General features: G+C 70.6%; 51 protein-coding genes (2 of these 51 running past the window's edge). 30 read left to right on the top strand and 21 right to left on the bottom strand.

Annotated elements, in window-relative coordinates:
- Nucleotides 1-654 carry the 5' portion of a lysophospholipid acyltransferase family protein gene (locus SLUN_RS05150; protein ID WP_108154539.1) on the bottom strand. Its footprint begins 69 nt before the window's first position, so the window shows 654 of its 723 coding nt (coding positions 1-654); it begins with the start codon at nt 652-654; the stop codon falls past the left edge of the window.
- A 324-nt stretch (nt 655-978) separates the two neighbouring features.
- On the opposite strand from SLUN_RS05150, the gene SLUN_RS05145 reads away from it, so the two are divergent.
- The 5 genes from SLUN_RS05145 to SLUN_RS05125 all read left to right on the top strand — a co-directional run bounded on the left by SLUN_RS05145 (nt 979) and on the right by SLUN_RS05125 (nt 5,678).
- Entirely contained in the window at nt 979-1,338 is a 360-nt protein-coding gene (locus tag SLUN_RS05145) for a TlpA family protein disulfide reductase (RefSeq protein WP_108154538.1), read from the top strand.
- Nucleotides 1,339-1,537: 199 nt separating this feature from the next.
- Nucleotides 1,538-2,056, top strand: coding sequence for a flavin reductase family protein (locus tag SLUN_RS05140; RefSeq protein ID WP_108147358.1), 519 nt, complete (start codon nt 1,538-1,540; stop codon nt 2,054-2,056).
- A 209-nt stretch (nt 2,057-2,265) separates the two neighbouring features.
- Nucleotides 2,266-3,051, top strand: a complete 786-nt coding sequence (locus SLUN_RS05135) for an electron transfer flavoprotein subunit beta/FixA family protein (protein ID WP_108147357.1) — start codon at nt 2,266-2,268, stop codon at nt 3,049-3,051.
- A 219-nt stretch (nt 3,052-3,270) separates the two neighbouring features.
- On the top strand, nt 3,271-4,233 hold the full coding sequence (locus SLUN_RS05130; protein ID WP_108147356.1) for an electron transfer flavoprotein subunit alpha/FixB family protein: 963 nt from the start codon (nt 3,271-3,273) through the stop codon (nt 4,231-4,233).
- Between the two features lie 155 nt (nt 4,234-4,388).
- Nucleotides 4,389-5,678: a DUF6986 family protein gene (locus SLUN_RS05125; protein ID WP_108147355.1), complete on the top strand. Its 1,290-nt coding sequence runs from the start codon at nt 4,389-4,391 to the stop codon at nt 5,676-5,678.
- Nucleotides 5,679-5,746: 68 nt separating this feature from the next.
- On the opposite strand, the gene SLUN_RS05120 is transcribed toward SLUN_RS05125, so the two are convergent.
- A complete protein-coding gene (locus tag SLUN_RS05120) occupies nt 5,747-6,733 on the bottom strand; it encodes a LacI family DNA-binding transcriptional regulator (RefSeq protein ID WP_108154537.1) in 987 nt (328 codons plus the stop codon).
- Between the two features lie 210 nt (nt 6,734-6,943).
- On the opposite strand from SLUN_RS05120, the gene SLUN_RS05115 reads away from it, so the two are divergent.
- From SLUN_RS05115 to SLUN_RS05100, 4 genes are all read left to right on the top strand, one after another.
- Nucleotides 6,944-7,909, top strand: coding sequence for an ROK family protein (locus SLUN_RS05115; protein ID WP_108147354.1), 966 nt, complete (start codon nt 6,944-6,946; stop codon nt 7,907-7,909).
- A 463-nt stretch (nt 7,910-8,372) separates the two neighbouring features.
- Complete coding sequence (locus tag SLUN_RS05110; protein ID WP_108147353.1) at nt 8,373-9,668, top strand: ABC transporter substrate-binding protein; 1,296 nt, start codon at nt 8,373-8,375, stop codon at nt 9,666-9,668.
- A 135-nt stretch (nt 9,669-9,803) separates the two neighbouring features.
- Entirely contained in the window at nt 9,804-10,712 is a 909-nt protein-coding gene (locus SLUN_RS05105; protein ID WP_175313056.1) for a carbohydrate ABC transporter permease, read from the top strand.
- Complete coding sequence (locus SLUN_RS05100; protein WP_108147351.1) at nt 10,709-11,629, top strand: carbohydrate ABC transporter permease; 921 nt, start codon at nt 10,709-10,711, stop codon at nt 11,627-11,629. The genes SLUN_RS05105 and SLUN_RS05100 overlap by 4 nt, the downstream gene beginning before the upstream one ends.
- 44 nt (nt 11,630-11,673) lie before the next feature.
- On the opposite strand, the gene SLUN_RS39905 is transcribed toward SLUN_RS05100, so the two are convergent.
- Nucleotides 11,674-11,850 (bottom strand): DUF8839 family protein, encoded by a 177-nt coding sequence (locus SLUN_RS39905; protein ID WP_170146552.1) that lies wholly within the window; start codon nt 11,848-11,850, stop codon nt 11,674-11,676.
- A 245-nt stretch (nt 11,851-12,095) separates the two neighbouring features.
- Between SLUN_RS39905 and SLUN_RS05095 the strand changes: the two genes are divergently transcribed.
- Nucleotides 12,096-13,130, top strand: a complete 1,035-nt coding sequence (locus SLUN_RS05095) for an NUDIX hydrolase (protein ID WP_108147350.1) — start codon at nt 12,096-12,098, stop codon at nt 13,128-13,130.
- A 63-nt stretch (nt 13,131-13,193) separates the two neighbouring features.
- Here the strand turns inward: SLUN_RS05095 and SLUN_RS05090 are convergent, their stop codons facing one another.
- Nucleotides 13,194-14,558, bottom strand: a complete 1,365-nt coding sequence (locus tag SLUN_RS05090) for a dipeptidase (protein WP_108147349.1) — start codon at nt 14,556-14,558, stop codon at nt 13,194-13,196.
- A 146-nt stretch (nt 14,559-14,704) separates the two neighbouring features.
- On the opposite strand from SLUN_RS05090, the gene SLUN_RS05085 reads away from it, so the two are divergent.
- A complete protein-coding gene (locus tag SLUN_RS05085) occupies nt 14,705-15,934 on the top strand; it encodes a geranylgeranyl reductase family protein (RefSeq protein WP_108147348.1) in 1,230 nt (409 codons plus the stop codon).
- A gap of 33 nt (nt 15,935-15,967) precedes the next feature.
- Here the strand turns inward: SLUN_RS05085 and SLUN_RS05080 are convergent, their stop codons facing one another.
- A complete protein-coding gene (locus tag SLUN_RS05080) occupies nt 15,968-16,417 on the bottom strand; it encodes a nitroreductase family deazaflavin-dependent oxidoreductase (RefSeq protein WP_108147347.1) in 450 nt (149 codons plus the stop codon).
- A gap of 126 nt (nt 16,418-16,543) precedes the next feature.
- On the opposite strand from SLUN_RS05080, the gene SLUN_RS05075 reads away from it, so the two are divergent.
- From SLUN_RS05075 to SLUN_RS05065, 3 genes are all read left to right on the top strand, one after another.
- Nucleotides 16,544-17,278 carry a TetR/AcrR family transcriptional regulator gene (locus tag SLUN_RS05075; RefSeq protein ID WP_108147346.1) on the top strand — a complete coding sequence of 245 codons (735 nt, stop codon included), beginning with the start codon at nt 16,544-16,546 and terminating at the stop codon, nt 17,276-17,278.
- Between the two features lie 103 nt (nt 17,279-17,381).
- Complete coding sequence (locus tag SLUN_RS05070) at nt 17,382-18,614, top strand: sensor histidine kinase (RefSeq protein WP_108147345.1); 1,233 nt, start codon at nt 17,382-17,384, stop codon at nt 18,612-18,614.
- A complete protein-coding gene (locus SLUN_RS05065; RefSeq protein WP_108147344.1) occupies nt 18,611-19,276 on the top strand; it encodes a response regulator transcription factor in 666 nt (221 codons plus the stop codon). Before SLUN_RS05070 ends, SLUN_RS05065 begins: the two co-directional genes overlap by 4 nt.
- Here the strand turns inward: SLUN_RS05065 and SLUN_RS05060 are convergent.
- The gene (locus SLUN_RS05060) at nt 19,237-19,512 is read right to left on the bottom strand and encodes a DUF6332 family protein (RefSeq protein ID WP_108147343.1); all 276 of its coding nucleotides are present in this window, start codon (nt 19,510-19,512) and stop codon (nt 19,237-19,239) included. The two genes, SLUN_RS05065 and SLUN_RS05060, sit on opposite strands and share 40 nt — an antisense overlap.
- Nucleotides 19,513-19,586: 74 nt before the next feature.
- Nucleotides 19,587-21,086 (bottom strand): MFS transporter, encoded by a 1,500-nt coding sequence (locus SLUN_RS05055; protein WP_108147342.1) that lies wholly within the window; start codon nt 21,084-21,086, stop codon nt 19,587-19,589.
- An 87-nt stretch (nt 21,087-21,173) separates the two neighbouring features.
- On the opposite strand from SLUN_RS05055, the gene SLUN_RS05050 reads away from it, so the two are divergent.
- On the top strand, nt 21,174-21,590 hold the full coding sequence (locus tag SLUN_RS05050; RefSeq protein WP_108147341.1) for a MarR family winged helix-turn-helix transcriptional regulator: 417 nt from the start codon (nt 21,174-21,176) through the stop codon (nt 21,588-21,590).
- On the opposite strand, the gene SLUN_RS05045 is transcribed toward SLUN_RS05050, so the two are convergent.
- Together SLUN_RS05045 and SLUN_RS05040 are read right to left on the bottom strand one after the other, a co-directional pair.
- Nucleotides 21,583-22,320, bottom strand: a complete 738-nt coding sequence (locus SLUN_RS05045) for a maleylpyruvate isomerase family mycothiol-dependent enzyme (RefSeq protein ID WP_108147340.1) — start codon at nt 22,318-22,320, stop codon at nt 21,583-21,585. The two genes, SLUN_RS05050 and SLUN_RS05045, sit on opposite strands and share 8 nt — an antisense overlap.
- A gap of 73 nt (nt 22,321-22,393) precedes the next feature.
- Nucleotides 22,394-23,614, bottom strand: coding sequence for an MFS transporter (locus tag SLUN_RS05040; RefSeq protein WP_108147339.1), 1,221 nt, complete (start codon nt 23,612-23,614; stop codon nt 22,394-22,396).
- Nucleotides 23,615-23,713: 99 nt separating this feature from the next.
- Between SLUN_RS05040 and SLUN_RS05035 the strand changes: the two genes are divergently transcribed.
- The 5 genes from SLUN_RS05035 (at nt 23,714) to SLUN_RS05015 (ending at nt 29,863) form a co-directional block, all read left to right on the top strand.
- A complete protein-coding gene (locus SLUN_RS05035) occupies nt 23,714-24,928 on the top strand; it encodes an ROK family protein (protein ID WP_108147338.1) in 1,215 nt (404 codons plus the stop codon).
- Nucleotides 24,929-25,061: 133 nt separating this feature from the next.
- Complete coding sequence (locus SLUN_RS05030; protein ID WP_108147337.1) at nt 25,062-25,916, top strand: YhjD/YihY/BrkB family envelope integrity protein; 855 nt, start codon at nt 25,062-25,064, stop codon at nt 25,914-25,916.
- 331 nt (nt 25,917-26,247) lie between these two features.
- Nucleotides 26,248-26,535, top strand: a complete 288-nt coding sequence (locus tag SLUN_RS05025) for an SHOCT domain-containing protein (RefSeq protein ID WP_108147336.1) — start codon at nt 26,248-26,250, stop codon at nt 26,533-26,535.
- Complete coding sequence (locus SLUN_RS05020; protein ID WP_108147335.1) at nt 26,532-27,296, top strand: ABC transporter ATP-binding protein; 765 nt, start codon at nt 26,532-26,534, stop codon at nt 27,294-27,296. The genes SLUN_RS05025 and SLUN_RS05020 overlap by 4 nt, the downstream gene beginning before the upstream one ends.
- A complete protein-coding gene (locus tag SLUN_RS05015; protein WP_108147334.1) occupies nt 27,293-29,863 on the top strand; it encodes an ABC transporter permease in 2,571 nt (856 codons plus the stop codon). Before SLUN_RS05020 ends, SLUN_RS05015 begins: the two co-directional genes overlap by 4 nt.
- Before the next feature lie 24 nt (nt 29,864-29,887).
- Here the strand turns inward: SLUN_RS05015 and SLUN_RS05010 are convergent, their stop codons facing one another.
- Both SLUN_RS05010 and SLUN_RS05005 read right to left on the bottom strand, forming a co-directional pair.
- Nucleotides 29,888-30,421, bottom strand: coding sequence for an ATP-binding protein (locus SLUN_RS05010; protein ID WP_108147333.1), 534 nt, complete (start codon nt 30,419-30,421; stop codon nt 29,888-29,890).
- Nucleotides 30,422-30,601: 180 nt separating this feature from the next.
- On the bottom strand, nt 30,602-30,925 hold the full coding sequence (locus SLUN_RS05005; RefSeq protein WP_108147332.1) for a hypothetical protein: 324 nt from the start codon (nt 30,923-30,925) through the stop codon (nt 30,602-30,604).
- 232 nt (nt 30,926-31,157) lie between these two features.
- On the opposite strand from SLUN_RS05005, the gene cds1 reads away from it, so the two are divergent.
- On the top strand, nt 31,158-32,288 hold the full coding sequence (gene cds1, locus SLUN_RS05000; protein ID WP_108147331.1) for an L-cysteine desulfhydrase Cds1: 1,131 nt from the start codon (nt 31,158-31,160) through the stop codon (nt 32,286-32,288).
- A gap of 12 nt (nt 32,289-32,300) precedes the next feature.
- Here the strand turns inward: cds1 and SLUN_RS04995 are convergent, their stop codons facing one another.
- Nucleotides 32,301-32,783 carry an SRPBCC family protein gene (locus SLUN_RS04995; RefSeq protein WP_108147330.1) on the bottom strand — a complete coding sequence of 161 codons (483 nt, stop codon included), beginning with the start codon at nt 32,781-32,783 and terminating at the stop codon, nt 32,301-32,303.
- A gap of 102 nt (nt 32,784-32,885) precedes the next feature.
- Entirely contained in the window at nt 32,886-33,731 is an 846-nt protein-coding gene (locus SLUN_RS04990; RefSeq protein ID WP_108154536.1) for a DeoR/GlpR family DNA-binding transcription regulator, read from the bottom strand.
- A 211-nt stretch (nt 33,732-33,942) separates the two neighbouring features.
- Here SLUN_RS04990 and SLUN_RS04985 point away from each other — a divergent pair, with 211 nt between their 5' ends.
- Nucleotides 33,943-36,303: a hypothetical protein gene (locus tag SLUN_RS04985; protein ID WP_108147329.1), complete on the top strand. Its 2,361-nt coding sequence runs from the start codon at nt 33,943-33,945 to the stop codon at nt 36,301-36,303.
- A gap of 89 nt (nt 36,304-36,392) precedes the next feature.
- Here the strand turns inward: SLUN_RS04985 and SLUN_RS04980 are convergent, their stop codons facing one another.
- From SLUN_RS04980 to SLUN_RS04965, 4 genes are all read right to left on the bottom strand, one after another.
- A complete protein-coding gene (locus SLUN_RS04980; protein WP_108147328.1) occupies nt 36,393-38,786 on the bottom strand; it encodes a right-handed parallel beta-helix repeat-containing protein in 2,394 nt (797 codons plus the stop codon).
- Between the two features lie 127 nt (nt 38,787-38,913).
- Complete coding sequence (locus SLUN_RS04975; protein WP_108147327.1) at nt 38,914-39,522, bottom strand: Rv1733c family protein; 609 nt, start codon at nt 39,520-39,522, stop codon at nt 38,914-38,916.
- A 147-nt stretch (nt 39,523-39,669) separates the two neighbouring features.
- The gene (locus SLUN_RS04970) at nt 39,670-40,494 is read right to left on the bottom strand and encodes an MOSC domain-containing protein (protein WP_108147326.1); all 825 of its coding nucleotides are present in this window, start codon (nt 40,492-40,494) and stop codon (nt 39,670-39,672) included.
- Nucleotides 40,495-40,531: 37 nt separating this feature from the next.
- A complete protein-coding gene (locus SLUN_RS04965; protein ID WP_108147325.1) occupies nt 40,532-41,017 on the bottom strand; it encodes a DUF6643 family protein in 486 nt (161 codons plus the stop codon).
- A gap of 254 nt (nt 41,018-41,271) precedes the next feature.
- Here SLUN_RS04965 and SLUN_RS04960 point away from each other — a divergent pair, with 254 nt between their 5' ends.
- Nucleotides 41,272-42,564, top strand: coding sequence for a TerD family protein (locus tag SLUN_RS04960; protein ID WP_108154535.1), 1,293 nt, complete (start codon nt 41,272-41,274; stop codon nt 42,562-42,564).
- Nucleotides 42,565-42,595: 31 nt separating this feature from the next.
- Here SLUN_RS04960 and SLUN_RS04955 read toward each other — a convergent pair whose 3' ends face one another.
- Nucleotides 42,596-43,807 carry a glycosyltransferase gene (locus SLUN_RS04955; protein ID WP_108147324.1) on the bottom strand — a complete coding sequence of 404 codons (1,212 nt, stop codon included), beginning with the start codon at nt 43,805-43,807 and terminating at the stop codon, nt 42,596-42,598.
- Between the two features lie 58 nt (nt 43,808-43,865).
- Between SLUN_RS04955 and SLUN_RS04950 the strand changes: the two genes are divergently transcribed.
- Nucleotides 43,866-44,651 carry a glutamate racemase gene (locus SLUN_RS04950; protein WP_175313064.1) on the top strand — a complete coding sequence of 262 codons (786 nt, stop codon included), beginning with the start codon at nt 43,866-43,868 and terminating at the stop codon, nt 44,649-44,651.
- Between the two features lie 107 nt (nt 44,652-44,758).
- Nucleotides 44,759-45,319 carry a hypothetical protein gene (locus tag SLUN_RS04945; protein ID WP_108147323.1) on the top strand — a complete coding sequence of 187 codons (561 nt, stop codon included), beginning with the start codon at nt 44,759-44,761 and terminating at the stop codon, nt 45,317-45,319.
- 33 nt (nt 45,320-45,352) lie between these two features.
- Here SLUN_RS04945 and SLUN_RS04940 read toward each other — a convergent pair whose 3' ends face one another.
- A complete protein-coding gene (locus tag SLUN_RS04940; RefSeq protein WP_108147322.1) occupies nt 45,353-46,441 on the bottom strand; it encodes an O-antigen ligase family protein in 1,089 nt (362 codons plus the stop codon).
- A 215-nt stretch (nt 46,442-46,656) separates the two neighbouring features.
- Here SLUN_RS04940 and lnt point away from each other — a divergent pair, with 215 nt between their 5' ends.
- From lnt to SLUN_RS04920, 4 genes are all read left to right on the top strand, one after another.
- On the top strand, nt 46,657-48,273 hold the full coding sequence (gene lnt, locus SLUN_RS04935) for an apolipoprotein N-acyltransferase (protein ID WP_108147321.1): 1,617 nt from the start codon (nt 46,657-46,659) through the stop codon (nt 48,271-48,273).
- A gap of 59 nt (nt 48,274-48,332) precedes the next feature.
- Nucleotides 48,333-48,815, top strand: coding sequence for an NUDIX hydrolase (locus SLUN_RS04930; protein ID WP_108147320.1), 483 nt, complete (start codon nt 48,333-48,335; stop codon nt 48,813-48,815).
- 55 nt (nt 48,816-48,870) lie between these two features.
- Complete coding sequence (locus tag SLUN_RS04925) at nt 48,871-49,692, top strand: 3-hydroxybutyrate dehydrogenase (protein ID WP_108147319.1); 822 nt, start codon at nt 48,871-48,873, stop codon at nt 49,690-49,692.
- A 96-nt stretch (nt 49,693-49,788) separates the two neighbouring features.
- Nucleotides 49,789-51,699, top strand: a complete 1,911-nt coding sequence (locus tag SLUN_RS04920; protein WP_108147318.1) for a helix-turn-helix domain-containing protein — start codon at nt 49,789-49,791, stop codon at nt 51,697-51,699.
- 74 nt (nt 51,700-51,773) lie between these two features.
- Here SLUN_RS04920 and SLUN_RS04915 read toward each other — a convergent pair whose 3' ends face one another.
- Both SLUN_RS04915 and SLUN_RS04905 read right to left on the bottom strand, forming a co-directional pair.
- Complete coding sequence (locus SLUN_RS04915; protein WP_108147317.1) at nt 51,774-53,156, bottom strand: MFS transporter; 1,383 nt, start codon at nt 53,154-53,156, stop codon at nt 51,774-51,776.
- Between the two features lie 1,473 nt (nt 53,157-54,629).
- On the bottom strand, nt 54,630-55,646 hold the full coding sequence (locus SLUN_RS04905) for a terpene synthase family protein (protein ID WP_108147315.1): 1,017 nt from the start codon (nt 55,644-55,646) through the stop codon (nt 54,630-54,632).
- 468 nt (nt 55,647-56,114) lie between these two features.
- Here SLUN_RS04905 and SLUN_RS04900 point away from each other — a divergent pair, with 468 nt between their 5' ends.
- Nucleotides 56,115-56,387, top strand: the beginning of a protein-coding gene (locus tag SLUN_RS04900) for a SpoIIE family protein phosphatase (protein WP_159100189.1). Its footprint extends 1,491 nt past the window's final position; only the first 273 of its 1,764 coding nucleotides appear in the window; its start codon is at nt 56,115-56,117; the stop codon falls past the right edge of the window.

The following is a 56,387-nucleotide window of genomic DNA, read 5'->3' as shown; positions in this document are numbered from 1 at the left end:
GTCGCTCGCGTCCTTGGGACGTACGGGGTAGGCGCGCTGAGCCGCTTCGAGGAGCTCCTGACAGCGCTCGCGCAGCCGCCGGGTGATCGCACCCGCGTACTGGTCGGCGGGAGCCTCCACCGGCGCGCCCACCCGGATCGTCACCGGGATGTGGCTGCGCTTGAAGTTCCGCGGCCGGCCCTTGGTCCAGATCCGCTGGGTGCCCCACAGGGCCATCGGGATGAGCGGCACGCCGGCCTCCTGGGCCAGGCGGGCCGCACCCGACTTGAAGCTCTTGAGCGTGAACGACTGCGAGATGGTCGCCTCGGGGAACACACCGATGATCTCGCCCGAGCGTAGCGAGTCCAGCGCGTGCGCGTAGGCCGCCTCACCCTGCTTGCGGTCGACCGGGATGTGCTTCATTCCGCGCATCAGCGGGCCGGAGATCTTGTGCCGGAAGACGGATTCCTTCGCCATGAAGCGCACCATGCGCTTCTGGGGGAGCGCCGCGAGCCCGGTGAAGATGAAGTCCAGATAGCTGATGTGGTTGCTGACGAGCACAGCGCCGCCCGAGCGCGGGATGTTCTCCGAACCCTGAGTGTCGATCTTCAGGTCGAGCGCCTTGAACATGGTGCGAGCGGCGCCGATGACCGGCCGATAGACGAGCTCTGCCATCTGGAGAAGACCCTTCTGTTGTGCCCGGGGAGGGTGCTCCCGGCGGAAGTTACGCAGCCGTAGGTTTTCGGCATTGGGCAGATCGTGCCCCATGTGCGGCGTGCTGACCAGTCCTGGGGGCTTTGGCGGGCGAGATTCTTGTCACGTCCTTCTTGTCCATCATGACCCTGCCGTCGTGGCGCGGCGGAGGAGTAGATGCATCTCGCAGAAGATCCCCCGTGCGGGACCGGGAATCTATACGGTCCTGTGAATGCTGTACGGGGGGATAACTGGACTTGTGGTGTGTGCGCAAGGCGCGCGCTCGCGGCGGCGAGCGTCTTCGGGATGTGGCAGCGCCGGAGCGGCGGGAGGCTGAAGGTGCGGGGTCGGGATGCCCAGAGACGGCTCGACGCGGACGAGCTCGGGGCGGAGCTGGGGCCGCGCGCCACGCTCGTTCAGTTCTCCAGTGCGTTCTGTCAGCCGTGCCGGGCGACGCGGCGCACGCTCGCCGAGGTCTCGGACATGATCGAAGGCGTCGCGCATCTGGAGATCGACGCGGAGGAACGGCTCACGCTGGTGCGCGAGCTCGGCATCCTCAGGACGCCCACCGTGCTCGTGCTCGACGCGGCCGGCCGCATCGTCACCCGGGCCTCGGGCCAGCCGCGCAAGGCGGATGTGATCGCCGCGCTCGGACAGGCGGTGTGACGCCCCGTGACCCGTGTCGCACATCCCGGGACGCGCTTGACTGCACCCACCATCCATCGTCACGCTGACGATGTGCCTCAAGAACTCCTTCTCCACGGGCGGGCTCATGTGGACCTCGCCCGTAACGCGAGTGCGCGCTGTCCGGCTGTCTGAGCAGCCACGGCCGCCCCGTTCGCATCCCCTGCAGAAGGACGACTCCATGACGGCTTCGCCCGATCTCGGTACCGCTTTCGGTACCGCTCAGCCGGCCTCTCCCGACCTGCTCCGCTCCGTCTTCCGGCAGCACGCCGCGGGCGTCGCGGTGATCACCGCCCAGGGGGAGAACCCCGTCGGATTCACCGCCACCTCACTCAACTCCGTAGCCGCGGAGCCGCCGTTGATCTCCTTCGGCGTCGGTACGTCCTCGTCCAGCTGGCCGGTCATCGCCCGGGCCGAGCACATAGGCGTCCACATACTCGGCGAGCACCAGCAGGAGCTGGCCGCCACCTTCGCGCGCAGCGGCGCCGACCGTTTCGCGCCGCCCACGCAGTGGCGTACGGGCCCGGAGGGCATCCCGGTCCTGGACGGCGTACTGGCCTGGCTGGTGTGCCGGACCGTCGGTCGTGTGCAGGCGGGGGACCATCGCATCGTGATCGCCGAGGTGGTCGTCGGGGACCCCGCCGGGGCGGGCCGTCCGCTGCTCTACCACCAGGGACGCTTCAACGCGCTGCGCGACTGAGAGTTCCCGGATGTGCTGGGGGATTGTCGGTTACTGAGCGTTGGCAAGGTCACAGTTCTAAGCGCTTGCATATGGGGAAAGAGCTCGGTGTACTGACGAGTAATATTTCGTTCGGAGCGCGGCCCGCCCCGACCGGGATCCGCCCAGTAAGGCGCCTATGCTGCCAACAGTAGGCAGCTCAGTAGAGACGATGCAGTAGGAGAGCCGGCGTGAGCTTGAGGATCGTTGTCTGTGTGAAGTACGTGCCCGACGCCACCGGCGACCGGCACTTCGCCGATGACCTGACCGTCGACCGCGACGACGTCGACGGCCTTCTGTCGGAGCTGGATGAGTACGCGGTCGAGCAGGCGCTGCAGATCGCTGACGAGGCCGACGACGCGGAGATCACCGTGCTGACCGTCGGCCCCGAGGACGCCAAGGACGCGCTGCGCAAGGCGCTCTCCATGGGCGCCGACAAGGCCGTCCACGTCGAGGACGACGATCTGCACGGCACCGACGTCATGGGCACCTCGCTGGTGCTCGCCAAGGCCATCGAGAAGACCGGTTACGACCTGGTCATTGCCGGTATGGCCTCGACGGACGGCACCATGGGCGTGCTCCCGGCGATCCTCGCCGAGCGCCTGGGCGTTCCGCAGGTCACGCTGCTCTCCGAGGTCAAGGTCGAGGACGGCGTCGTCAAGGGCCGCCGTGACGGCGACACCGCGAGCGAGCAGCTCGAGGCGTCGCTGCCGGCCGTCGTCTCCGTGACGGACCAGTCGGGCGAGGCGCGCTACCCGTCCTTCAAGGGCATCATGGCCGCCAAGAAGAAGCCGGTTCAGTCCCTGGACCTGGAGGACCTCGAGATCGACGCCGACGAGGTCGGCCTCGAGGGCGCCTGGACCGCGGTCGACTCGGCCACCGAGCGTCCGGCCCGTACCGCCGGCACGATCGTCAAGGACGAGGGCGAGGGCGGCAAGCAGCTGGCCGGGTTCCTTGCGAGCCAGAAGTTCATCTAGGGGAGTAGCGGCGCGGGCCTGTTGCAACACGACTCGCGCCCTTGGATCGCTCGCAGGAGAGCAATCCCGTGACTCCTCCCCCGAAGGGGCTTCTCACACGGCAGTCGAGACGGCCTCATGACGGACAAGCCCTGCCCGGAGCCGACAGGCTCGGGCGGAGGGTAGCAGTCAACAAGTCTTTCCCCGGCCGAAGTTCGGGGTTCTCGCCCAGGAGTAGCAATGGCTGAAGTTCTCGTCTATGTCGACCACGCGGACGGCGCCGTCCGCAAGCCCACCCTTGAGCTGCTGACCCTGGCCCGCCGCATCGGCGAGCCGGTCGCCGTCGCGCTGGGCCCCGGCGCCGAGGCCACCGCGCCCGCGCTCGCCGAGCACGGCGCGGTCAAGGTCCTCACCGCCGACGCCCCGGAGTTCGCCGACTACCTCGTCGTACCGAAGGTGGACGCGCTGCAGGCCGCGTACGAGGCCGTCTCCCCGGCCGCCGTACTGGTCCCGTCCTCCGCGGAGGGCAAGGAGATCGCGGCCCGCCTGGCGGTCCGTATCGGCTCCGGCATCATCACCGACGCTGTCGACATCGAGGCCGGCGACGAGGGCCCGGTGGCCACGCAGGCCGCGTTCGCCGCCTCCTACACCACCAAGTCCCGTGTCTCCAAGGGCACGCCGGTCATCACGGTGAAGCCGAACTCGGCCGCGGTCGAGGCCGCTCCGGCCGCGGGCGCCGTCGAGGCGCTCGCGGTCTCCTTCTCCGAGAAGGCCACCGGCACCAAGGTCGTCGCCCGCACCCCGCGCGAGTCGACCGGCCGCCCCGAGCTGACCGAGGCCGCGATCGTGGTCTCCGGCGGCCGTGGCGTCAACGGCGCCGAGAACTTCCACATCATCGAGGCGCTCGCCGACTCGCTCGGTGCCGCTGTCGGCGCCTCGCGCGCCGCAGTGGACGCCGGCTGGTACCCGCACTCCAACCAGGTCGGCCAGACCGGCAAGTCGGTCTCCCCGCAGCTGTACATCGCTTCCGGCATCTCCGGCGCGATCCAGCACCGGGCCGGCATGCAGACCTCGAAGACCATCGTGGCCATCAACAAGGACGCCGAGGCCCCGATCTTCGACCTGGTCGACTACGGCGTGGTCGGCGACCTCTTCGAGGTCGTCCCGCAGCTGACCGCAGAGGTCCAGAGCCGCAAGGGCTGACCTGCGGAAGTCTGGTACGGCCCGGGGCCGCGTGGTGATCTTCACCGCGCGGCCCCGCCCGTTTTCGGGTGACCATTGACGCAGGTCGCGACCGCCTACTAACTTCGCTATACGGATTATTGATTCCGTGGAGCGGAAAACAGGAAGGTGCAGGGATGGGTCAGCAGGAGAAGGTGGCAATGAGCCTCGCCGGAGCGGTCAGCGAGGGCATCAGCGCTTCCCTCGCGCCGGTGGACGCCGAGCTCGCCCGCCGTTACCCGGGAGACCCCGGCACCCGCCAGCCCGTGCACACCGTCTACGTACCCGGCGACGTCTTCGCCGCCGACACCATCGGCTCCTGGGGCGAGGCGGCGCTGGCGGCACTCGACGAGCACGCCCCCGACGCCGCCTCCCTCGCCGCCGTACTCGGCCTCTCCGACGAGCTCGCGGGGCCGGTCCACGACCGCGTACGGGCCAAGCTGGAGCGCGAGCCCGTCGAGGACCTGCGCGTCGACTTCGAGGACGGCTACAGCGGGCGTGACGAGGACGCGGATGCCGCCCGCGCCGCCCGGCTGATCTCCCAGGCGTACGAGAACCGAACCGCCGCCCCGTACATGGGCATCCGCATGAAGTGCATGGAGGCCGCCGTACGCGACCGCGGCATCCGCACCCTCGACATCTTCCTCACCGGCCTGATGGAGGCCGGCGGTCTGCCCGACGGGCTCGTGCTGACCCTCCCCAAGGTCACCTACACCGAGCAGGTCACCGCGATGGTGCGGCTGGTCGAGGAGTTCGAGAAGGCACGGGGCCTGGACGCGGGCCGGATCGGCTTCGAGATCCAGATCGAGACCAGCCAGTCCATCCTCGCCGCCGACGGCACCGCCACCGTGGCCCGGATGATCGACGCCGCCGAGGGCCGGGCCACCGGACTGCACTACGGCACCTTCGACTACAGCGCCTGCCTCGGCGTCAGCGCCGCCTACCAGGCCAGCGACCACCCGGCGGCCGACCACGCCAAGGCGGTCATGCAGGTCGCCGCAGCCGGTACCGGCGTACGGGTCTGCGACGGCTCCACCAACGTCCTGCCGGTCGGCACGACCGAGAAGGTGCACGACGCCTGGCGGTTGCACTACGGCCTCACCCGCCGCGCCCTGGCCCGCGCCTACTACCAGGGCTGGGACATGCACCCCGGCCACCTGCCGACCCGCTACGCCGCGGTCTTCGCCTTCTACCGCGAGGGCTTCGAGAAGGCCGCCGCGCGCCTGGCCGCGTACGCCGGCCATGCGGGCGGTGACGTCATGGACGAGCCAGCCACCGCCAAGGCGCTCAGCAGCTATCTGCTGCGCGGAATCGACTGCGGCGCACTCGACACCGCCGAGGTCGCCCGGCTCACCGGTCTGACGCGTGCCGATCTGGACGGATTCGCCTCGCCGCGCCGCGGGGACCTCACGACCACAGCCCAGTAACAGCCGCCGGTGTCCTCGTCAGCGACGTCCACATCGAGGGCGGGGACGACGACCGGCCGGTGCCCGGACTACCGGTCTGCCGACGGCGGGACCTCGCCCGAGCCGCGCGGGATCAGTACTGTCTCCAGCGCCACCAGCGCGGGCTCGTCGTCCACACCGTCCAGACGGCGGAACAGTCGCTCGGCCGCGGTGCGCCCCAGGGTCGCCGCGTCCTGGGCTATGACGGTGATGCCGAGCAGATCGGCGAGCTCGATGTCGTCGAAGCCGACCAGGGCGACCGGGCGCTCGCGCTCCGCCAGGACCCGTACGGCTGTCACCGTCACGCGGTTGTTGCCCGCGAAGATCGCGGTGACCGGTTCGGGGCCTTCCAGCATCGCCTCGGCCGCCGCCCGCACCCGCTCTGGCGCGGTGATGCCCAGCGACACCCAGCTGTCGTCCACCACGAGCCCGGCGTCCTCCATGGCGGCGCGGTAGCCGCGCACCCGCTCGACAGCGGTGTGGATACGCGGCTGGTCCCCGATGAAGCCGATACGGCGGTGGCCGTGCGCGATCAGATGCGCCACGCCCTTGCGGGCGCCGCCGAAGCTGTCCGAGAGCACCACGTCCGCGTCGATCTGACCGGCGGGCCGGTCCACGAACACCGTGGCTATGCCGGCCTTGATCTCGGGCTCCAGATAGCGGTGGTCGTGGCCGGCCGGGATCACGATCAGCCCGTCCACCCGGCGGGCACAGAGCGCGAGGACCAGCTCCTGCTCGCGCTCCGGGTCCTCGGCGCTGGAGCCGTTGATGAGCAGGGCGCCGTGGGCGCGGGCGACCTCCTCGACGGCGCGGTTCAGCGGACCGTAGAAGGGGTCGGCGAGATCTTCCAGGACCAGCCCGATCGAGGCGGTGCGGCCCTTGCGCAGCACCCGCGCGCTGTCGTTGCGGCGGAAGCCGAGGGACTCGATCGCCTCCTGCACCCGGCGCTCGGTGTCGGGGGTGACACCGGGCTCGCCGTTGACCACCCGGGAGACGGTTTTCAGGCCGACTCCGGCCCGCGAAGCGACATCCTTCATGGTGGGCCGATTGCCGTAGCGGGGCTCGGGGCCTCGCGGGCGTCCCGTCGAAGGCAGGTGACGGTCGGTCTCGGCCACGGTGCGCTGTCCTGTCGTTGTCCGGTGTGCGAGGGTGTGGCGTCGAGCATAGGCCCTGGACAACGTTGTCAGGGGAATGGAGACTGTTACCGAATCCGCAGGTCCGACAGCTCCCCGGGGGATCCCACACCGATGCATACCGACCTAGTCGCCGCTCTCGACATCGGCGGCACCAAGATCGCCGGCGCATTGGTGGACGGCAGCGGCAGGATACTCCTTCGGGCGCAGCGCCCGACGCCTGCCCAGGAGGACGGCGACACGGTGATGCGCGCCGTGGAGGCGGTTCTGGCCGAGCTCAGTGTCTCCCCGCTCTGGGCGGGGACCTCTGCCGTCGGCATCGGCAGCGCCGGCCCCGTGGACGCCTCCGCCGGCACCGTCAGTCCGGTCAATGTCCCCGGCTGGCGGGACTTCCCGCTGGTCTCGCGGGTGCGCAGGGCCGCGGGCGGGCTGCCCGTCGCGCTGGTCGGCGACGGGGTCGCGATGACGGCCGCCGAGCACTGGCAGGGCGCCGCCCGCGGCTACGACAACGCGCTGTGCATGGTCGTCTCGACGGGCGTCGGCGGCGGACTCGTGCTGAACGGAAAGCTCCACCCGGGACCGACCGGCAATGCCGGGCACATCGGCCACATCAGCGTCGACCTGGACGGTGATCTGTGCCCGTGCGGCGCACGCGGCTGCGTGGAGCGGATTGCCAGCGGCCCGAACATCGCGCGCCGGGCGCTGGAGAACGGCTGGCAGCCCGGCCCCGACGGCGACACGTCCGCAGCCGCTGTGGCCGCCGCCGCCCGGGCGGGACACCCGGTCGCCGTGGCCTCCTTCGAGCGTGCGGCCCAGGCGCTCGCTGCCGGGATCGCCGCCACCGCGACCCTCGTCGAGATCGAGATCGCGGTCATCGGCGGGGGAGTGGCGGGCGCGGGCGATGTGCTCTTCGTGCCGCTGCGCCGTGCGCTGCGTGACTACGCCACGCTCTCCTTCGTACAGCGGCTGACGGTGGCCCCGGCCCTGACGGGCACGGACGCCGGTCTGGTGGGTGCGGCCGCTGCCGCCTCGCTCGGCCGTCACGGCGAGGCGGCAGCGGTGGTCAGCAGCCGATCCTGAGGTCGGCCCGGCCGGCGTGGTCGGAGTCGAGCCCCTCCCCGCCGTCGACCCTTCGTCGCCGCGGCCGCGGGACCGGCCGGCGTGGCCGGGGCACCGGCGGCGACGGCCGGGGTGCCCAGCCCCGCTGCGCAGAGCGGCGCGGCGGCCAGCGCTCCGACGACTCTGTGGCGGGTACTGCGGGTGGGAAGGTGACGCATCATGACGTTCCTCCGTACTCGCGCGTTTTGGGGTGACGGCATGCACGTGTCAGTCGCGAGCGTTTACGGTAGGCCGTGTTGGAGTCTGTTGGAGAGAGGCGGTAACAGTTGGTCGATGTCTCGTCAAAACCCTTGACGACACCCCTTTCTGGGAGTGAGATCCAATCCTCGCGTTGGGTTGTGTTGGGTTGCACCCCGGAGGAGGGGACATGGCGCAGTCATCGTTCAACGGTTCTGCCGCGCCCGGGAGCGTGGCAGGACATCGGATGTCCCGGCGGAATCTGCTGCGTGGTGCGGCGGTGGGTGCGGGTGCGATCACGCTGCCCTCGCTGCTCGCCGCCTGCGGCAGTGGGCCCGGCGGGGACGGCAAGACCATCACCATGGGGTCCAACTCGTCCGACCCGGTGCCCAAGAAGGCATTCGCAGACGCTTTCGCCGCGTACGGCAAGCAGTCCAAGGACGGACGGAAGGTCAAGGTCAACACCGTTGACCACAACACCTTCCAGGAGAACATCAACCGGTATCTGCAGGGCAAGCCGGACGATGTCCTCATGTGGTTCGCGGGCTACCGCATGCAGTTCTTCGCGAAGAAGGGCCTGCTGCACGACATCAGCGACAACTGGGGGAGCTACCAGGGCTTCTCCCCGGCGCTGAAGGCCCAGTCGACCGGCGAGGACGGCAAGCAGTACCTCACGCCGTACTACTACTACCCGTGGGCCGTCTTCCACCGGAAGAGCGTCTTCCAGGAGCACGGGTACACGGCTCCCAAGACGCTCGACGAGTACATAACGCTCGCCAAGCAGATGCGGAAGGACAAGCTCGTCCCCATCGCGTTCTGCGACAAGGACGGCTGGCCGGCGATGGGAACGTTCGACTACATCAACATGCGCACCAACGGCTACGAATTCCACAAGAACCTGATGGCGGGCCAGGAGGCGTGGACCGACAAGCGCGTCAAGGACGTCTTCGACACCTGGCGCAGCCTTCTCCCGTACTGCCAGCCCGGAGCCAACGGCCGTACCTGGCAGGAGGCCGCGACCAGCCTGCAGAAGAAGGAGGCCGGGATGGCGGTCTTCGGACTCCCGCACCCCGGTGCCCAGTTCCCCAAGGCGGAGCAGGCCGACATCGATTTCTTCCCGTTCCCGGTGATCAACCCCGAGCACGGTCAGGACGCGGTCGAAGCGCCCATCGACGGCTTCCTGCTGGCGAAGAAGTCCAAGAACCTCAACAACAAGGCGAACATGGAGAGCGCCAAGGACCTGCTGAAGTGGCTCGCCACCGGCGAGGCCGAGGACATCTACCTCGCCGGCGACCCCAACAACATCGCCGTGAGCGACCAGGCCGACATCTCCAAGTACACCCCGCTGCAGAAGAAGGCCGTCGAACTCGTCTCCGGCGCCAAGCAGATCTCGCAGTTCCTGGACCGCGACACAAGGCCGGACTTCTCCTCGACCGTGATGATTCCGGCCATTCAGACCTTCATCAACAAGCCGAAGGACGTGGACGGGTTGGTCAACAGCATCGAGAGGCAGAAGAAGACCATCTTCGCCACCGAGGACTGACCGTCGCCGGCCGAAACCGACTTGGAGCCACCAGCCGTGCCGCTGCTGCAATCTCCCGGGGGACAGTCCCCGGACCCCGGGCCTGAACCGCAGGCCGCCCGGGGTACCCCGAAGGGCACCGGGGGGCGAACGAGAGTGAGCATCTCGCGGCGCGCCGGACGACGAGGGCCGCGGCGGTTCACCCGCCGCGACCTCGCGGTCCTCGGCGTACTGTTGGGCATACCGATCCTGCTCGACGTCTTCATCGTGTGGGGTCCGACCCTCGCCTCCATCGCGCTCTCCTTCACCAGCTGGGACGGCATCGGGGACATTCGCTGGGTCGGCACGCAGAACTACGAGAACCTCTTCACCAACTACCCGCAGTTCTGGCCCGCCGCCCGGCACAATCTGCTCTGGCTGGCCTTCCTCGGACTGGTCGCGACCCCGTTCGGACTGCTGCTGGCCGTCCTGATCGACAGGGGCGTACGGTTCAGCCGCTTCTACCAGTCGACGCTCTACATGCCGGTGGTGCTCTCCCTCGCCGTCGTCGGCTTCATCGCCCAGCTGATCTTCTCCCGTGACCAGGGCGCGCTCAACGCGATCCTCGGGGACACCGAGAAACCCACCGACTGGCTCGGCGATCCCGACCTGAACATCTGGATGATCCTGCTGGCCGCGGCGTGGCGGCACACCGGCTATGTGATGATCCTCTACCTGGCGGGCCTCAAGGCCGTCGACGCCTCGCTGAAGGAAGCGGCGGCCATCGACGGGGCGAGCGAGGCACAGACCTTCTTCCGCGTCGTCTTCCCGACCCTGCGCCCCGTGAATGTGATCGTCGGCGTGATCACCGTCATCGAGGCGCTGCGCGCCTTCGACATCGTCTACGCCGTCAACAAGGGCAGAAACGGTCTGGAGTTGCTCTCCGTCCTGGTCACCGACAACATCATCGGCGAGGCCAGCCGGATCGGATTCGGCTCCGCGATCGCCGTGGTGCTGCTGCTCGTCTCCATGGGATTCGTCGTGACGTATCTGGTCCAGGAGATCCGTGGGGAGAAGAACCGATGACGCTCGACACCGCCCCGGCGCCCGCCGCCGCACCCGCCGCGGCCGCACCGCCCCGCAAGCGCGTCCTCCGCCCGGGCCGGCTCGGCGTGCACGCCTTCCTGATGGCCGTCTCGCTGGCGTTCCTCGCGCCGCTGCTGCTCGCGGTGTACGCCTCGCTCAGGCCGTACGACGAGACATCCGAGCACGGGTACTTCTCGCTGCCGAAGAAGCTCTCCTTCGACTACTACCAACAGGCCTTCAGCGACTCGGGGATGATGAAGTACTTCATCAACACCCTCATCATCGCTGTGCCCGGAGTGCTGCTGACGCTGTTCTTCGCGTCGTTCGTGGCCTTCGCCGTGTCACGGCTGAGGATGCGCGGCTCGATCGTGCTGCTGATGCTCTTCACCGCGGGCAATCTGCTGCCCCAGCAGGTGATCGTCACGCCGCTGTACGTCCTGTTCAACCGCATCCCGCTGCCGTACTGGATGTCCGACTCGATGACGATGTTCGACTCGTTCTGGGCCGTCATCGCCGTCCAGGTCGGCTTCCAGATCGGGTTCTGCGTCTTCGTCCTCGCCAACTTCATGCGCACGCTGCCGCAGGAGATCCTGGAGGCGGCGATCGTGGACGGCGCGAGCGTGTGGACGCAGTACTGGCGCATCACCCTGCCGCTGTGCCGCCCCGCCCTCGCGGCCCTCGGCACGCTCCAGTTCACCTGGATGTACAACGACTTCCTCTGGGCGCTCGTCTTCATCTCCGACGGCGACAAGCTCCCGATCACCTCGGCGCTGAACAACCTGCGCGGTCAGTTCTTCACCGACTACAACCTGCTGGCCGCGGGCTCGGTCATCGTCGCCCTGCCGACGCTGATCGTCTTCCTGCTGCTGCAGCGGCACTTCATCGCCGGGCTCACGCTCGGCTCCACCAAGGGCTAGAGCCTTTCGTTCGGATCTTGCCGGGGACGGGGGCTCCGTCGCGTTCAGCAGACCGCGTCGGCGGTCTGCTGCCCCACGACCACCAGGAACGCGTCCGATTCGAGGTCCATTACGACCTCCGCCGCCAGACCCTCGTCCTGGCGTGCCCGTGCGAACTCCTCGGCCGGCCAGCTGCCGCGCGGGCCCCCCGCGGGAAACCTCTCCAGTACCGTACGGCGCATCCCGCACCACCCCCTTGTCTCTCTCGTTCCAACGATGCTCCGCGCCCGGGTGTCACGGTCCGGCGCGGGGCGTCCGTTCGTATGGTGAGACGCACCGGGGCGCGGGACGGTGGCGGTGAACCGGCAACAGCACGGCCACAGTTGTGTCCCTGGCGGGTCGACGATCACTCGACCGGTTCCTGTAACGGGTTTCCGTGGCAGGGTGTTGCGGGCAATCCACTGAGGGCTACGAAAGAGGGGGAACCGTGATCGTCTGGATCAACGGTGCGTTCGGAGCGGGCAAGACCAGTACTGCGCGCGAACTGATCGACCTGATCCCGAACAGCACGCTGTTCGACCCCGAGCTGACCGGCGGCTCTCTGGGCGCTCTGCTGCCCCAGAAGCGGCTCGCCGAGGTGAGCGACTACCAGGATCTGCCGATCTGGCGGCGGCTGGTGGTGGACACCGCGGCGGCGCTCCTGGCCGAGCTGGGCGGCGTACTGGTGGTGCCGATGACGCTGCTGCGCCAGGAGTACCGCGACGAGATCTTCGGCGGGCTCGCGGCCCGCCGGATTCCCGTACGCCATGTCCTGCTCGCTCCTGATGAAACGATCCTGCGCGAGCGGATAGCCAACCGCGAGGAGCCGGACATCCCCGACGCCGAACAGCGCGTCAGGCAATGGGCGTACGAGCACATCGAGCCGTATCTCGCCGCGCTCGACTGGATCGGCGCGGACGCGTACGTCATCGACAGCAGCCGGCTCGACCCCCGGCAGACGGCGCGGCGGATCGCCGAGGCGGTACGCAGTGGGGCCGCCGCGGAGTGCGAGATCGTCCAGACGCCCGAGCCGACCGCCGAAACCCTCGCCGCCGGAGTGCTGCTCTTCGACGAGGAGGACCGGGTGCTGCTCGTCGACCCGACCTACAAGCCGGGCTGGGAGTTCCCCGGCGGAGTGGTGGAGCGGGGCGAGGCGCCCGCTCGCGCCGGGATGCGGGAGGTCGCCGAGGAGCTGGGCCTCGAACTCGCCGAGGTACCACGGCTGTTGGTGGTCGACTGGGAGCCGCCGCGGCCACCGGGATTCGGCGGGCTGCGGCTGCTCTTCGACGGCGGCCGGCTGCCGGGCGCCGAGGCGGGGCGGGTGCTGCTGCCGGGCTCGGAGCTGCGTGGCTGGCGGTTCGTGGGCGAGGAGGAGGCAGCGGAGCTGCTGCCCCCCACCCGCTACGAGCGGCTGCGCTGGGCCCTTCGGGCGCGCGAGCGTGGCGCCGTGCTCAACCTGGAGGCCGGCGTCCCCGTCGGCTGACGAGAGCGGTACGTCCGCGGCGTCCTTGGTGGTGCCACGGTCAGGACGCCGGCCCAGCGGGCCTCAGGCCTTCTTGGACTCGGCGTAGTTGACCAGGAAGAGCGCCTCGGCCACGGACAGCCGCTCCAGCTCCTCGGGCGACACACTCTCGTTCACCGCGTGGATCTGCGCCTCGGGCTCGCTCAGGCCGATCAGCAGGATCTCCGCGTCGGGGTAGAGCGAGGCGAGCGTGTTGCACAGCGGGATCGAGCCGCCCATGCCCGAGGACTGCATCTCCTCGCCCGGGTAGGCGACGCGCATCGCCTGGGCCATCGAGGTGTACGCCGGGCTGGAGATGTCCGCCTGGAACGGCTGGCCCTGGCCGACCTGCTCGAAGGAGACCCGGGCGTTCCACGGGGTGTGCTTCTGGATGTGCGCGAACAGCAGCTCGGTCGCCTCGGTCGCGTCCTGGCCGGGCGGCACCCGCAGGCTGATCTGGGCCCGGGCGCTCGCCGGGATGGACGGTGTCGCGCCGGCCACCGGCTGGCAGTCGATGCCGACCACGGTGACCGCGGGGCGCGCCCAGATGCGGTCGGCGACCGTGCCGTTGCCGGGCAGCCCGACACCGTCGAGGACCTTGGCGTCCGTGCGGAACTCGGCCTCGGGGTACTGCAGTCCGTCCCACGCGGCCTGCGCCGGGAGTCCGTCGATCACCGTCGAGCCGTCCTCGGCACGCAGCGAGTCCAGTACGCGGATGAGCGCGGCCAGCGCATCGGGGGCGGCGCCGCCGAACTGGCCCGAATGGAGATTGCCCTCAAGGGTGTCGATCCGGACCCGGATCATCGTCATGCCGCGCAGCGTCGACGTCACCGTCGGCAGACCGACCCGGAAGTTCCCGGTGTCGCCGATCACGATGGCGTCGGCCGTCAGCAGCTCCGGGTGCGCCTCGGCGTACTGCTCGAGACCGCCCGTGCCCTGCTCTTCCGAGCCCTCCACGATCACCTTCACGGAGACCGGGAGGCCGCCGTTCGCCTTGAGGGCGCGCAGCGCGAGCAGATGCATGATGAAGCCGCCCTTGCAGTCGGCGGCACCGCGCCCGTACCAGCGGCCGTTCCGCTCGGTCAGCTCGAAGGGCGGGGTCACCCACGCGGACTCGTCCAGCTTGGGCTGCACGTCGTAGTGCGCGTACAGCAGAACGGTCGGCGCACCCTCCGGTCCGGGCAGCAGGCCGTACACCGACTGCGAACCGTCGGGGGTGTCGAGCAGTGCGACCTCCGGGAAACCCTCGCTGCGCAGCGCCTCGGCCACCCAGTTCGCGGCGGCCTCGCACTCGCTCCTCGGCGCCACGGCCTCGTCCGCCACCGACTGGAAGGCCACCAGCTCCGTCAACTCCGCCTTGGCGCGGGGCATCAATGAGGCAATGGTCTCGGCTATCGGATCGGCGGTCATGGGCACGCTCCTCGTGGGTGCGACGTTATGTGGTGTGTGTACGGCGAATGTGTGGCCGATCCTCCCACAGCGGGCGGGACCCGGCCGCGCCGTAGGATGCCGTCGAGAGCAGGGGTCATGCGTCGGATCGGGAGCAGAAGCACATCGTGAGCAGCGAGAACGCAGAAGCCGGGGCAGAGGCGGCACGTGAGCACGGCGATCCGGTGTGGGACGTCGTCGTGGTCGGCGGCGGGCCCGCGGGGGCTTCGGCGGCCTATGCGGCGGCGGCCGCCGGCCGCCAGGTGCTGCTGCTGGAGAAGGCCGAACTGCCGCGCTACAAGACCTGCGGGGGAGGGATCATCGGCCCCTCCCGCGACAGCCTCCCGCCCGGCTTCGAACTGCCGCTGCAGGACCGCGTACACGCTGTCACCTTCTCGCTGAACGGCAAGCTCACCCGCACCCGCCGCTCCAAGCGGATGCTCTTCGGACTGATCAACCGCCCGGAGTTCGACGCCGGTCTGGTGGAGGCGGCGCAGAAGGCGGGCGCCGTACTGCGGACCGGCGCGGCCGTCTCCCGGGTCGAGCAGCACGGACCTGCCGTCCCGGACCGGCGCACGGTCGCCGTGGTGCTCGCGGACGGCGAGACCGTGCTGGCGCGGGCGGTGGTCGGCGCGGACGGCAGCGCCGGCCGGATAGGGGCACACGTCGGGGTGAAGCTCGACCAGGTGGACCTCGGCCTCGAGGCGGAGATCCCGGTGCCGGCGACCGTGGCGGAGGACTGGGCGGGGCGGGTGCTCATCGACTGGGGGCCGATGCCCGGGAGTTACGGCTGGGTGTTCCCCAAGGGGCGGACGCTGACCGTGGGAGTGATCTCGGCGCGCGGCGAGGGCGCGGCTACCAAGCGCTATCTGGAGGACTTCATCGCCCGGCTGGGGCTCGCCGGATTCGAGCCGGCGATCTCCTCGGGGCATCTGACCCGGTGCCGCAGCGACGACTCGCCGCTGTCGCGCGGGCGGGTGCTGGTGTGCGGGGACGCGGCAGGGCTGCTGGAGCCGTGGACCCGGGAAGGGATCTCCTTCGCGCTGCGGTCGGGGCGGCTCGCGGGGGAGTGGGCGGTACGGATCTCGGAGGCCCATGACGCCGTGGACGCCCGTCGGCAGGCGCTGAACTACGCGTTCGCGATCAAGGCGGGACTGGGTGTGGAGATGGGGATCGGGCGGCGGATGCTCGCGCTCTTCGAGCGCCGTCCCGGGCTGTTCCATGCGGCGCTCACCGGTCTTCGGCCCGCGTGGAAGGCGTTCGCGGACATCACCCGCGGATCGACGACGCTGGCCGGGCTGGTGCGTACGCACGGGGTGGCGCGGCGGGCGCTGGAGATGATGGACCGGCGTGGCTAAGCGGTGCGGGGAAGTCCGGGTCGTCTGTGCGGCTCACTTGGTCACGGTGATCCGGAAGACGGGGTGCCTGTGCGCCGCGGCGAGCAGTTCCTCGTCCGTCGACTTCGCGTTGACGTCGCCGAAGAACCGGCCGACCTCCCAGCCCCAGCGCTTGAGGTAGGTGCGCAGCAGGGTGGGCTTCTCATCGTCGGGCAGCTCCACCGCGGTGAACTGCTGGATCTTACGGCCGACTTGGAGCTGTCCGCCGCCCGCGGCGCGCAGATTGCGGACCCACTGGGAGTGGCCGCGGGCGGAGATCAGGTACGGGCCGCCCTCGTAGGGGAGCGGGTTGACCGGGATACGCCGCCATTCGCCGCTGGTGCGGCCGCGCACGGAGAGCTCGGCCGTGCCCATGAGGCTGATACCGCGGCGGGCGAGCCAGGCGACGCTGCCGTTGACGATGTTGTCGAAGCGGCCGGGCCGGATGTAGTGCGCCTGCGACATGGTGTCCCCTTCGATTGAGAGAGCACTGCTCTCGCTCAAGAGCAGTGTGCACCGAATCGGTGATCCAAAGCAAGAGCGGTGCTCTCGTTGTTGGGCACTGCTCCGAAGCGTGAAAGACTGCACTCCATGACCACGATCCGAGGGGCCAGGGAACGGGCCCGTATCGAAGTCACCGCAGCCATCAAGGACGAGGCTCGCAAACAGCTCGCGGCCGAGGGCGCGGCCAAGCTCTCCCTGCGCGCCGTCGCCCGTGAGCTGGGCATGGTGTCCTCCGCCCTCTACCGCTACTTCCCGAGCCGCGACGAGCTGCTGACCGCCCTCATCGTCGACGCGTACGACGCCGTCGGCGCCGCGGCCGAGACCGCGCTCGCCGCCGCCCCCGACCCTCTCGACCACCCCGCCCGCTGGACCGCGATCTGCTCGGCGGTACGCACCTGGGCCCTCGCCCACCCCCATGAGTACGCGCTGATCTACGGCTCCCCGGTCCCCGGCTACACCGCACCCATGGACACTGTCGGACCCGCGTCCCGCGTCGGCCTCGCACTGATCTCGGTAGCCCGCGACGCCCACCGTTCCGACGGTATCGCGCTGCCGCCGCTCGCCGAGGAGCTGCGCGCCGAAGCCCACAGGCTCACTGCCGTTGTCGCCCCCGACCTGCCACCCGCCGTTGTCGTTTCCCTGGTGGCCGCCTGGGCGCAGCTCTTCGGCCTCCTCTCCTTCGAGCTCTTCGGCCAGTTCAACCGGGTCGTCGAGGAGCGGGACGTGTTCTTCGCCCAGGCTGCGAACCGCCTGGTGTACGAGGTCGGCCTCCGGCCGCGTCACACCGGAGGCACACACTCCGGCAACATCGCCGGACCCTGACGGAGCAGGCGTCGGCGGCCGACCCCGTACTGCGCAGGGAGTACGTGTGATCGCCACGCTCGGCTGACGCCCTGGTGCCCGGCCCCGGTCTAGCGTTGCCGTTATGGAAGAGCAGCGCACCCGCATCTGCGGTGGTCCCCCCTGGGCACGGGGCGGCGGGTCACCGCGGATGCGTCATTGGGAGGCACGGCGGAACGCCGCCAGGGTGCCCTGGCCGTCGGCGATCGTCCTGGCCGTGTTCGTCATGGTGGGCACGGGTTTCGCGGGGGAGAACCAGCCGGATCGCGAGTCGGTCGACGCCTTCGCGCGGCTGCTGTTGCTGGCGGGCCCGGCGCTGCTTCTGCTGCGCAACCGCCGGCCGGTCGTCTCGGTCTTCGGCGTCTCGGCGGTGGCGCTCGTCTACATCGGCGCGGGCTATCCCTACGGTCCCGTCTTCATCACCGTCGCCGTGGGCGCCTTCGCCGCTGTCGTCTCCGGACACCGGCGCGCCGCCTGGTGGGCCGTCGGCGGGCTCTGGCTGGGCCATCTGCTGATCGCCCACTGGCTCTACGAATATCTGCCACCCGGCAAGGACGACGCCGCGCCGTGGGGGCAGGAACTGGTCATCGCCGCCTGGGTGGTGGCGATCCTCGCGGCCTCGGAGCTCGTACGCGTACGACGTGAGGTCTGGGCCCGCGAGCGCGTGGAGCGCGCTGCCGCCGAGAAGCGCCGCGCCGACGAGGAGCGGCTGCGGATCGCCCGCGAACTGCACGACGTCCTCGCGCACTCCATCTCGGTCATCAACGTCCAGGCGGGCGTGGGCCTCGCACTGCTGGACTCCAACCCCGAGCAGGCCCGTTCCGCGCTCACCACCATCAAGGCGGCGAGCAAGGAGGCGCTGGGCGAGGTCCGGCAGGTCCTGGACACACTGCGTACGCCGGGAGACGCCCCCCGCGCGCCCGCCCCGGGACTCGACCGGCTCCCCGAACTCATCGAGCAGGCCGCGAGCGCCGGTCTGAGCGTCGAGGTCGAGACGGAGGGCGAGCGGATCGGGCTTCCGCCCGGCACGGATCTCGCCGCCTTCCGGATCGTGCAGGAAGCCCTCACGAATGTCGTACGGCACTCGGGCTCGCGCACCGCGCGGGTACGGATCGCCTACGCGCCCGGCCGGCTCGGTCTCCGGATCGACGACGAAGGACCCGCCACCGGCTCGGACGCGGGCGGCAGCGGCAACGGCCTCGTCGGAATGCGGGAGCGGGCCGCCGCACTCGGTGGCACGATCGAGGCCGGTCCGCGCCCGGACGGTGGCTTCCGGGTACGGGCCGACTTCCCCGTGCAGCCGAAGGAGACGATGTGATCCGCGTACTGCTCGCCGACGACCAGCTGCTGGTCAGGGCAGGATTCAGGGCGCTGCTCGACGCTCAGCGGGACATCGAGGTGGCGGGCGAGGCGGCCGACGGGGAGGAGGCGGTGCGGCTGGTGCGCGAACTGAGCCCCGATGTGGTGCTGATGGACATCCGCATGCCGCGGCTCGACGGTCTCGCCGCCACCCGCCGGATCACCGGGGACGAGCGGCTGAACGGAGTGAAGGTGGTCATGCTCACCACCTTCGAGCTCGACGAGTACGTTTTCGAGGCGATCCGCTCCGGTGCCTCGGGCTTCCTGGTGAAGGACACCGAGCCGGAGGAACTGCTGCGTGCGGTACGGGCGGTGGTCGAGGGGGACGCGCTGCTGTCTCCCGGAGTGACGCGCCGCCTGATCGCGGAGTTCGCGGCCCGCTCCAAGGCCCCCACGGACGCGGCGGGTCTCGGCGAACTCACCGAACGGGAGCGGGAGGTGATGGCCCTGGTCGGCATCGGCCTCTCCAACGACGAGATCGCCCGCCGGCTGGTCGTCAGCCCGCTCACCGCCAAGACGCATGTGAGCCGCACGATGGTGAAGCTCGGCGCCCGCGACCGGGCCCAACTCGTCGTGCTGGCCTATGAGTCGGGGCTGGTGCGGCCCGGCTGGCTCGGCTGAGGGGGCGTACGGGGAAAGCGCCACAGCACGGTCACGACGCGCAGGACGAAGACGACCGCGCCGGCCACGGCGCCGCCGACGACCAGCCCGCGCTCGGCCGCGGGTGGCATGGGGAACACCATCGTCGGGCCCGCGACCCCCAGGAACGTGAGCCCCCCGACCAGGAACCCACTGGCGAGTGCATAGCCGGTCTCGACCGTGATCGCGTCCCGTTCAGCCTGTGTACGTCGCCCCATGTCCGAAGTGTCACAGGGCGACGGCCGACGGACAAGAAGCCCCGGCCGTCGCCCCCCTCGTGAGCAGAGTGTGGTCAGTCGCCGACCGTCACCCGCTCCGGCTCTTCGCCGACAGTCGCTCCGGACCCGGACGGCTCGGACTTCGCGACGAGGACGGTGTGCTGAGCGGGTCGTGTGCGCAGCCCGGTCAGCGTGATGAGCAGTCCGGCGAGGGCGATCGCGGTCACCACCACGAGACCCGGCCGGAAGCTGTCGAGCACCTCCTGCGGGGAGCCGCCCTCGGCGCCGCCCGCCGTGATCACCGCGGTCACCACGGCCAGGAAGATCGCCCCGCCGACCTGGATCGAGGTGTTCAACAGGCCGGAGACCATGCCCTGTTCATGGTCCTCCACCCCGTTGGTGGCCTGGATGTTGAGCGAGGGGAAGACGAGTGCGCAGGCCGCGCCGAGCAGCAGCATCGACGGCAGGATCACCACGGCGTAGCTCGGCGTGAGGTCGATCTGGAGGAACAGCGCGTACGAGATCACCAGCAGTGTGAAGCCGGTGGCGATCAGGCGGGGCGTGCCGAACCGGTCCACGACCGAGCCGATCTTCGTCGAGGAGAGCGCCACCAGTGCGCCCGCCGGCAGGAACGCGAGCGCTGTCTGCAGCGCCGACCAGCCGAGCAGGGACTGCATGTACTGCGTGACGAGGAACTGGAAACCGACGTAGGAGCCGAAGAAGAAGGCGGCGCCGACGTTGGCCCGGATCTGGCTGCCCGAGCGCAGCACACCCAGCCGGATCAGCGGGTGCGAGCTGCGCCGTTCGATGGTGACGAAGACGGTGAGCAGTACGGCGACGGCGAGGAATGACAGCAGGGTGCGGGCCGAGGCCCAGCCCACCTCGGGGGCCTGGACGACGGTGAAGACGAGCAGCAGCATCGAGGCCGTGCCGGTGATGGCGCCCGGCAGGTCGTACCCCTTCCCGGAGTCCTCGCGGCTGCTCCGCGGAATCAGCTTGACTCCGGCGATCAGCGCGATCAGTGCGATGGGCGCGGGCAGCAGCATCGTCAGTCGCCAGCTCACCTCGGTGAGCAGTCCGGACAGCACCAGGCCCATGGAGAAGCCGGTGGCGGCGCAGGTGGTGTAGATGGCCAGCGCGCGGTTGCGCTGGGGGCCTTCCTTGAAGGTCGTGGTGATGATCGAGAGTCCGGCGGGCGCGGTGAACGCGGCGCTCAGGCCCTTGATGAAGCGGCTGGCGATCAGCAGCGGTCCCGAGTCGACGAGTCCGCCGAGCAGTGAGGCGAGGGCGAAGACGGCGAGTGCGATGAGAAAGACCCGCCGCCGGCCCAGCAGGTCGGCCGCGCGACCGCCGAGCAGCAGCAGGCCGCCGTATCCGAGGATGTAGCCGCTGACGATCCACTGCAGGGACGAGGTGGACAGGTCGAGATCGGTGGCGATCGAGGGCAGTGCGACGCCGACCATCGAGACATCGAGGGCGTCGAGGAACATCGCGGCGCAGAGCACGAGCAGCGTGCCCCACAGCCGTGGGCTCCAGCGCTCCTGCGATGCGGGGACGTTGAGCGGTGAGGTCATGCGGAGGACACTACATGCGCATGCATTGAATGCAAGTGCATTTAATTCCGATGCAACAAAGTGCGTCATTTCTGCTAACGTGCGGTCATGGCAGCGAAGAAGTCCGAGCGAGCGCTCGTGGACGAGTGGCGGGACGTCCTCGCGCTGCACGCTCGTACGATCTGCGAGCTCGACCGGGAGCTGCATCAGCACGGGCTCGGCGCCAGCGACTTCGAGGTCCTCGATGTGCTCGCCGAAGATACGTCGGAGGGCGGCGACTGCTCCTTCCGCGTCCAGGAGCTGGCATCCCGGGTCCATCTCAGCCAGAGCGCCCTGTCCCGCCTGGTCGCGCGGCTGGAGAAGGACGGCCTTGTCACGCGCGGAATGTGCCCCGAGGACCGGCGGGGTGTGCGGGTCGCGCTCACCGAGGCGGGCCGGGCGCGCCATGCCGAAGTGCGGCCGCTGCAGCGCGCGGTGCTCTCGCGGATGCTGCCCGGCACGATCCAAACGAGAGGCCCTAGGTGACCGGGGACAGCTCGCGCCACAGCTTCGCGATCTTGGCGTCGCCCGTGACGGACACGTCGGTCAGCGGCAGCCGGTTCCAGAGCGTCAGATAGAGCTGCTCCGCCGTACCGCTCAACTCGCAGTCCGCGGGCCCCTCTTCGCTCGGCTCCGTGCGGGGCACGTCCGTCGACACCCACACGGTCCATACGTTGTCCGTGTCGATCGGCCGCAGGCGCAGTGCGAGCGGCGCCTCGGAGCGCACCTTGCTCCGGGAGCGGCCGTGGAAGCCCGTCAGCAGTTCTTCGATGCCGTCCACGGCGAAGTCCGCGGCGACCGGACCGGGCTTCCCGCCGAGCGCCGACTCGGCGTCGACGCGGTGGACGGTCGTCTCGTGCGCCTGCCGCCTCGCCCAGAACGCGAGCGGCGAGGACGCGGGCAGAAAGGTCCAGCACTCCAGGTCGGCCGACGCCTCGCTGAGCGCGGCCACCAGCAGACCGTGTCCGTCCCGGAACCACCCGAGCAGCTCGTCCCCGTCGAGATCGGGCTCGCCGTCGTCGGGATGGAAGGTGGTGTAGCCCTCGGTGACGAAGGCGGTCGCCCAGCGGTGGACCATGCCCACGTGCCGCAGGAGGTCCCGCACCTGCCAGCCCGGACAGGTGCGCACGCTCGCGTCAGGGCCGGCCTTCTCGGCGGCCGTGGCCAGCAACTGGCCCTCACGGAGGAGGGACTTGATCAGCTCAGCGGTCTCCATGCCGGAGATTGTGCCAGGGCGTTCAGGCTCCCTGCGGGTGGGCGGGGCGCGGGATCGGCCTGAGTACGCCTACTCAGGTTCCCTGGGGCGCCGACGCGTTCCGGGCCGCGTACCCGATGAGCGCCGCACCGCCCGCCAGCGCCGCCACCGTGGTCAGTGCCACAGGCAGCGAGAACCAGTCGGCGATGAAGCCGATCGCGGGCGGGCCGAGCAGCATCCCGCCGTAGCCGAGGGTCGAAGCGGCCGCGACGCCGCCGGGTCCGGCGAGCGCGCCCGCCCTGGCCACCGCCACCGGGAAGATGTTCGCAAGACCCAGGCCGGTCACGGCGAAGCCGAGCAGCGCGAGCCACACGGTCGGCGCGAGCGCGCCGAGAAGCATGCCGGCCGCCGCCGTCGTACCGCCCGCCACCAGCGTGCGGGTCTGGCCGAGCCGCTGCAGCATGGCCGTACCGGAGAGCCGGCCGGCCGTCATGGTGAGCGCGAAGAGGGCGTATCCGGCGGCGGCGATGCCGGGGTGGGCGTGCAGGTCCTGCTCGAGATGGAGCGCGCCCCAGTCGGCCATCGCACCTTCCCCGTACGCCGTGCAGAGCGCGATCACGCCGAAGAGGACGACGAGTTGGCGCGTACGGCCCTCGAGGCGGCGCGGCTTTGGCGTGGCCGCTGTGCGCTCGGTGACGGTCACCGGGTGGTGCAGCAGAACGGGCCCGGCGACGGCTGTGACCAGCAGGCCGATGCCGGTGAGGGCGAGCAGATGCGCGGTGGGGGAGAGGCCGCCGGCGACCAGGCCGCCGAGGCCCGCGCCGATCATGCCGCCGAGGCTGAACGCGGCGTGGAAGCTGGGCATCACCGGCCGCCGCAGGGCCGCGACCAGATCGACAGCCGCGCTGTTCATGGCGACATTGATCCCGCCGTACGCCGCTCCGAATACCAGCAGCACAAGACCGAGGGCCGCCGCCGAGTGGGTCAGCGGCGGGAGCGCGATGCTCAGTGCCAGCAGGACGGCGCTGACGACGGTCACCGGGTGGCTGCCGAAGCGGCGGCAGAGCCTGCCGGTGAGCGTCATCGTCACCACCGCGCCCGCCGAAACTCCGAGCAGTGCGAGACCCAGATCGCTCGCCGAGGAGCCGGTCTGCTCCTTGATGGCGGGGATACGGACCACCCAGCCGGCGAAGACGAAGCCGTCGAGGGCGAAGAACACGGTCAGCGCGGTACGGGCCCGGGCCAGGGAGGCTGGGGCGATGTTTTCGCCAGGTACCCCCGGAACGGCCGTCCGTAGTTTGTTTAGGTGCGGCACAAACTCAGGATAGGGGTCCGGGCCCGATCCGTACAAGGCTGCTGCTCAACCTCCGGATCAGCTGCTGCTCAACCTCCGGATCATGGGAGACTCGCCATCATGAACGGCAAGGCGACGACCACCAAGGCGAGGCTGGAGAGAGGCCGCAGCGCGCTCGGCCCCGCGCTGGAACTGGTTCATACCGGGCGGGCGCCCACCCGCGCCGTACTCACCGCCGAGCTCGGCGTCACCCGGGCCACCGCGGGTGCGGTGGCAGCCGAGCTCGAAGCGCTCGGGCTGATCCGGGTCGACTCAAGGCCCGGTGCGGCCGCCGGCTCCCAGGGCCGCCCCTCGCACCGCCTCTCCGTCGACGGCGCGGGCCCCGTCGTCCTCGCCGCGCAGGTCCACGCCGACGGATTCCGCGCCGCTCTCGTCGGGCTCGGCGGCCGTACGGTCGCCACCGCACCCGGATGTGTCACGGTCTCGGCCGACCCGGCGCAGGTGCTCGGAGAGGTCGTCGAGGCCGGTGCCGTGCTGCTGCGCGCGAGCGGGCGGCGGTGCGTGGGTGCCGGCCTCGCCGTGCCCTCGGCCGTCGCCGAGCCGGAGGGCACCGCCCTCAACCCCCTGCACCTCGCCTGGCCGGCCGGAGCCCCCGTACGGGACATCTTCGCCGAGCAGGTACGCGCGGCCGGCATCCACGGCCCGGCCTTCACCGGCAACGATGTCAACCTCGCGGCGCTCGCCGAACACCGGCACGGCGCGGGCCGCGGCGCCCAGCACCTGCTCTGCGTCGCCACCGGCCACCGCGGCGTCGGCGGCGCGCTCGTCCTCGACGGCCGTCTGCACACCGGCAGTTCGGGCCTCGCCCTCGAGGTCGGCCATCTCACCGTCAATCCCGAGGGCCGCGCCTGCCACTGCGGCAGCCGCGGCTGTCTCGACGTTGAGGCCGACCCGCTCGCCTTCCTCACCGCCGCGGGCCGCGAGCCGGGACCCGAGGTCTCGCTGCTGCAGCAGTCCACGGATCTGCTGCGCAGGGAGTACGACGACCAGGCCGTACGGAACGCGGGCGAAGAGCTCATCGACCGGCTCGGCCTCGGGCTCGCCGGGCTGGTCAACATCCTCAACCCCGACCGCATCATCCTCGGCGGGCTGCACCGCGAACTGCTCGACGCCGACCCCGAACGGCTGCGCGCCGTGGTCGCCGACCGCAGCCTGTGGGGGCGCAGCGGCGGCGTACCGATCCTCGCCTGCACGCTCGATCACAACAGCCTGGTGGGGGCCGCGGAGTTGGCGTGGCAGCCGGTCCTGGACGACCCCCTGGGCGCGCTCGCCTGACGCGGACCAGGCGCATCGGACTCGACCGGCACGCTGCCCAGGGCCGCCCGCGCCCTGCACGTCCGAAGGCGCGAACACCCGTCCCGGGGCACGATGGACGCCATGCGGAGCACGTGCGGGTAGGCGACGACATATGACCCGGAAGCCCTCCGGCGCGGCACATCACGCGCACCGGCTCCAGGACCTGTGGCTCAGGATCCTCGCGTCGCCCGTAGGGCTCGCCTGGAACCGCGGCCGCGAGATGGAACTGATGCACCGCGCCATGGGCTTCGCCGCGCTCGGCTTCCTCACGCTCGTCCCCCTGCTGATCGTCGTCGCGGCCGCGGACCCGGCCAGCGGACAGGGCTTCGCCCGCTGGCTTACCCAGGCCCTGGGGGTCGAGGCGGCCTCGCAGGAGGAGGTCGAGCGGCTCTTCGGCGCGCCGGTGGAGGCGCTCCAGCGCACGACGGCGTTCGGCCTCGCCGCGGTCGCCGCGTTCGGACTGACCTTCGGATCGGCCGTGCAGACCGGCTACGAAAAGGTCTGGGACCTGCCGACGGCCCGCTGGCACACCATGTGGCGCCATGTCGTCTGGCTCGCGGTGCTCATCTTCGCTCTGCTGGTCTTCGTCAACACGCCCACGCCGGCCGGCTCCGTCCTGGGGACGATCCTCGGCACCCTGGCCGACCTGATCGGTACCTTCCTGTTCTTCTGGTGGTCGCAGCGGCTGCTGCTGGGCGGCCGGGTCCGCTGGCGGGCCCTCCTGCCGGGAGCGGTGACGTCGGCCCTGTGCATGCTCGGCCTGCGGATCTTCTCCCAGTTCGTCTTCTCACCGCTGATCGCGTCGAACGCCGTCACCTACGGCCCCTTCGGGACCGTGCTGGTGATCCAGTCCTGGCTCGTCGGCGTCGGCTTCGTCGTCTACGCCGGCGCGCTGGTGGGACGTCTCATCCACGAGGAGCTCACCCGGCGCCGACTGGAGCGGGACGCGGATCAGCCGACGGCGTAGGCGCGGGCCGGATTCCGTACGAGCATCCGGTCCGTGAGCTGTTCTGCCCAGGACCCCACGAGCGTCGCGGCCCCCGCCCCAGCCCGTACGGAGTCCACTGGACCACCGCCCGCCCGCCGAGCTCCCGGACTCGCGCAGCCGGATCGCCGCCGCCTCCGGGTCGTCCAGCTCCTGCCCCGGCAGGAGGGAGCAGCCGTGAAAGCCCCGCGTACTCCCGGGGTGGTACGCGCACTACCGCTGGCCGTACGACGACTCGGACCCCCTGGCGGCGGGAGCCTCGAAAGCGACAAGGAAGCACGCACCACCATCGCCACCGAGGAGCTGAACCGAGATGAACACCCTGGCGTACGCAGACGGGCCCGGCCCGTGGATTCTCCTCTTCCCGCTGATCTGGGCGGCCGTCGTCGTCGGCGTCGTCACCGTCCTGCGCCGCACCGGCATCTGGCGCGGCCGCCGCGGCCCCTGGCAGGGCACGCGCGTGAACCACGCCGAGAGCTCGCCGATCGCCGTGCTCGGCCGCCGGTTCGCCGCCGGTGAGATCGACGAGGAGGAGTACTGGCGCCGGCTCTCCGTCCTGGACGAGCAGTTCGGCCGCATCACCAAGGACGGCGCGGCATGACCGCCACCACGACGACCCGGACCCGCACCGCCGCCCGTGTCGTCGACGCCGTGAAGGTCTACGGCAACGGTGATACGGAAGTGAGGGCCCTGGACGGGGTGAGCGTCGACTTCCCGGCCGGCCGCTTCACCGCGATCATGGGGCCCTCGGGCTCCGGGAAGTCCACGCTGATGCACTGCGCCGCCGGACTCGACACCCTCACCTCCGGCTCCGCGCTCATCGGCGACACCGACCTCAGCGCGTTGGACGACCGCAGGCTCACCCTGCTGCGGCGCGAGCCCATCGGCTTCGTCTTCCAGGCGTTCAACCTCATCCCCACCCTCACCGTCGCCGAGAACATCACGCTCCCCATGGACCTGGCGGGGGAGCGGGCCGACGGCGAGTGGCTCGACGCGCTCATCGACACCGTCGGGCTGCGGGACCGGCTGCACCACCGGCCGAGCGAGCTCTCCGGCGGCCAGCAGCAGCGTGTCGCCGTGGCCCGCGCCTTCGCGGGCCGGCCCGACGTCGTCTTCGCCGACGAGCCGACCGGCAACCTCGACTCCCGCTCGGGCGAAGAGGTGCTGCGACTGCTCGGCCGCGCGGTGCACCAGACCGGTCGTACGGTCGTGATGGTCACCCATGACCCCGTCGCCGCCGCCCACGCCGACGAGGTCGTCTTCCTCGCCGACGGACGGCTCGTCGACCGGATGGAAGCCCCGACCGCCGAGCGTGTGCTCGACCGGCTGAAGGCCTTCGACGGCAAGGGGGCGGCGACATGAGCGGCAGCCGTGCCTCTCTGCGGATCAGCGTCAACTCGCTGCGCGCCCACAAGCGGCGCTTCGCCGGGACCTTCACCGCCGTGCTGCTCGGCGTGGCCTTCCTGGCGGGCACGCTCGTCATGGGCGACACACTGCGCGGCAGCTTCGACACGATGTTCGCCGGCGCCACGGGCAGCACGGACGCCGTCGTACGCAGCTCCAATGTCGTCACCGTCTCAGGCGAGGGCCAGGGCACCCGGCAGCCCGTGCGGACGGATCTCATCAGGCGGATCGAGAAGACGCCGGGCGTCGCCGCCGCGGCGGCGAACATCCAGGGCTCCGGACAGCTCGTCGGCTCCAACGGCAAGCCCATCGGCGGGCAGGGCCCGCCCACCCTGGCCGGCAACTGGATCGACGACCCGGAGCTCAACCCCTACCAGCTCGCCGAAGGACGCGTCCCCGCCACGTCCGGCGAGGTCGTGGTCAACCGCGGCGCCGCTGACAAGGGCGGGCTGAGGATCGGCGACCGGACGGTGCTGCGCACCCCCGACCCGGTGCAGGTCACCGTCGTCGGCCTCGCCACGTTCGGCGGCGAGGACGGAATGGCCCAGGTCACCTTCACCGGCATGACGCAGGCCGACGCCGAGAAGTACCTCACCCCCAAGCCCGGCGAGGCGGCGTCCATCCAGGTGCGGGCGGGACCCGGTACCGGCCAGCAGGAGCTCGTGGACGCGCTGATGCCCGTACTCCCCAAGGGAGTCGAGGCGATCACCGGACAGGAGTCCACCGCAGAGAACCAGGACATGATCTCCGGTCAGTTCCTGAATCTGTTCACCACCCTGCTGCTGGTCTTCTCCGGAATCGTGCTGCTCGTCGCGACGTTCTCCATCTACAACACCTTCGCGATCGTCATCGCCCAGCGCACCCGTGAGAACGCGCTGCTGCGCGCACTCGGTGCCTCCCGCCGTCAGGTCGTCGGCTCGACGCTCTTCGAGGCGGCCGTCGTCGCACTCGTCGCGTCCGCGGCCGGACTGCTCGGCGGAATCGGCATCGCCGCCGGACTGCAGGCGCTCTTCCCGCTCATCGGATTCCCCTTCCCGGAGGGCCCACTGGTCATCAGCGGCCTCTCGATGCTGCTGCCGCTCGCCGTCGGCGTGATCGTCTGCCTCGGCTCCGCGCTGATGCCCGCCGTCCGCGCCGGGCGCACCGCACCGCTGGCCGCACTGCGTGAGACGGCCGTGGACCACTCCGCGGCCTCGACGAAGCGTGCGTACGCCGGTACCGGCATCGCTCTGGCCGGAATCGGCCTCATCCTGGCCGGCGTCGTCGCCGGCCCGTCCATCCGGCTCGCGGCCGCGGGCGCGGTCATGGCCCTGGCCGCCTTCGTGGTGCTCGGCCCGGTCGCGGCCTCGGTCGCCGTACGGGTCCTGGGCCGGCCGCTCGACCGGCTGCGCGGAGTCTCCGGCAGCCTGGCCAAGCGCAACGCCCTGCGCAGCCCCAAGCGCACCGCGGCCACCGCCACCGCGCTGATGATCGGCGTCGCCGTCGTATCCCTGTTCACCGTCTTCGGCGCCTCGCTGAAGGCGACCATGGACCAGACGGTCTCCCGCTCCTTCGCGGGCGATGTCGCGGTCAGCGCCCCGGCGTTCGGCGCGGGCGGCAGCGGGCTCAGCCCGAAGCTCGCCCCGGCCGTCGCCGCGCAGCCCGAAGTGGCGACCGCGGTCGGCCTCGGCAAGGGCGTCGCAGAGGTCGACGGCGCGGGACGCCGGCTGACCGTCACCGACACTGCCGCGCTCGACAGGTCCTTCGACCTCGGCACCGTGCATGGTTCGCTCGACGGGCTCGGCAGCAACGGCATGGCCGTGGCGGACACCGAGGCCGGCAAGCGGGGCTGGAAGCCCGGCTCCACCGCCTCGCTCGCCTTCACCGACGGTACGGAGCAGACCTTCACGGTCCGCGCCGTCTTCGAGCAGTCGGAGCTGGCGGGCGACTACGTGATCACCCGCGAGGCCTGGGCCCCGCACCGGGGACAGGACTCCGACACCCTGATCGCTGTCACCTTCAAGGACGGCGTGTCCACCTCCGACGGCACGGCCGCGGTCGAGAAGACCGCTGCGGCGTACGGCAATCCTGAGGTGCAGACCCGCGACGAGTACGCGCGGAGTGCGGCCGGAGCCATCGACATGATGCTCACCCTGGTCTACGCCCTGCTCGCCCTCGCCGTGGTGATCGCGCTGCTCGGCATCGCCAACACGCTGACCCTCGCGATCCACGAACGCACCAGGGAACTCGGCCTGTTGCGCGCCGTTGGACAGACCAGGAACCAGCTGCGCGCCATGGTGCGCTGGGAGTCGGTACTGGTCGCCGCGTTCGGCACGGCAGGCGGCCTGATGCTGGGCGGACTGCTCGGCTGGGTGCTGGTCAAGGCGTCCGAGGGCGCGGGCGACACCACTTTCGCCTTCGCCGTACCGCCGGTGCAGCTGCTCGTGGTCGCGCTGGTCGGCCTGGTGGCAGGCGGAGTCGCGGGCTGGCGGCCCGCACGCCGCGCCGCACGCCTCGACGTGCTGCGCGCCATCGCCACCGAGTAGCGCCGCATGAGGCGCCCCGCCCGGTCAGCCCGCTACGGCCGACCGGGCGGCAGCGCGTTCGCGCTTCCCGTCATGCGTATCCGCCGCGCTCGCCGTGCCCGGGAAGGGCCCGTCGGTCGTGGACCCGTTCACCACCGGGCGGGGCGGGAGGCCCACGGCGGGCGAGGGCGCGGAGAGCGTGAACCACACGATCTTGCCCGTCTCGCCCTGTGGCCGTACGCCCCAGCTGTCGCTCACCGCCGCGATCAGCCCGAGCCCGCGCCCCGAGGTGGCGAAGACCTCGGCGTCCCGGACGGTGGGAAGACGTGGATCGTGGTCATGGACCGAGACCGTTAGCCGGTCGAGCAGCAGCTCTATCTCCACGGTGCACAGTTTGTCCGGCTCGGCATGACGGTGCACATTGGTCAGCAACTCCGTGACGCCGAGAGCTGCTTGGTCGATCAGAGGGTCAAGATGCCAGTAGCGCAATTGCGCGGAGATGATTCTGCGGACCTGACCGATCCGCGACGGCAGGGCCTGGAGCTCCACCGTGCAGTGCCTGCTTGGCTGGCTGATCACGGCTGCGACTCCCCGAATGAGGTCCGGAAGAAGACGAAGATCGGATCCAGCAGTTGGCCGGCTGCTGATTTGTCCGGCGGGCTGGATCGCAGCGTGACCGCCGGTGCACCCTGAGTGACGTGAGACAAGCGTGAACCACTGACCACGGCTCCGCAACTCGCCGCACCCGGGCGGGTACTCTCAGTCCCTGGCGCCGCCGGCCCCGCGCACGGCTTCCAGGAAGCGCCCGGCCAGTGCCCCGCCCTCCGGCCTGCGGCTGCGCTGCCCCATCGTCAGCCGGTAGCGCTTGCCGTTGACGGTCGCCACCGTGCTCGCGTCGTCGGCGAACCACGGCTTGCCGGCCCTCACCGCGCGGACGGGCGCACTCTCGATCACGCGGCCGTAGCTGGTCAGAAGTGCCAGCCTGCCGTCCTTGATCATCACCTGTCCGGCCCTGGTGAGCGAGCGCGGCCAGCGCTCGATCCGCACGCCCGTAGCGCTGAATTCGGACTCTGCCATCCCCATTGCGTCTCCGCCCCCTTCGCACCGTTTCCTGGTGGCAGTCTGCACAACTACGGCCGCGCGCACCAGTGGGTGCGGAAGAGCCTGGGTCCCGCGCACGCCGGTCGGGGCCCACAAGTGACCCCTATGGCTGCCCAAAGTGAACGTTTGTGCAGGTGAGGGGCTTACTGTTGCAAGAGGGGGTTGCTTTCGGCAGGACTTCGGCAGGCTTTCGACGGGACGAGGAACGGCGCGCATGAGTACCAGTGAGAAGCCAGTGGCGGGCGAGGCGATCGAGACCGTCGATGTGGACCGCAGCGATCCGGATTACCGGGCCTGGCTGAAGGAGGCGGTACGCAAGGTCCAGGCCGACGCCAACCGCTCCGCCGACACCCACCTGCTGCGATTCCCCCTGCCCGAGGAGTGGGGGATCGACCTCTACCTCAAGGACGAGTCCACCCATCCGACAGGCAGCCTCAAGCACCGGCTCGCGCGATCGCTCTTTCTCTACGGTCTCTGCAATGGCTGGATCCGTCCGGGCAAGCCGGTCATCGAGGCGTCCAGCGGCTCGACCGCCGTCTCCGAGGCGTACTTCGCCAAACTGATCGGCGTCCCCTTCGTCGCCGTGATGCCGCGCACCACGAGCGCCGAGAAGTGCAGGCTGATCGAATACCACGGTGGGCAGTGCCACTTCGTCGACGACTCGCGGAAGATCTACGAGGAGTCGGCGGCGCTCGCGGAGCGGACCGGCGGCCACTACATGGACCAGTTCACCTACGCGGAGCGGGCGACCGACTGGCGCGGCAACAACAACATCGCCGAATCGATGTACCAGCAGCTGAGGTTGGAGCGCTATCCGGAGCCCGCCTGGATCGTCGCGACGGCCGGCACCGGCGGCACGTCGGCCACCATCGCCCGCTATGTGCACTACATGCAGCACGACACCCGGATCTGTGTTCCCGACCCGGAGAACTCCTGTTTTTTCGACGGCTGGACTCGGCGCGACGCGTCCGCGAGCACCGACTGCGGCTCCCGTATCGAGGGCATAGGGCGGCCACGCATGGAGCCGAGCTTCGTGCCCGGAGCCATCGACCGGATGATGAAGGTGCCCGACGCGGCGAGCATCGCCGCCGTACGCGCCCTGGACGCGGCCATCGGCCGCAAGGCGGGCGGCTCCACCGGCACCGGGCTGTGGAGCGCGCTGAAGATCGTCGCCGAGATGGTGGCCAGGGGGCAGAAGGGCAGCGTGGTCACCCTGATCTGCGACCCGGGCGACCGCTACCTCGACAAGTACTACTCCGACGCCTGGCTGGCCGAGCAGGGCCTGGACATCGCTCCGTACACCGCGGCGATCGAGCAGTTCCTCGCGACGGGTGCCTGGCGCTGATCCCGGGGCGAGTCACTGTGCCGCTGACCGGGCGAGCCTTCGGTCGAGGCTGCGCACCGCGCCCCTGAACGAGGCGCCCAGGCCCGCGCGGCCCAGCCGCAGCATCAGGCGCATGGGCGCCGGGGCGTCCGCGGCGAAGGTCCACTGCACCCGGGTGCCCTTGGCGGTGGGGCTGAGCCGCCACTCCTCCAACAGGGCGCGCAGACCAGGGACATTGGTCTCGTCGACCCGGTAGGCGAAGCGCTCGTCGGGCTCCGTCGCCAGTATCGTCTCGACGAAGAGCGCGCCGCCCCTGAGTTTGATGTCGCGGCCCGCGCCTTCGCCGGTGGGCGTGGCCTTGGTGACGGCGTCGAACCAGCAGGCCCAGCCCTCGACATCCTCGGCGAGCGCCCGGTACACGGCCTGCGGCGAGGCTGTCACCTCGGTCGAGAAGGCCAGACGCAGCGGGGCCGACTCGACGAAGTCGAGCTCCACGGTGCGCAGTCGGCGTGCCATAGGACCGTACCTCCGGCTGAGAGGGGTGGCGCGGGGTCCGCACACGATAGCTGACACGCCATCAGTTGTCCGTACCGGCAGCCTGGTTCATCCCACCCGGCGTCAGCCGTCCTGCCCGCCGGCGCTCTCGGGCCCGCCCGCCACCACAAGACCCGGCAGCAGCTCCGCGATCTCCTCGCGTGCCTCGGCCGACAGTCCCGCGTCCGTCACCAGAGTGTCGACCTCCGCGAGCCGCGCGAAGGAACTGAGGCCCACCGTCCCCCACTTGGTGTGGTCCGCGACCACCACCACCCGGCGCGCGGCCTGCACGAACCGGCGGTTCGTCTCGGCCTCCGCCAGATTCGGCGTGGAGAGCCCGGCCTCCACCGAGATCCCGTGCACCCCGAGGAAGAGCACATCGAAGTGGAGCGAACGGATCGCCTGATCGGCCACCGGGCCGACCAGCGAGTCGGACGGCGTACGCACCCCGCCGGTGAGGACCACCGTGGCGGCGCCCGGCCGCTGGTTGCCCGCCGCACCCGCCCGCTGCGCCGCGTGGAACACATCCGCGACCCGCACCGAGTTGGTGACCACCGTCAGATCGGGCACCTCCAGCAGATGGTGCGCCAGGGCATAGGTCGTGGTGCCGCCGGACAGCGCGATCGCGCTGCCGGGCACCGCCATCCGTGCCGCCGCCCGCGCGATGTCCTCCTTGGCGCTCAGCTCCAGCGCCGACTTGGCCTCGAACCCCGGCTCGTGCGTGCTCGCCTCGACCACCGGCACCGCACCGCCGTGGACCTTCTCGATGACCCCCTGGCGGGCCAGGGCGTCCAGATCCCTGCGTACGGTCATGTCGGAGACATTGAGCTTGCGGGTGAGCTCATTGACCCGCACCCCGCCACGCCTGCGCACCTCGTCGAGGATCAGAGCACGCCGCTGCTCCGCGAGCAGGTTCTGGTTGTCGCTCACTGCCGGGGCCGGTCCTTCCATGTCGTCGTACACCGTCTGGTACACCGCCTGTGGCCAAGGGTTTCTCATCCTCGCACGGGCCCGGTGACCCGGGCTCGGGGAGATTCCGTGAGAGCCGTGCGGTGAGCGGCCGCGATCCGGGATTCTGGTCGTGAACCGCCGCGCGGCCGCGCACTGACCGATCCTCCCATCGAGAGAGCGAGTCACAGAAGTGTCCCCTGCCCCTCCGGTCCCGCCGAGCGGAGGACCCGCGCTCGAGCTGCTGGTCCACGGCGTCGGCGGAGTCACCCCGCAGGACATGCTCGACGACCCCCGTACGGTGAGGATCACCGGCGACGAGAAGGCCGCAGTCTTCCGCCGTACCGACGACGCGGATGCGGACCTCCACCCCGAGCGGTACCGGGACCGGCCCATCCCCGAGGCGTACTGCTGGTCCAACCTCACCTCGGGCAACGGCACGCGGGCCCTGTGGCTGCTGCTGCTCCCCTTCATGGTGGTCAATCTCGCGCACTGGATGCGGCCCCGGGCCAAGGGCCGCAGAACCACCACGCGGCTGTACGGAGTACTCGTACGGCTCGTCGCGCTCAGCCTCACCGTGCTGCTGACGGCCGCCGCATGCGAGGTCGCGCTCGATCTGCTGGCCTGGCAGTGCGCCGGCTCGCCGGCGTGCACCCGGGACCGCTCCTGGCTCGGCTTCCTGTCGAGCGCTCAGCACGGCTGGTGGTCGCAGCCGGGCCGACGCCTCTCGCTCGCCGCGCTGGTGCCGGCCGCGCTGGTCGGCCTGCTCTGGTACCTCTCCAACCGCACCTGGAGCGCGTACGAATCCCAGCGGCCGCCGACCGGCGAGGACGCTTCTGCGAGCGACGACAGCGCCGACGACGCCGACGAGGACACCGGGGAGCCGAAGAAGCACACCGTACGGCCCGCCCTCGGCAGGCCGGGCTTCTGGTACGGCCGCAGGCTCGTCGCCCGGCTGCGCGCCGCGCACACCGCCGCCGGCTTCCTGACCGTCGCCGCCGCGGTCGCCGGTGCCGCCGCCCGCCACGACCGCGGCGCCGGAAGCACACCGCTGGAGATCTGCGGCCGGCTGCTCGAAGCAAGTCTCGTCGCGGGCGCGGTAGCTGTGGTGTGGGTGGTCTTCCGCAGAGGCCGCAGCGAGACGCGGATCGACGCCCGCATCGACCGCGCCGCCGTCCGCTGTCTGCCCGGCGCCGCCCTCGGTCTGCTCGCCCTGTCGATGCTGTACGCCTCCTGGTCGCGCCCCGGCTGGGTCTCCGGCGCCACCCTCCCCGGCGAGGTCACCTTCCGCGTCATCGCCCTCGCCCAGGGCGCCCTGGTCATCGCGCTCGCCGTCGCCGCATGGGTACTCCACCGCCGCGCGCGCCACGCCCGTACGGCCATGTCCGGACTGGGCGGGCCCGCCGTCGCCATGCTCGCCTGCGCCCTCGGCGGAGTGATGACCGGCGGAGTCGCCCAGCGCGTCGCCGACTGGCTGGACGGCCCCGGCACCCCGGGCATGGACGGGGAGGGCGCCATCCCCGGACCGCCGGTGCTGCTCAGCTGGCAGGCCTCGGTCATCCCCGTGCTGCTGATCGCGCTGCTCGTCCCGGCCGTCGTCCTCGGCGTAGGGACCTGGCTCGCCGCCCGCCGGCTCGCTCCGCTGGTCGAGGCGGACTACGACGAGGGGCACCCGGACGAGGTCCGGACGAGGCGGATCGCGGGCACCCGTGCCCGTGCCGCCCTCACCGACGTCGCACCCTGGATCGTCGGCATCGTCTCCGGCGCCACCCTGCTCCTCGGCGCGGGCGCGGTCGCCGGGGCCTGGGCGAGCGGTGAGGTGCCGGGCAAGGCCTTCGGCGACAGCCATGACTTCGTCGAGTCCGCCGCCGAGGCGGCGCAGGCGATCGGCTCCTGGCTGATCGGCCTCGGCTTCATACTGTTCGTCACCTGGGGCCGCCGCGCCTACCGCGACGCATCGGCCCGGCGCACCATCGGCATCCTCTGGGACGTCGGCACCTTCTGGCCGCGCGCGGCTCACCCCTTCGCGCCCCCCTGCTACGCGGAGCGCGCCGTCCCCGATCTGACCTGGCGGATGTGCACCTGGACCAAGGAGACCGGCGGGCGGCTCGTCATCTCCGGCCACTCTCAGGGCAGTGTGCTCGCGGCGGCCGCCGTCTGGCAGCTGCCCGCGGCCACCCGCCGCCGGGTGGCTCTGCTGACGTACGGATCACCGCTGGAGAGGCTCTACGGCCGCTGGTTCCCCGCGTACTTCGGGCCCGTCGCCCTGAGCGAGCTGCGCGGCCAGCTGGACTGCTGGCGCAATCTGTGGCGGCCCACCGACCCGATCGGCGGACCGGTGCTGGTCCCCGCCGAGGGCGAACACCCCGAGGTGGACCGGGAGGCGCTCAAGGACCCGGTGGCGTACGGGCGTTCGGGCCGCTACCCGCTGCCGGAGCCGATTCTCGGGCACTCCGAGTACCAGGCAGATCCGGCCTTCGCCACGGAGCGCGGAGAGCTTCTCGACCGGATCGCCCCGGGCATTCCCCAGCAGGCTCGGGGCAGTTCGGCGTAGCTCGAAGCGGCGGGCGGCTCCGGGCAGTCAGGGCCTGTCTTCTGGATCAGGAAGACAGGCCCTAGGCCTGTCCCGGGGCAGTGGCCGGATCACGGCAACTCGGGCAGATCGTCCGGGTAGAGCAGGGTCAGGTCGTCGGTGTTCACCTCGGTGAGCTCGGCGACCCGGCCCGCGTGCCGCTCCACCATCGACTCGAAGGTCTGGCGCGCGGTGCGCCCGTTGCCGAAGGCCGGCCCCTTGGGCAGCGCGGTGAAGTACTTCAGCAGTGCCTCACCCGTGCCCGTGCCCAGCCGGTACTCATGGTCCTCGGCCTGCTGCTCCACGATCCGCAGCAACTCCTCCGGCACATAGTCGCTGAAGGTGATGGTCCGTGAGAAACGGGACGCCACACCGGGGTTGACCGAGAGGAAGCGATCCATCTCGGCGGTGTACCCGGCGACGATCACCACCACCGCCTCCCGGTGGTCCTCCATCAGCTTCACCAGCGTGTCGATGGCCTCTTTGCCGAAGTCCCGCCCGGAGTCCTCGGGGGACAGGGCGTAGGCCTCGTCGATGAAGAGCACCCCGCCGCGCGCCCGGTCGAACGCCTCCTGGGTGCGGATCGCCGTGGAGCCGATGTGCTCACCGACCAGGTCGACCCGGGACACCTCGACGAGATGGCCACGCTCCAGCACTCCGAGGGAGGCCAGGATCTCGCCGTACAACCGGGCCACGGTCGTCTTGCCGGTGCCCGGGGAGCCGGTGAAGACCAGATGGCGGCGGGCGGAGGCGGCCTTCAGTCCCGCCTCCTGGCGGCGCCTGCCCACCTCGATCATGTTGGTGAGCGTGCGCACCTCGCGTTTGACGCTGTCGAGACCGACCAGCGCGTCCAGTTCACCCAGGACGGCACCGGAGGAACGTACGGGCTCGGCAGGCGTGGCCTCGGGCGCGCGCTGACCGGGGATGGCGGAGAGCAGTCCGGGAGACTGGGTCGCGGTCAGCACCGCGGTGGTCTGCTCGGCCTGCGGCCGTACGCCGCTCTCGTCGCTGGTGCAGTCCTCGACGACCGGGCCGCCGTCCTCCCCGAACTCGTAACCCCCGCGCGCGCAGCGCTCGGTGCGGCAGTGGCTCAGCGTCGTACGGCAGCCGTCCATCACATGGAAGCCGTAGCCGCCGCTGCCCGTGACCCGGCAGCCTCGGAAGGTACCGCGGCCCTCCGCCGACACATAGAAGCCGGCCTCGGCGGGCGAGGTGACCGTGCAGCGCTCGATCAGCGGATCGGCGCCCTTGGTGACTATCACCCCGGTCTGCGCCGCGTCGATGGTGCAGCCGTTCAGCGTGCCGCCGCTGCCGTGGTCGCGGAACCAGGCGCCGGTGGAGGCCTCCCGGATCCGGCAGTCGTCGAGCTGTGCGGTCGCCCCGTCGCTCACCGACACCGCGGTGTTGCGGATCTGCGAGAGATCGCTGTCGACGACATCCGCGCGCGAGCCGCGGTCGAGTACGAAGATCGCGTCCGGGACGTCATGGACGCGGCACGAGTCGAGGACGACGGTCGCCCCGTCACTGACCCAGACGGCCGGATAGTCGCCCGTACTGTCATGGATCTCGCACTGGCCGGCGTCCACGCGCGTGCCGGGGTCCCAGACGGACAGGCCATTGCGGCCGAAGCGGCGCACCGTTGTGCCGGTGAGGGTCAGCACGGACCGGGAGCGTAGATCGATCGCGTTCTCGGGGATCTCGTAGATGTCGCAGCCGGAGAGGGTGAGGACGGCGTCGGTGTCGAGGGTGATGCCGTCGGCCGAGGTGCGGTGCACGGTGGAGTCGGTGAGATGCGCCGAGGCGCGCGAGGCGATCTGGACACCGGTGCCGTTGATCTCGTACACCTCGCAGCCGATCGCCTCGAGTCCGCTGCCCTCGCCGGTGACGCTCAGTCCGGCGCCCGAGGTGTGGTGCACCCGGCAGCGCTCGAGTCGCGGATGCGCGCCGCCGCGCACGGAGACGCCCGACTGGCCGGCCGCGACCACCTCGCACTCCTCGAACAGGCCGCCCGCGCCGTCCAGTACGCCGATGCCGACACCCGCCGGGTTGTCGACGGTGCAGCGGCGGACGGTGGGGCGGGCCGCGCCGCGCACTTCGAGACCGGCCGCGGAGCGGGTGACGATCCGCAGATCGATCAGCTCGGGAGTGCCGTCCTCGACCAGCAGCGCGGGGGCGGCCGCGTCCTGACCTTCCACATGGAGGTCCTGGACGGTGGCGGATGCCCGCACGGTGAGCGCCACACCGTCGGTGGGAGCGATCCGCACCGAGCCGACCGCGCCCTCCGTGCCGCGCAGGGTGACGGCCCGTTGGACGACGAGGTTCTCGCGGTACGTCCCGGGGGCGACGGTCAGGATGTCGCCGTCGCCTGCGGCCTCCAGGGCTGCGGCGAGGGAGGGGTACTCGCCTGTGCGGCGTCGCCACCTCGACGTACCGGTGTGCGTCACCTGGACCGTGCCCTGTGCCATCGTGCTGCTCTGCCCCCACCTCGTGATCCTGTGCCGCCGCGCCTCTGAGGGGGACGCCCCCTGACCCCCGAGGGAGTCGCACCACCGTAGCGCGCGCGAGGGGCGGGAGTTGACGAGATGGGACTGGTCAGCTGCCCGCTCCCGTACGTCCCCAGTCGGGTCCTGCCGCGGCCCAGGCCCGGTCCAGGCGCGCGTGTCTGCGCCGCACCAGCCGCCACATGATCAGCGCTCTGGCGCATTCGACGAGCCCCGCGGAAGCGAGAGCGGCGCCCAAACCCGTGAGGACGGCGTGCACCTTGGCGCCGGCCAGGTCCATCGGGTGGTGGACGACGCGGCCGGTCCGGTCGGTCCAGATGGTGAAGGTGTCACCGACGCGAGCGGTCCGCAGGGCGGTTGAGACCGTGCCGGAGTGCCGACTGCCGTCCACCGCCGTCCATTTCGCCACGATCGGCCGCCGCTTCTCGCGGGCGGCTGCGGACTCGGGGTCGTACGCGGCGGATTCCGGATCCGGAGCCGGCTTCAGCACCGTCGCGATGACCGCATGGCGCTGCTGGCGCTGGATGCGGACCGACTGCCGCAGCGAGTCGTCGGTCTTTGCCCCGCTGATCCAGCCCACGGCCGGAGCGGCGGTGATGAGGAGCAGTGCGGCGACGAGCGCCACCCACGCCTCCAGCAGATCGGTCGCACGGCGCAGGGGATTGTGCCGCCAGCGCCAGACCCCCATGGCTGCTCGCACTCTCCCGCACCCCCTTCCCAGCCCTGCACGGCATGGCACAAGCACGGGTTGCGCGAAGGGAGCGGAAAGTCACCCCTGCCGCCGGCCCTTGCTCGGCACCCGCCAACTGGCCAACGCATCTTCCCGCGCACGAGGTTCCCGCCGGGGCTATTCGACGACGATGACGGGGTCGCCGATCCGGATGGTGCCGGTCCGCTCCGGCACGAGGTTCTGTCCGAACACCATCCGGTCGCCGAAGCGGCGGTGCCGGGCGAGGGTGCGCAGTGGCTCCTTGCCGCGCTCAGCGGTGCGCTGGTCGGTGGTGGTGATGACACAGCGGCCACAGGGCTTGGCCACGCGGAAGGTGACCTCACCGATCGCGATCCGCTTCCAGTCGTCCTCCGCCCACGGAGCCGTGCCGTCCACGACGGCATTCGGCCGGAACCGGGTCATGGGCAGCGGACCCTCGTCGGCATGATCGCCCTGCGCGATGAGGGAGTTGAGGGCGTCGAGCGAGGCGAGGGTCGTGACGAGCAGCGGAAAGCCGTCACCGAGGTTGACCGTTTCGCCCGGGCGGGCGTACTCCGGGTCGATGGGGCGCCGCCGCGCCGGGTCGTCCAGATGGGCGAGGCGCACATCGGCGCCGAGGTAGTCGCTGAACCAGCTGTCCACGGGCCCGTCGACGGGCACCATCTCGACCTTGTCCCCGAAGATCTCCACGGCTGTGGTGCCCACCGGCTCGGGGACGGCGACGGTCAGCGGTTCACGTCCGGGCGCGGTCAGCCGGATCCCGCCGTCCGGCAATGACTCGGCGCGCGCCAACGCCAGGCGCGGCTGCTGGCGTTGAGTGACCACCTTGGCCGAGGGGTCGATCAGCGTCCACCGACGGTCCCCGGCAAGTCCCCATGGCTGTACAGCCGCCTCGCCGGGCGCATACCCCGCCACCGATTTGACCGGGTGGACATGGATGGAACGGAGAACTGGGTTCGGCATGCGGCCATAGTGCCAGTCACCGGTGACATCCGGCCGGTCAGTACCCCCGACCCTGGTACGGGCGGTTGTACGGGTCGTCGTAGGAAGCCGGCGCCGGCGCCGGACGGGCCGCTGCCGGGCGCATCGCCTCGTACCCGGTGGACACCGGACGCTGCTGCTGCTGGTACTGAGGCTGGGCCTGCGGCTGCGCACCCGGGTAGCCGCGCGGCGCGGAGTGCTGCTGCGGGATGTACGGCGCGGGCGCGTGCTGCAGCGGCATCGGCTGCTGCATCTGCTGCGGGTATCCGTAGGAGGGCGCGCCGCCGTAGGAGGGCGCGGACTGCGAGGGGCCCGCCGGGAGGGCGGGCAGCGCCGACGGGAGCGCCGGCAGGTAGCTGTTGCCGGTGTCGTAGGCGGAAGGCACTCGGATCGGGGCGATCTGAGGCGTGCCCCGCTCCGCGACCAGGGAGTCGTAGATGGGGGTGTCGGGGAACGACGGAGCGGAGTAGTAACCGCCGCCGTAGGTGGCGCGGGGGGAGGTCATGGCACATAAGTTAAGCCCACGATGTGCTGGTTGGGGAGCCCGATAAGAGGGTTGTTTCAGTAGATGCGAGTGACCGCGGATCCCCAATGCGAGCGAATCTGGGGAAAACGGTCGCCCGCAAGCGCATGGATCATGTAAAGGGCAAGCTGAGAGAGGGTTACCGACGGGTCGGGGCGGGCGCCGGAGGCACCCTGAGGATTAAGTTGGCGGCACGGTGAACTCTTCGGGCACCCTGACTCGCGATGGGGGCGAGCATGTCCATGCTTAAAGGAGCCAATAGTCCGGTGTCGGCGCAGCAGGTGCGCGTCGAATTGGGCTGGCGTTCAGGTCCCGGTGTGCCGGATGTCGACGCCTCGGCGCTTCTCCTCGCATCGGGAAAGGTCCGCTCGGACGCGGACTTCGTCTTCTACAACCAGCCGGCGCACGCATCCGGGGCGGTACGGCACGAGGGGAAGCGGCCCGCGGCCGACAGCGTGACGGACGAGGTGTCGGTCGACCTCGCGCGCGTGGAGCCCGCCATCGAGAGGATCGTGCTGGCCGCGTCGGCCGACGGCGGCAGCTTCGGGAAGGTGCCCGGGCTGTACATCAGGGTGCTCGACACGGCGTCCGGCGCCGAGATCGCCCGTTACGAGAGCCAGGACGCGACGGTCGAGACGGCCTTCGTGCTCGGTGAGCTCTACCGGCGGCAGGGCGCTTGGAAGTTCCGGGCGGTGGGACAGGGATACAGCACCGGACTCGAAGGCCTTGCGTCGGACTTCGGCATCACGGTCGACGAGCCACAGAAGCAGGCCCCGGCGCAGGCCGCCCCTCCGGCGCCCGCCGCGCCCGCTCCTGTGACGCCGTCGGCGCCGGTCATGCCTTCGGCTCCGGTGACGCCGCCGCCGGCGCCCGCGACCGCCCCTTCCACTCCCGTGCGCCTCACCAAGGTGACGCTGACGAAGGAGACCCCGTCCGTCTCCCTCACCAAACAGGGCGGCACCTCGGGGGCGATGCGGGTCAACCTCAGCTGGCAGGTGCGCAAGCAGTTCAAGGGCTGGGGCGCCAAACTCGGCCGCGCCGTCGCCATGCACGGCGACCTCGACCTCGACCTGTGCGCCCTCTATGAACTCACCGACGGCCGCAAGGGCGTCGTCCAGTCACTCGGCAACGCCTTCGGCGCGCTGAACCAGCCTCCGTACATCCATCTCGACGGCGACGACCGCACCGGCGGAACCTCCGGCGAGAACCTCACCATCAACCTCGACCACAAGGAGCAGCTCCGCCGCGTCGTCATCTTCGTCACCATCTACCAAGGCGCACGCAGCTTCGCCGACCTCGACGCGACCGTCACCCTCCAGCCGCAGCACGGCGCCGCCATCGACTTCTCGCTCGGCGAGTGCACGGTGCCGTCGACCGTGTGCGCGCTCGCGCTGATCACCAACACCGGCGCGGACCTCGTCGTCCAGCGCGAGGCCCGCTTCCTGGTCACCGAACGCGGCGTCAGCCCGCAACGCACGATCGACTCCACCTACGGCTGGGGCATGAACTGGACGCCCGGCAGGAAGTGACGTCCCCGGTGGACGTCCCGGGTGGGTGATGTCAGCGGTCCGGCGCGGCTTCGGGACGGGCGTACGTACGCCCCTTCCACGCCGCGCCGCGACCCCGGTAGTGCTGCACCGCCGAATCGACCGTCATCAGCAGATAGAGCAGCGCGGTGAACGGCAGCAGCGGCGCCAGCAGCGGCGGCTGCCGGTAGTAGCGCAGCATCGGCAGGTACGTCCCCGCCATCACCACCCAAGCCAGGCCACCGGCCCAGGCGGCAGCCGCGTCATGGGTGAACACACCGGCGCACAGCGCGACGGGCGGCGCGAGATACACCAGCGCGAGCCCCACCACCGTCCCGGCGAGCAGCAGGGGACTGTGCAGCAGCTGTGCGTACGCACTGCGCGACACCATCCGCCACAGATCCGCCAGCCGCGGATACGGACGCACGCTGTCCACCCGCCCCCGGACTCCGTCCGGGGGAGCCCCCGTCTCGCTTCCCGCGGCGAGCCCCAGCCAGATCCGGCCGCCCGTCCGCTGCACGGCCCGTGCCAGCGACACATCGTCGATCACCGCCTGCCGGATCGACTCCGGAACACCCGCCCGCTCGGCGGCCTCCGTGCGCAGCAGGACACAGCCGCCCGCCGCGGCCGCCGTCCGCGCCCCCGGCTTGTTGACCCACCGGAAGGGATAGAGCTGCGAGAAGAAGTAGACAAAGGCCGGCACCACCAGCCGCTCCCATCCACTGGCGACCCGCAGCCGCGCCATCTGCGAGACGAGGTCCAGCCCGTTCGTACGGGCCGCGGCCACCAACTCGCACAGACTGTCCGGCTGGTGCGCGATATCGGCGTCGGTGAGCAGGAGATACTCCGGCTCACGCGCCCGGGCCAGCGCGATGCCGTGCTTCAGCGCCCAGAGCTTGCCGGTCCAGCCGGGCTCCGGCTCGCCGGGGGAGACCACCCGCAGCGGCAGCCCGCCGTGCCGCTCGGCCAGGGCACGGGCCAGTTCCCCCGTGCCGTCCGAACTGCCGTCGTCGACCAGAACGATCTCCGCACGGCCGGGGTAGTCCTGCGCCAGCAGCGAGGGGAGGCTGACCGGCAGCACTTCCGCCTCGTCCCTGGCGGGCACGACAATGGCGACATCAGGCCACTGCGCAGGGCTCTCGCGCCGGGGCAGCCGCTGGTCCGTCCGCCAGAAGAAGCCCTGGCCGAGCAGCAGCCATCCCCATGCGGCCAGCGATCCGACGGCGATCCAGGCAAGGGCGCTCATTCGCCGCAGTCTGCCCCACCACGGCAGTACCGCAAGGGCAGTCGACTATGGTGACCGGGTGAAGATCGCGCTCATGGACTCCGGAATCGGCCTGCTGGCGGCAGCCGCCGCGGTACGTGGGCTGCGACCCGACGCGGATCTCGTCCTCTCCTGCGACCCCGACGGCATGCCGTGGGGACCGCGTACGCCGGACGATGTCACCGAGCGTGCCCTCGCGGTTGCTCGTGCGGCCGCCGCGCACCGCCCCGACGCGTTGATCATCGCCTGCAACACTGCTTCCGTGCACGCCCTGCCCGCCCTGCGCGCGGAGCTGGAACCCGGCATCCCGGTCATCGGTACGGTCCCGGCGATCAAGCCTGCCTCCGCCGGCGGCGGGCCGGTCGCCATCTGGGCCACTCCCGCCACCACCGGCAGCCCCTACCAGCGCGGACTCATCCGGGACTTCGCCGACTCCGTCGCCGTCACCGAGGTGCCCTGTCCCGGCCTCGCGGACGCCGTCCAGCAGGCGGACGAGATCGCCATCGACCGGGCCGTGGCGGCGGCGGCAGCCCTCACGCCACGCGATGTAAGGGCCGTCGTCCTGGGCTGTACCCATTACGAACTGGTCGCTGAGCGTATTCGGGCGGCGGTACAGCAGCCCGGTCCCCCGCCGGTCGTGCTGTACGGGTCGGCGGGGGCGGTCGCCGCCCAGGCGCTGCGCCGTATCGGCGAGCGGCCTGCCGCCGAAGTGGCGCCCGGTTCCCGGCTCACCGTGCTGCTCAGCGGCCGCGAGAGCGCCCTGCCCGACCAGGCCCTCAGCTATGCCGAAGGGCGCCTGCTCCAGGCCGTGAGTCCTGCCCACTGACGGTCACCGATCCGCTCCCTGATGCCGCAGCGCCGGTCCGATCCGTACCGCTGATCCTTGAGGCCGAGGCCATGCCGGGCGGGCGGAACGTGAGTACGCTGCTAGGCATGAGGCACCACATCCGCGACGAGGGGCGCTCCACAGAGGCCCTGCCCGCCGTCTGGACCGGTCGTGCGACCAACCGTGCTCAGTGGCTGCTGGCCGCGGCAGGCGCGGCCTGCATCGCGCTCGGCGTCGAACTGGCGGTCGACTCCAACTGGACCTCCGGCATCGCCCCGCTTGTGATGTCCGTCGTCGGCTGTGTGGCCGCGGGACTGCTGATCCTCTACGGCACCCTCGCCTTCGTTCATGTGTCGGTCAAGATCGACAGCGACGCCGTCGAGGTGCGCTGCGGCCATATCGGCCTGCCGCGCAGGCGTATCCCGCTCGACCATGTGGTGGGCGCCGAGTTCGCTCCGCAGGTCACCCCGCGCGAGTGGGGCGGCTGGGGCTACCGCTGGCGTCCGGAGCAGGGCACCGCCGTGGTCGTACGCCGCGGCGAGGGCATCATCGTCACGCTGGGCGACGGCCGGACCTTCACGGTGACCGTGGATGACGCGGAGGCAGCGGTACGGGCCATCAGCGACCGGCTCCGGCGCGCCGGGACCGGCAAGACCGTCGGGGTCTGACGCAACGCCTCTGTGCGCCTCTGCAGGGGGCCACTACAGGGTGCGGCTCTCCGCCGCCGCATCCGCCCACCGAGCGGCACTGTTCGCGCCGCCCTCCGTGGCCTCCTCTCCTGGCGGGCGCGCGGTCGCCAGCCCAGCGAGCAGTCCGGCACCCGCCGTCACCGGCGCGAAGCTCAGCGCGTTGCCGACGCTCGCCAGGGCCGCCAGTGCCGCCAGCGCGGCCCCCGCGCCGAGGACGACCTGAGTGGAGCGGGGCGAGCGCCACAAGCCGTACAGCAGCCAGCCGAACGCCGCACCCAGCAGCGCCACCCCCACCACACCCTGCTCGGCCGCCTGCTGCAGCGACGCCGAGTGCGGCTTGCCGTCGGAGCCCAGGGACTGCTGTGCGGTAGTGCTCAGCTTCCCGAAGCGGCCGGGGCCGACGCCCCGCACCGGATCGTCCTTGGCGAGGTTGACCGCGTCCTGCCACAGCGCCACCCGGTTCTGGGTGAGCTGACCCTCCAGCGAGACCGTGAGCCCGTCCGGGAGGGCGTCCTCGGCCACACCCCAGGAGGTGGCGACCACCAGACCGGTGGCCAGCGCGAGACCGGCGATCGCCACCGTACGCCGGTGCATCCGGACCGCCGCGAGCGAGCAGAGCAGTACGCCCAGGGCCGCCGCGAACCCGGCGGCGGACCCGAGCGCCAGTGCCGTACAGGCGACCGCGAGAGCGAGCATCCGCAGCCCGAGGCGCAGGGCGGCCGGGCGGGCGGCGGATGCGGCACAGCAGGCCGCACCCGCGGCGAGTACAAGCAGCGCGGCGGCCGCGCCGGTGTGCCCCGGCTGGACGGCGGCGCCGGCATTCGCCCCGGGCACGCCCTGGCGTGAGGCGATCGCAAGGCCGAGTGCGGCGAGCGCGGCGACGGAGGCGGTGGCGACGGGCAGGAGAGTGCCGCAGATACGGCCGCAGGCGTAGCCCGCGGCGACGGCGAACACGGCGAGCAGCACGCCCTCAGGCCTGGCCTCGCGCCCGGCGGCGCTGATCAGCGACCACACCGCGCAGCCGCTGAGGACGACGACACCGGCGGCATCGGTCGCGCTCCTGCGCTCCCTCGCCGCCGACCGGCCGTCCGGTGCAGCCATCCCGTCGAACCCCCGACCTGTGACGGGCCCTGCCGCAGCAGCCGAATCGGGTCGGATGGCAGGACTGGCGCACACGGTAACGGCAGAGACACGGGTTTGTGGATGGATTGCGCAGGAACGTTGCTGCAGTCATGACGACGGCAGGAGGCGTTAAAGCGGTGGCCGACCCGGACCGGACTGCCGGGAGCACAGGTCACCGCCGTAGACTCCGGCGGGTGAGCGCCACCATCACCTCCGTCGACTCCCCACAGCCCGCCACCACCGCCGGGCGGCCGCTGCTGCGGCGGCTCGTGCGGCCGGGTGCCGCCGCGCTGTCCGGGTTGATGCTCTTTGCGAGCTTCCCGCCACGGCCCCTGTGGTGGCTGGCATTGCCCGCCCTCGCCCTGCTCGGCTGGACCCTGTACGGGCGCCGGATGTGGCCTGCCTTCGGCCTGGGCTACCTCACCGGCCTCGGGTTTCTGCTGCCACTGCTCATCTGGACGGGCGAGGAGGTCGGCCCGCTGCCGTGGGTGGCGCTCGCCGCGGTGGAGGCGATCTTCGTCGCGCTGGCCTGTGTGGGCATCGCCGCGCTCTCCCGGCTCCCGGTGTGGCCGGTGTGGGGCGCTGCCGTCTGGATCGTGGGCGAGGCGGCACGCGCGCGTGCCCCGTTCGGCGGTTTCCCCTGGGGCAAGATCGCCTTCGGGCAGGCGGACGGTGTCTTCCTGCCCCTCGCGGCGGTCGGCGGGACGCCACTGCTCAGCTTCGCCGTCGTCCTGTGCGGCTTCGGGCTGTACGAGACCGTCCGCCAGGTCCTCGCGTACCGGCGCACCGGCGAGCTGCCGCGCAGCGCCGCGGCCGCCGCACTCCTCACCGTTCTGGTCCCCGTCACGGCGGGTCTCGCCGCCCTGCCGCTCATCGACGACTCGGCCGAGGACGGCACCGCGACCGTCGCCGCGATCCAGGGCAATGTGCCGCGCCTGGGGCTCGACTTCAACTCCCAGCGCCGCGCCGTCCTCGACAACCACGTCCGCCGTACCGAGCAGCTCGCCGCGGATGTCAAGGCGGGCAAGGTCGCCAAGCCGGACTTCGTCCTGTGGCCGGAGAACTCCTCGGACCTGGATCCGTACCGCAACGCGGACGCCCGGCTCGTCATCGACGAGGCCGTCAAGGCGATCGGCGTGCCGACCGTCGTCGGCGCGGTCGTCACCCCCGACACGGGCAAGCTCCGCAACACCCTGATCGAATGGGACCCCGCGCGCGGCCCCGTCGACACCTACGACAAGCGGCATGTCCAGCCGTTCGGCGAGTACATCCCGATGCGGTCCTTCGTACGGATCTTCAACTCGGACGTGGACCGGGTGCGCCGGGACTTCGGTCCCGGTCACAAGGTGGGCGTCTTCGATCTGGCGGGAACCAAGGTCGGTCTTGTCACCTGCTTCGAGGCGGCGTTCGACGGCGCGGCGCGGGACACGGTCACGCATGGCGCCCAGCTCATCTCCGTACCGAGCAACAACGCCACCTTCGGGCGCAGCGAGATGACGTATCAGCAGCTGGCGATGTCGCGGGTGCGGGCCGTCGAGCACGGGCGCGCCGTCGTCGTCCCCGTGACCAGCGGGGTCAGTGCGGTGATCATGCCGGACGGGAAGATCGTCCAGAAGACGAAGATGTTCACGCCGGATGCGCTGGTCGCGGAGGTGCCGCTGCGCTCGTCGTACACCCCGGCGACCCGGCTCGCGACGTGGCCGGAGTGGGCCCTGGTGCTGGTGGCCGCGGGTGGAGTGGGCTGGGCGGCTGCGCGGGCCGTCGGCGCCCGGCGAGCGCGGTCGACGGCGGATGCCGGCGAGGCCGGCTAGGCCGTGCCGGGCGTCGCGCGCCAGGCGGGATTTGTCAGACACGGCCTAGGGTCAAAGGCATGGCAACCCCTGACTTCATCCGACAGATCCGGGCCACGGCCGGCCACCAGCTGCTTCTCCTGCCCGGTGTCAGCGCGGTCGTCTTCGACGACGAGGGGCGGGTGCTCCTTGGGCGGCGGGCCGACACCGGCAATTGGTCGATCATCGGCGGGATTCCGGAGCCGGGGGAGCAGCCGGCCGAGACGGCGGTACGCGAGGTGTACGAGGAGACCGCCGTGCGCTGTGTCGCGGAACGGGTCGTACTCGTCCAGGGGCTGCGGAAACCGGTCACGTACCCCAACGGCGATCAGTGCCAGTACATGGACATCACCTTCCGCTGCCGGGCGGTGGGCGGCGAGGCGCGGGTCAACGACGACGAGTCGCTCGAGGTGGGGTGGTTCTCCGTGGACGCGCTGCCGGAGCTCGAGGAGTTCGGGCACTTCCGGATCAAGCAGGCGCTCACCGAGGGACCGGCATGGTTCCAACCCACCATCGAGCAGTGAAATATGGGCGGTGACCACATCGGTCGGCGGATGATCGCTGCCTAGGGTGCCAAGCATGACCGCGCCCTCCACACCAGGTCCCGTACCCCGTACCGATCCGTACCCTGGCCCTGTCGAGCTCGACCTCGGCGGCCGTACGGCACTCGTCACCGGTGCTGCGGGCGGCATCGGCCGTGCCTGCGCGCTGCGGCTCGCGGCCGCGGGGGCGAAGGTCAGGGCCGTCGACCGGGATGCCGAGGGGCTCGACGCTCTCGCCGCGCGCTCTTCGGGGCTGGCCGGGGCCGTCGAACCGCAGATCCTGGACCTCACCGATCTCGACGCGGCGGAGGCGACCGCTGCCGGCGCGGACATCCTGGTCAACAACGCGGGGCTGCAACTGGTGCGGCCCATAGAGGAGTTCCCGCCGGACGTCTTCCACACCGTGCTCACCGTAATGCTGGAAGCGCCGTTCCGCCTGATCAGGGGCGCGCTGCCGCATATGTACGCGCAGGGGTGGGGCCGTATCGTCAATATCTCCTCCGTGCATGGGCTGCGCGCCTCTGCCTTCAAGTCCGCGTATGTGGCCGCCAAACACGGCCTCGAGGGACTCTCGAAGACCGCGGCCCTCGAGGGTGCCCCGCACGGAGTGACCTCGGTCTGTGTCAATCCCGGCTATGTGCGCACCCCCCTGGTCGAAAAGCAGATCGCCGACCAGGCCGCGGCTCATTCCCTGGCCGAGGACCGGGTCCTCGCGGACGTACTGCTCAAGGACTCCGCCATCAAGCGCCTCATCGAGCCGGAGGAGGTCGCGGAAGCGGTGCTGTATCTGTGCACCCCCCAGGCGTCCTTCATCACCGGCACCTCCCTCGCCCTGGACGGCGGCTGGACCGCGCACTAGGCCGTGGGCGGCGCGAGGGTGTCCCGGAGTTGTCCTCAACGCCTTCGTTGTCCACAGGGCTGGTGCGACGACCCGTACGGCAGGAATCCTGTGTCCATGTCCCACGATCAAGCCTCCTACCTGGAGCTCCTCGCACGCGGCGCCGCTACGGAGGCGTACGACCGGCCGGTGCTGCTCGCCCGGGCGAACGGCGCCGGACCCGAGTCGCTCGCCACCCTGGAGCACGCCAAGCAGCTCGCACTGCGGGTGCGCGCCGAACTGGAGGGCCGGCGCCGCCGCGAGGCCGAGCTGTCCGCGCTCTTCGAGACCGCGCACGACCTGGCCGGTCTGCGAGATCTCGACGCCGTGCTGCGGGCGATCGTGCAGCGCGCCCGCTCGCTGCTGGGCACGGAGGTCGCGTATCTGAGCCTCAACGACGCGGCGGCAGGCGACACCTATATGCGGGTCACCGAAGGGTCGGTGTCGGCGCGCTTCCAGCAGCTACGGCTGGGCATGGGGGAGGGGCTCGGCGGTCTCGTCGCCCAGACCGCAAGCCCCTATGTCACCGACAGCTACTTCGACGACCCTCGGTTCATGCACACCAGGACGATCGACACGGCCGTGAGCGACGAGGGCCTGGTCGCGATCCTCGGCGTGCCGCTGATGCTCGGCAGCCAGGTCATCGGCGTGCTGTTCGCCGCAGACCGCCGGGCGAGAGTCTTCGAACGCGAACAGGTGGCGCTGCTCGGCTCCTTCGCCGCCCATGCCGCCGTCGCCATCGACACCGCGAACCTGCTGGCGGAGACCCGCTCGGCGCTCGCCGAGCTGGAGCGGGCCAACGAAATCATCCGTGACCACAGCGGCGTCATCGAACGAGCCTCTGAGGTCCATGACCGGCTGACCGCCGTGGTGCTGCGAGGCGGCGGCGTTCATGATGTGGCCGCCGCGCTCTCCGAAGTCCTGGACGGCACAGTCGAGTTCACCGACTCGGACACCGACCTCGAGGCGACGGGCGCCGACGGCCATGCGATACGGCACGGGGACGACTGGGTTGCTGCGGTGTCCGCGGGCGGCGAGCTGCTGGGCGCCCTGGTGCTCCGCGGCCATCCCGACCTGGACCCCGTCGACCAGCGCACGCTGGAGCGCGCCGCCATGGTCACCTCGCTGCTGCTGCTCGCCCGGCGCTCGGCACACGATGCCGAACAGCGCGTACGGGGCGAGCTGCTCGACGACCTCCTCGACGCGCCCGACCGGGACCCCCGGCTGCTGCGGGAACGGGCGGCGCGGCTGCGGGCCGACCTCGACGCCCCGCATGTGGTGCTGGCCGCGCGCATCGACGGACCCGGCGCGAACCCGGCCGACCGGGGGACGCCCGGGGCGGACACCGCGGAGCGGGCGACCGCGGACCGGCAGCGCCTGTGGTCCGCCGCATCGCACCTGGCCGCGACCCGATCGGGCCTGGCCGCGGCCCGCGACGGCGGCACCGTACTGCTGCTGCCGCTCGGCCCCGACGACACCGAGGCCGACCTCGCCCGCCAGACCGCCAGACAACTGGGCGGAACGCTACGGGAGTTGGTGACCGTCGGCGCGTCCTCTCCGGTCCCCTCACCCGCCGGCGATCCGAGCCCGATAGCCGGGGCGTACGCACAGGCGAGACGCTGCCTCGACGCGCTGCGCCTGCTCGGCCGCTCCGGACAGGGGGCGGCGGCGCAGGACCTGGGATTCCTCGGTCTGCTGCTCGCGGACCCCGGCGACATCGACGGCTTCGTTCGCCGCACGATGGGCGAGGTCGTCGAGTACGACCGACAGCGCGGCACCGACCTGGTCCGCACGCTCGACGCGTACTTCGCGAGCGGTATGAGCCCGGCCCGTACCAAGGACGATCTGCACGTCCATGTGAACACCGTGGCCCAGCGGCTGGAGCGGATAGGCCGGCTCCTCGGCCCCGACTGGCAGTCACCGGCGAGATCGCTGGAGATCCAGCTCGCGCTGCGCCTGCATGCGATGTCCGTGGCGGTCGCCCACTGAACACGGCACCGCGCGGACCCCGTTGGGCCCGCGCGGTGCGCTCGATCCGTGTGACGTGCTGCGCGCCCTGCCCGTCAGGCGGTTCGCGCATCCGCCGGCTGGGCGACCGGTGCGCTTTCCACCGGCTCCGGCTCGACATCCGTCAGATCCCGGTGACGGGTCTCGCTCGCACAGGCGATGGCCACCACGGTGAGCAGCGCCGCCGCGATGACATACAGGGCGATCGGCGTCGACGAGCCGTAGTCGGCGAGCAGCGCCGTCGCGATCAGCGGTGCGGGTGCGCCGGCCGCCACCGAGGAGAACTGAGCGCCGATGGAGGCCCCGGAGTAGCGCATGCGTGTCGAGAACATCTCGGAGAAGAAGGCGGCCTGCGGCGCGTACATCGCCCCGTGCAGGACAAGCCCGACCGTGACGGCGAGCAGCAGACTGCCGAAGCTCCCGCTGTCGATGAGCGCGAAGAACGGGAACATCCAGGCGCCGACGCCGATCGCACCGATGAGGTAGACCGGCCTGCGACCGATGCGGTCCGAGAGGGCACCCCACGCCGGGATCACCGCGAAGTGCACGGCAGAGGCGATGAGTACGGCATTGAGCGCGGTCTGCTTGCTCAGCTCCACCGCGGTCGTGGCGTACACCAGGATGAACGCGGTGATGACGTAGTAGCTGATGTTCTCCGCCATGCGCGCGCCCATGGCCACCAGCACGTCGCGCCAGTGGTGGCGCAGCACGGCGACGAGCGGCATCTTCTCCACCTGCCCGGATGCCGCCTTGCGCTGCTCGGCCTGCGCCAACGCGGCCTTGAAGACCGGGGATTCATCGACAGAGAGACGAATCCACAAACCGATGATCACCAGCACACCGGAGAGCAGGAAGGGTATGCGCCAGCCCCATGAGAGGAACGCGGCGTCCGACAGCAGCGCGGTCAGCGCGGAGAGCACTCCGGTGGCGAGCAGCTGCCCGGCGGGCGCACCTGTCTGCGGCCACGACGCCCAGAACCCGCGGCGCTCGGCGTCCCCGTGCTCCGACACGAGCAGGACGGCCCCGCCCCACTCGCCACCGAGCGCGAACCCCTGCACCAGACGCAGCACGGTGAGCAGCACGGGCGCGGCGCTCCCGATGGTGGCGTGCGTGGGCAGCAGCCCGATCGCGAAGGTCGCCCCGCCCATCAGCAGCAGGCTCAGCACCAGCAGCTTCTTGCGCCCGAGCCGGTCGCCGTAGTGCCCGAAGACGAGCGCACCGATGGGTCGCGCGGCGAACCCGACGGCGTAGGTCAGGAAGGACAGCAGGGTTCCGACGAGCGGGTCGGAGCCGGGGAAGAACAGCTTGTTGAAGACCAGCGCGGCGGCCGATCCGTACAGGAAGAAGTCGTACCACTCGATGGTGGTTCCGATGAGGCTCGCGGCGACGATGCGCTTGAGGGAGCTGGGGGCTGGTGGAGCGGTGGCAGAGGCGGCCATGGGTACCACTTCCGGGCGGGGGACGGGGACGGTTCGTGTCGCCACACCGTAGAAACACGCAGGTCAGTGGCACATGTGGTGGGACACCACAGTTCGTAGGGTCAGTGTGCGCGCGACCACCATGACGGGAGCGTGGGGGCTGGGTCAGGGGGCGAATTGGAGTGGGGAAGAGGCCTATCGGAGTTGCGTGATTCGCCACGGTTTGGTGGCCCGGTGCTGATTCCCGTGCTGGTTTGGTGCTGACCTGAAACCCCACGTCAGCACCCCTGATCACCTCTCCCGTGCTGACTTGGTGCTGACTACGCAGCGTTGAACTTCGACATTCCGTGCGGATGGGGACACCGCCTGGGCTCATCCGGCATGCGGCCGGCGCCAGCCCAATCGGATCCCTTGCTCCTGACCGCTGGCGGCGTCACGCGGGGCTCGACCGGAGGGAATCCCCTTTGGACATCACGAGGGCAAGGCGAGCGGCGATCAGGGAGGAGGAGGCCAGCGACTGCTCAGGTCGGATCACGCCTTGGACCACTGCCGCTCCCGCCTCCACTTGGGACGACCGCCCTCGGTGCTTGACGCGCATGACCAGTCGTGGGACGTGGTTGAGCACAGGGTCCTGACCTAGGCTTGTGAAGCCGACGGGCGCGGGAAACGCGGCTACGGGCGGCGAGGGTATGGCGAGAGAACATCGCCGGGGAGGCGGGAAGCCTCGACGGCCCCGTAGCCAGGGGGTTCCTGACGGCTGTGCACTGCGGGCACCGAGCACCATGCCGTTGGCTGCACCGAAAGGGAGGTCTTCGGAACGCGTCCGAAGAGCGCACGGGGGATCGGTGGGTGGGACGGGTAGCGGACGACAGTCGCTCGTACCTGGAAGCACGCAAGCCGCCTTGCATCGAACGAGCTGGATTGCGGCGAGCGACGGCCACAGCGGAGCTGGCCTCTGCCAACGAAGCCTGTTCCGCACCCGGCTGCGTCTCGTCAGCGGAACGAGACCTGGCACGACGTACATGAGGTGATCGCCCTACTGGCGGACGGCGGGGACATCGCACGGGCGTCCGTGACCGTGCGGCGTGCGGCGCAGCTCGTCTTCGTCGGGGCGACCCGACCCACCCATCTACTCGCCCTGGCGGCTCTGCGGGAACGGGCGGAACCTCACCTTGACGCGCTAGCTGCCCGGGGCTGGTCCATCCACGACGTCAGGGATCCGTGGCTATCGACCCGACGGGCCCGAGCAGCCCCTGGTGGTGATCCCCGCCCCATGTCCACATCAACGACCCGGACACGGGGGTCACTTCCGGTGCCGTCCGGGCCCCGAACCTTGACAGACAGCAGACAGCAGACAGCAGACAGCAGACAGCGGTCGTGGAGCAGTGGCATCCGGTCGAGTTGTCGAAGCGGAGGGCAACGGCGCGGAACGGGCACTCCGATCCAGGGCCACACGACGATCCCCGGCACCCTTCGGCCCGCGCACGCTCCGCGTCAACCGAGTCCTTCCAGGTGCATTTCCTCGAGGTAAGTGGGCTGGTCGGGCCGCGCGCGGATCACTCGGGAGTAACGGCCGGAGCCCCGGCACCAGTCGTGACAGGCTCTCATCTGCGCCTGGAGGTCATCCACGAATACGTAGGCGCTTTCCCGGTCGGACAGAGGAAGGGCAGCGGCATCGAAAAGTGCCGGGAGCTGTGATTTTACGTGCAGGAATTCATCGGTGTGGCGGCGTACTATCGACCTGGTCTCCGCCAGGGCTTCCTGTCGTGAATAGTTCCGGTGGTGCTGCAGCACGATAACCAGGTTGTGGCAGTCTCCTCTGGCTTCTTCCTTGGCCACCGAGAACGCGTCCTGAATTATGTTGACGACCTGGACCGTCGCATTATGCATCTTCTGAATCGCCGGCATGGAAAGGACAGCTTCAGGCAATTCGTAATGACCGATGCGTTCTGCGAGGTCGATCAGCACATTTTCCAGCCCCGCCTTGTGGCGCAGGCTGAGGTATGTGTCGACGTCGGGCACGATACCGATTTGGCGGTTGATGGTCTCGCTGGTGTAGGCATTGAGGAAGTCTTCCCAGTCCCGGGCGGACCGCTGCTGCCACGACGCGGACATCCCGCGGACCTGGCGAGACCATATCGAGGCCAGCCCGCCTGCCGCTGGGGTGAGGCTCTCCTTCGGCAGGGATCCAGGAGATGAGTACACGACGTCGATGAGTTGTTGGACGATCTGTGCGGCTCTGTGCGGCTGTATTCCCAGCGGCCCATCGAACTGGTCATCCACCAGGAGGAACCAGCCTGCGAGATCCATCCCTAACTCCAGGTCTGCTCCACTCGAATGTGGCCAGAAGCGGGCGGCAACACCCGGCACATCCCATCGGTAGTACTCGCGGAGGGATCCCTTACTCAGCAGTCCGTGTTCCTGGATCCAGATGATGTGGTGAGCCGCTGCGGATTCAACGGCCTGACTGATCCGCGAAGGGAAGGGGAGGTCGAACGAGAATTCTTGCACAGTGCTCTCCTTGTCCGGCTGACGTCATACGGATTGCAGTGGCGAAGGCTCGGGCCCGGCATCATTCTGGCCGGTCGCCCGATCTGATTATCAGAGCGCGAACCGGCGATAGGGTCCAGAGCGGGAGCGCAACACCGGCGTGAGGAAGCACCGGCACAACCTGGCCTGCTGCCCCTCACTCCCGGAGCCGTTCGTTACCGCGTTGACGCCCTTGCGTTTGGTACTACACCGCCAGGGCGAGTCCGGCACCTGCAGGCGCACAGAAACTGCCGACGACCGATGCCCCACTACCACCGTCTGAACGTTACGGACGCGGGACACACTCTCGGCGACAGGGTCCCCTTCGTCGGATCACCCTTTCAGGTGTCCGGGTGATCGAGTCTCCGCATGGCGGGGATCTTGGTTCTACGCTGGTACCTCGTCAAATCGCTCTCAGGAGACGTCGTTGCGTACAGGGGAGAGGGACCAGTGACAGAGGTCGGATTCCAGTCCTGGCCGAGCGGCGGCAAGAGCATCACAGACGGCACCACTCCCACACTGCCCTCCCCCGCCCGGCCGACGGGTGAGACCGGCACCGAGGACACCGGCAGGGACCTCCAGTCGTCGAACTCTCTTTTCCACCCGAGCGCCGGCCCGGTCCAGGCAGGGTTCTTCTGCTGGGACGTCGCCACCGGAGAGATCAACTGCGACCCGTCCACCTTCCGCCTCCACGGCCTGCCCGAAGGGAGCCCCCCTCACCTC

Origin of the sequence: Streptomyces lunaelactis (assembly GCF_003054555.1) — a bacterium.
GTDB classification, from domain to species: Bacteria; Actinomycetota; Actinomycetes; order Streptomycetales; family Streptomycetaceae; genus Streptomyces; species Streptomyces lunaelactis.
This window is presented reverse-complemented; position numbering and strand designations above follow the sequence as displayed.

What these genes read in the sequence shown, in the direction of transcription:
- SLUN_RS05025 (WP_108147336.1), top strand. Translation starts at nt 26,248, where the DNA reads ATGAACACCCTGGCGTACGCAGACGGGCCCGGCCCGTGGATTCTCCTC.
- SLUN_RS05035 (WP_108147338.1), top strand. Translation starts at nt 23,714, where the DNA reads ATGAACGGCAAGGCGACGACCACCAAGGCGAGGCTGGAGAGAGGCCGC.
- SLUN_RS05115 (WP_108147354.1), top strand. Translation starts at nt 6,944, where the DNA reads ATGCATACCGACCTAGTCGCCGCTCTCGACATCGGCGGCACCAAGATC.
- SLUN_RS04940 (WP_108147322.1), bottom strand. Translation starts at nt 46,441, where the DNA reads ATGGCTGCACCGGACGGCCGGTCGGCGGCGAGGGAGCGCAGGAGCGCG.
- cds1 (WP_108147331.1), top strand. Translation starts at nt 31,158, where the DNA reads ATGAGTACCAGTGAGAAGCCAGTGGCGGGCGAGGCGATCGAGACCGTC.
- SLUN_RS04980 (WP_108147328.1), bottom strand. Translation starts at nt 38,786, where the DNA reads ATGGCACAGGGCACGGTCCAGGTGACGCACACCGGTACGTCGAGGTGG.
- SLUN_RS05005 (WP_108147332.1), bottom strand. Translation starts at nt 30,925, where the DNA reads ATGGGGATGGCAGAGTCCGAATTCAGCGCTACGGGCGTGCGGATCGAG.
- SLUN_RS05045 (WP_108147340.1), bottom strand. Translation starts at nt 22,320, where the DNA reads ATGGAGACCGCTGAGCTGATCAAGTCCCTCCTCCGTGAGGGCCAGTTG.
- SLUN_RS04995 (WP_108147330.1), bottom strand. Translation starts at nt 32,783, where the DNA reads ATGGCACGCCGACTGCGCACCGTGGAGCTCGACTTCGTCGAGTCGGCC.
- SLUN_RS05060 (WP_108147343.1), bottom strand. Translation starts at nt 19,512, where the DNA reads ATGGGGCGACGTACACAGGCTGAACGGGACGCGATCACGGTCGAGACC.
- SLUN_RS05100 (WP_108147351.1), top strand. Translation starts at nt 10,709, where the DNA reads ATGACGCTCGACACCGCCCCGGCGCCCGCCGCCGCACCCGCCGCGGCC.
- SLUN_RS05015 (WP_108147334.1), top strand. Translation starts at nt 27,293, where the DNA reads ATGAGCGGCAGCCGTGCCTCTCTGCGGATCAGCGTCAACTCGCTGCGC.
- SLUN_RS05120 (WP_108154537.1), bottom strand. Translation starts at nt 6,733, where the DNA reads ATGAAGGATGTCGCTTCGCGGGCCGGAGTCGGCCTGAAAACCGTCTCC.
- SLUN_RS05075 (WP_108147346.1), top strand. Translation starts at nt 16,544, where the DNA reads ATGACCACGATCCGAGGGGCCAGGGAACGGGCCCGTATCGAAGTCACC.
- SLUN_RS04945 (WP_108147323.1), top strand. Translation starts at nt 44,759, where the DNA reads ATGAGGCACCACATCCGCGACGAGGGGCGCTCCACAGAGGCCCTGCCC.
- SLUN_RS05140 (WP_108147358.1), top strand. Translation starts at nt 1,538, where the DNA reads ATGACGGCTTCGCCCGATCTCGGTACCGCTTTCGGTACCGCTCAGCCG.
- SLUN_RS05030 (WP_108147337.1), top strand. Translation starts at nt 25,062, where the DNA reads ATGACCCGGAAGCCCTCCGGCGCGGCACATCACGCGCACCGGCTCCAG.
- SLUN_RS04965 (WP_108147325.1), bottom strand. Translation starts at nt 41,017, where the DNA reads ATGACCTCCCCCCGCGCCACCTACGGCGGCGGTTACTACTCCGCTCCG.
- SLUN_RS05055 (WP_108147342.1), bottom strand. Translation starts at nt 21,086, where the DNA reads ATGACCTCACCGCTCAACGTCCCCGCATCGCAGGAGCGCTGGAGCCCA.
- SLUN_RS05090 (WP_108147349.1), bottom strand. Translation starts at nt 14,558, where the DNA reads ATGACCGCCGATCCGATAGCCGAGACCATTGCCTCATTGATGCCCCGC.
- SLUN_RS04960 (WP_108154535.1), top strand. Translation starts at nt 41,272, where the DNA reads ATGTCCATGCTTAAAGGAGCCAATAGTCCGGTGTCGGCGCAGCAGGTG.
- SLUN_RS05130 (WP_108147356.1), top strand. Translation starts at nt 3,271, where the DNA reads ATGGCTGAAGTTCTCGTCTATGTCGACCACGCGGACGGCGCCGTCCGC.
- SLUN_RS05110 (WP_108147353.1), top strand. Translation starts at nt 8,373, where the DNA reads ATGTCCCGGCGGAATCTGCTGCGTGGTGCGGCGGTGGGTGCGGGTGCG.
- SLUN_RS05080 (WP_108147347.1), bottom strand. Translation starts at nt 16,417, where the DNA reads ATGTCGCAGGCGCACTACATCCGGCCCGGCCGCTTCGACAACATCGTC.
- SLUN_RS39905 (WP_170146552.1), bottom strand. Translation starts at nt 11,850, where the DNA reads ATGCGCCGTACGGTACTGGAGAGGTTTCCCGCGGGGGGCCCGCGCGGC.
- SLUN_RS05070 (WP_108147345.1), top strand. Translation starts at nt 17,382, where the DNA reads ATGGAAGAGCAGCGCACCCGCATCTGCGGTGGTCCCCCCTGGGCACGG.
- SLUN_RS04930 (WP_108147320.1), top strand. Translation starts at nt 48,333, where the DNA reads ATGGCAACCCCTGACTTCATCCGACAGATCCGGGCCACGGCCGGCCAC.
- SLUN_RS05020 (WP_108147335.1), top strand. Translation starts at nt 26,532, where the DNA reads ATGACCGCCACCACGACGACCCGGACCCGCACCGCCGCCCGTGTCGTC.
- SLUN_RS04925 (WP_108147319.1), top strand. Translation starts at nt 48,871, where the DNA reads ATGACCGCGCCCTCCACACCAGGTCCCGTACCCCGTACCGATCCGTAC.
- SLUN_RS04920 (WP_108147318.1), top strand. Translation starts at nt 49,789, where the DNA reads ATGTCCCACGATCAAGCCTCCTACCTGGAGCTCCTCGCACGCGGCGCC.
- SLUN_RS04970 (WP_108147326.1), bottom strand. Translation starts at nt 40,494, where the DNA reads ATGCCGAACCCAGTTCTCCGTTCCATCCATGTCCACCCGGTCAAATCG.
- SLUN_RS04915 (WP_108147317.1), bottom strand. Translation starts at nt 53,156, where the DNA reads ATGGCCGCCTCTGCCACCGCTCCACCAGCCCCCAGCTCCCTCAAGCGC.
- SLUN_RS05145 (WP_108154538.1), top strand. Translation starts at nt 979, where the DNA reads ATGTGGCAGCGCCGGAGCGGCGGGAGGCTGAAGGTGCGGGGTCGGGAT.
- SLUN_RS05050 (WP_108147341.1), top strand. Translation starts at nt 21,174, where the DNA reads ATGGCAGCGAAGAAGTCCGAGCGAGCGCTCGTGGACGAGTGGCGGGAC.
- SLUN_RS05125 (WP_108147355.1), top strand. Translation starts at nt 4,389, where the DNA reads ATGGGTCAGCAGGAGAAGGTGGCAATGAGCCTCGCCGGAGCGGTCAGC.
- SLUN_RS04955 (WP_108147324.1), bottom strand. Translation starts at nt 43,807, where the DNA reads ATGAGCGCCCTTGCCTGGATCGCCGTCGGATCGCTGGCCGCATGGGGA.